Annotated in this window: 62 protein-coding genes, 1 tRNA gene and 1 pseudogene (1 of these 64 only partly in view); 35 read left to right on the top strand and 29 right to left on the bottom strand. The window is 56.1% G+C overall.

Going from position 1 to position 54,162, the window contains the following annotated elements; translation table 11 throughout:
* On the bottom strand, nt 1-804 hold the 5' portion of the coding sequence (locus ACK4S7_RS01850; RefSeq protein WP_409643937.1) for a PQQ-dependent sugar dehydrogenase. Its footprint begins 516 nt before the window's first position; the window shows 804 of its 1,320 coding nt (coding positions 1-804); it begins with the start codon at nt 802-804; its stop codon lies off the left edge, out of view.
* The gene (locus ACK4S7_RS01845; protein ID WP_409643935.1) at nt 801-1,232 is read right to left on the bottom strand and encodes a DUF2231 domain-containing protein; all 432 of its coding nucleotides are present in this window, start codon (nt 1,230-1,232) and stop codon (nt 801-803) included. Before ACK4S7_RS01845 ends, ACK4S7_RS01850 begins: the two co-directional genes overlap by 4 nt.
* A 442-nt stretch (nt 1,233-1,674) precedes the next feature.
* Between ACK4S7_RS01845 and ACK4S7_RS01840 the strand changes: the two genes are divergently transcribed.
* Together ACK4S7_RS01840 and ACK4S7_RS01835 are read left to right on the top strand one after the other, a co-directional pair.
* The gene (locus tag ACK4S7_RS01840) at nt 1,675-1,893 is read left to right on the top strand and encodes a hypothetical protein (RefSeq protein ID WP_409643933.1); all 219 of its coding nucleotides are present in this window, start codon (nt 1,675-1,677) and stop codon (nt 1,891-1,893) included.
* Between the two features lie 91 nt (nt 1,894-1,984).
* Entirely contained in the window at nt 1,985-2,308 is a 324-nt protein-coding gene (locus ACK4S7_RS01835) for an HPF/RaiA family ribosome-associated protein (protein WP_409643931.1), read from the top strand.
* A 459-nt stretch (nt 2,309-2,767) separates the two neighbouring features.
* Here the strand turns inward: ACK4S7_RS01835 and ACK4S7_RS01830 are convergent.
* Nucleotides 2,768-2,857 (bottom strand) — tRNA-Ser (locus tag ACK4S7_RS01830).
* Nucleotides 2,858-2,936: 79 nt separating this feature from the next.
* Here ACK4S7_RS01830 and ACK4S7_RS01825 point away from each other — a divergent pair.
* Nucleotides 2,937-3,890, top strand: coding sequence for a peptidylprolyl isomerase (locus ACK4S7_RS01825; RefSeq protein WP_409643929.1), 954 nt, complete (start codon nt 2,937-2,939; stop codon nt 3,888-3,890).
* A gap of 8 nt (nt 3,891-3,898) precedes the next feature.
* On the opposite strand, the gene ACK4S7_RS01820 is transcribed toward ACK4S7_RS01825, so the two are convergent.
* The 10 genes from ACK4S7_RS01820 to hemC form a co-directional block, all read right to left on the bottom strand.
* Entirely contained in the window at nt 3,899-4,609 is a 711-nt protein-coding gene (locus tag ACK4S7_RS01820) for a sigma-70 family RNA polymerase sigma factor (RefSeq protein ID WP_409643927.1), read from the bottom strand.
* Nucleotides 4,599-6,728, bottom strand: a complete 2,130-nt coding sequence (gene flhA / locus ACK4S7_RS01815) for a flagellar biosynthesis protein FlhA (protein WP_409643925.1) — start codon at nt 6,726-6,728, stop codon at nt 4,599-4,601. The genes ACK4S7_RS01820 and flhA overlap by 11 nt, the downstream gene beginning before the upstream one ends.
* Nucleotides 6,725-7,507: a lytic transglycosylase domain-containing protein gene (locus ACK4S7_RS01810; protein WP_409643923.1), complete on the bottom strand. Its 783-nt coding sequence runs from the start codon at nt 7,505-7,507 to the stop codon at nt 6,725-6,727. Before ACK4S7_RS01810 ends, flhA begins: the two co-directional genes overlap by 4 nt.
* A 73-nt stretch (nt 7,508-7,580) precedes the next feature.
* Nucleotides 7,581-7,868 carry a hypothetical protein gene (locus ACK4S7_RS01805; RefSeq protein WP_409643921.1) on the bottom strand — a complete coding sequence of 96 codons (288 nt, stop codon included), beginning with the start codon at nt 7,866-7,868 and terminating at the stop codon, nt 7,581-7,583.
* A 4-nt stretch (nt 7,869-7,872) separates the two neighbouring features.
* Nucleotides 7,873-8,148, bottom strand: a complete 276-nt coding sequence (flgM, locus tag ACK4S7_RS01800) for a flagellar biosynthesis anti-sigma factor FlgM (protein ID WP_409643918.1) — start codon at nt 8,146-8,148, stop codon at nt 7,873-7,875.
* An 82-nt stretch (nt 8,149-8,230) separates the two neighbouring features.
* The gene (locus tag ACK4S7_RS01795; protein ID WP_409643916.1) at nt 8,231-8,659 is read right to left on the bottom strand and encodes a flagella basal body P-ring formation protein FlgA; all 429 of its coding nucleotides are present in this window, start codon (nt 8,657-8,659) and stop codon (nt 8,231-8,233) included.
* 60 nt (nt 8,660-8,719) lie between these two features.
* Nucleotides 8,720-9,403, bottom strand: a complete 684-nt coding sequence (locus ACK4S7_RS01790; protein ID WP_409643914.1) for an esterase/lipase family protein — start codon at nt 9,401-9,403, stop codon at nt 8,720-8,722.
* An 18-nt stretch (nt 9,404-9,421) separates the two neighbouring features.
* On the bottom strand, nt 9,422-10,276 hold the full coding sequence (locus ACK4S7_RS01785) for a hypothetical protein (RefSeq protein WP_409643912.1): 855 nt from the start codon (nt 10,274-10,276) through the stop codon (nt 9,422-9,424).
* A gap of 31 nt (nt 10,277-10,307) precedes the next feature.
* Entirely contained in the window at nt 10,308-10,997 is a 690-nt protein-coding gene (locus ACK4S7_RS01780) for a uroporphyrinogen-III synthase (protein WP_409643910.1), read from the bottom strand.
* On the bottom strand, nt 10,994-11,923 hold the full coding sequence (gene hemC / locus ACK4S7_RS01775; RefSeq protein WP_409643908.1) for a hydroxymethylbilane synthase: 930 nt from the start codon (nt 11,921-11,923) through the stop codon (nt 10,994-10,996). The genes ACK4S7_RS01780 and hemC overlap by 4 nt, the downstream gene beginning before the upstream one ends.
* Nucleotides 11,924-11,971: 48 nt before the next feature.
* Here hemC and tsaD point away from each other — a divergent pair, with 48 nt between their 5' ends.
* From tsaD to ACK4S7_RS01760, 3 genes are read left to right on the top strand one after another with little or no spacing between them, the layout of a single operon-like run.
* Nucleotides 11,972-13,006, top strand: coding sequence for a tRNA (adenosine(37)-N6)-threonylcarbamoyltransferase complex transferase subunit TsaD (tsaD, locus tag ACK4S7_RS01770; RefSeq protein ID WP_409643906.1), 1,035 nt, complete (start codon nt 11,972-11,974; stop codon nt 13,004-13,006).
* The gene (locus ACK4S7_RS01765) at nt 13,003-13,998 is read left to right on the top strand and encodes an NAD(P)H-dependent glycerol-3-phosphate dehydrogenase (protein ID WP_409643904.1); all 996 of its coding nucleotides are present in this window, start codon (nt 13,003-13,005) and stop codon (nt 13,996-13,998) included. The genes tsaD and ACK4S7_RS01765 overlap by 4 nt, the downstream gene beginning before the upstream one ends.
* Before the next feature lie 41 nt (nt 13,999-14,039).
* Nucleotides 14,040-15,536: a lipopolysaccharide biosynthesis protein gene (locus ACK4S7_RS01760; protein WP_409643902.1), complete on the top strand. Its 1,497-nt coding sequence runs from the start codon at nt 14,040-14,042 to the stop codon at nt 15,534-15,536.
* Here the strand turns inward: ACK4S7_RS01760 and ACK4S7_RS01755 are convergent.
* The gene (locus ACK4S7_RS01755; RefSeq protein ID WP_409643900.1) at nt 15,533-16,528 is read right to left on the bottom strand and encodes an adenosine kinase; all 996 of its coding nucleotides are present in this window, start codon (nt 16,526-16,528) and stop codon (nt 15,533-15,535) included. The two genes, ACK4S7_RS01760 and ACK4S7_RS01755, sit on opposite strands and share 4 nt — an antisense overlap.
* A gap of 72 nt (nt 16,529-16,600) precedes the next feature.
* Between ACK4S7_RS01755 and ACK4S7_RS01750 the strand changes: the two genes are divergently transcribed.
* A complete protein-coding gene (locus ACK4S7_RS01750) occupies nt 16,601-17,263 on the top strand; it encodes an EI24 domain-containing protein (protein ID WP_409643898.1) in 663 nt (220 codons plus the stop codon).
* A complete protein-coding gene (locus ACK4S7_RS01745) occupies nt 17,260-17,652 on the top strand; it encodes a hypothetical protein (protein ID WP_409643896.1) in 393 nt (130 codons plus the stop codon). The genes ACK4S7_RS01750 and ACK4S7_RS01745 overlap by 4 nt, the downstream gene beginning before the upstream one ends.
* A 51-nt stretch (nt 17,653-17,703) precedes the next feature.
* Here the strand turns inward: ACK4S7_RS01745 and queG are convergent, their stop codons facing one another.
* A complete protein-coding gene (queG, locus tag ACK4S7_RS01740; protein ID WP_409643894.1) occupies nt 17,704-18,849 on the bottom strand; it encodes a tRNA epoxyqueuosine(34) reductase QueG in 1,146 nt (381 codons plus the stop codon).
* Between the two features lie 46 nt (nt 18,850-18,895).
* Between queG and ACK4S7_RS01735 the strand changes: the two genes are divergently transcribed.
* From ACK4S7_RS01735 to msrB, 4 genes are all read left to right on the top strand, one after another.
* On the top strand, nt 18,896-19,828 hold the full coding sequence (locus tag ACK4S7_RS01735; RefSeq protein ID WP_409643892.1) for an ABC transporter ATP-binding protein: 933 nt from the start codon (nt 18,896-18,898) through the stop codon (nt 19,826-19,828).
* Entirely contained in the window at nt 19,825-21,051 is a 1,227-nt protein-coding gene (locus ACK4S7_RS01730; protein ID WP_409643890.1) for an ABC transporter permease, read from the top strand. The genes ACK4S7_RS01735 and ACK4S7_RS01730 overlap by 4 nt, the downstream gene beginning before the upstream one ends.
* 90 nt (nt 21,052-21,141) lie before the next feature.
* Entirely contained in the window at nt 21,142-22,422 is a 1,281-nt protein-coding gene (locus tag ACK4S7_RS01725) for a cytochrome P450 (protein ID WP_409643888.1), read from the top strand.
* 60 nt (nt 22,423-22,482) lie between these two features.
* On the top strand, nt 22,483-22,965 hold the full coding sequence (gene msrB, locus ACK4S7_RS01720; protein WP_409643886.1) for a peptide-methionine (R)-S-oxide reductase MsrB: 483 nt from the start codon (nt 22,483-22,485) through the stop codon (nt 22,963-22,965).
* Between the two features lie 27 nt (nt 22,966-22,992).
* Here the strand turns inward: msrB and ACK4S7_RS01715 are convergent, their stop codons facing one another.
* Nucleotides 22,993-23,646, bottom strand: a complete 654-nt coding sequence (locus ACK4S7_RS01715; RefSeq protein ID WP_409643884.1) for an ankyrin repeat domain-containing protein — start codon at nt 23,644-23,646, stop codon at nt 22,993-22,995.
* 149 nt (nt 23,647-23,795) lie between these two features.
* Here ACK4S7_RS01715 and ACK4S7_RS01710 point away from each other — a divergent pair, with 149 nt between their 5' ends.
* Genes ACK4S7_RS01710 through ACK4S7_RS01695 form a run of 4 tightly spaced genes read left to right on the top strand, consistent with a single transcriptional unit; the run spans nt 23,796 to nt 25,643 of the window.
* Nucleotides 23,796-24,323 carry an SCO family protein gene (locus tag ACK4S7_RS01710; protein ID WP_409643882.1) on the top strand — a complete coding sequence of 176 codons (528 nt, stop codon included), beginning with the start codon at nt 23,796-23,798 and terminating at the stop codon, nt 24,321-24,323.
* A 1-nt stretch (nt 24,324) separates the two neighbouring features.
* On the top strand, nt 24,325-24,759 hold the full coding sequence (locus ACK4S7_RS01705) for a YcgN family cysteine cluster protein (RefSeq protein ID WP_409643879.1): 435 nt from the start codon (nt 24,325-24,327) through the stop codon (nt 24,757-24,759).
* On the top strand, nt 24,716-25,450 hold the full coding sequence (locus tag ACK4S7_RS01700) for a M48 family metallopeptidase (protein WP_409643877.1): 735 nt from the start codon (nt 24,716-24,718) through the stop codon (nt 25,448-25,450). The genes ACK4S7_RS01705 and ACK4S7_RS01700 overlap by 44 nt, the downstream gene beginning before the upstream one ends.
* Before the next feature lie 10 nt (nt 25,451-25,460).
* Complete coding sequence (locus ACK4S7_RS01695; RefSeq protein WP_409643875.1) at nt 25,461-25,643, top strand: DUF1272 domain-containing protein; 183 nt, start codon at nt 25,461-25,463, stop codon at nt 25,641-25,643.
* 6 nt (nt 25,644-25,649) lie between these two features.
* Here ACK4S7_RS01695 and ACK4S7_RS01690 read toward each other — a convergent pair whose 3' ends face one another.
* Together ACK4S7_RS01690 and purD are read right to left on the bottom strand one after the other, a co-directional pair.
* Nucleotides 25,650-26,351, bottom strand: a complete 702-nt coding sequence (locus tag ACK4S7_RS01690; RefSeq protein ID WP_409643873.1) for a hypothetical protein — start codon at nt 26,349-26,351, stop codon at nt 25,650-25,652.
* A gap of 94 nt (nt 26,352-26,445) precedes the next feature.
* Complete coding sequence (gene purD / locus ACK4S7_RS01685; protein ID WP_409643870.1) at nt 26,446-27,726, bottom strand: phosphoribosylamine--glycine ligase; 1,281 nt, start codon at nt 27,724-27,726, stop codon at nt 26,446-26,448.
* Here purD and xseA point away from each other — a divergent pair.
* Genes xseA through ACK4S7_RS01670 form a run of 3 tightly spaced genes read left to right on the top strand, consistent with a single transcriptional unit; the run spans nt 27,710 to nt 30,286 of the window.
* Nucleotides 27,710-29,134: an exodeoxyribonuclease VII large subunit gene (xseA, locus tag ACK4S7_RS01680; protein ID WP_409643868.1), complete on the top strand. Its 1,425-nt coding sequence runs from the start codon at nt 27,710-27,712 to the stop codon at nt 29,132-29,134. The genes purD and xseA overlap by 17 nt on opposite strands.
* Nucleotides 29,135-29,178: 44 nt before the next feature.
* Entirely contained in the window at nt 29,179-29,382 is a 204-nt protein-coding gene (locus tag ACK4S7_RS01675) for a DUF2093 domain-containing protein (protein ID WP_409643976.1), read from the top strand.
* A complete protein-coding gene (locus ACK4S7_RS01670) occupies nt 29,360-30,286 on the top strand; it encodes a M23 family metallopeptidase (RefSeq protein ID WP_409643866.1) in 927 nt (308 codons plus the stop codon). Before ACK4S7_RS01675 ends, ACK4S7_RS01670 begins: the two co-directional genes overlap by 23 nt.
* A gap of 5 nt (nt 30,287-30,291) precedes the next feature.
* On the opposite strand, the gene ACK4S7_RS01665 is transcribed toward ACK4S7_RS01670, so the two are convergent.
* Nucleotides 30,292-32,517, bottom strand: a complete 2,226-nt coding sequence (locus ACK4S7_RS01665) for an EAL domain-containing protein (protein ID WP_409643864.1) — start codon at nt 32,515-32,517, stop codon at nt 30,292-30,294.
* A gap of 239 nt (nt 32,518-32,756) precedes the next feature.
* On the opposite strand from ACK4S7_RS01665, the gene ACK4S7_RS01660 reads away from it, so the two are divergent.
* Nucleotides 32,757-33,206 (top strand): response regulator, encoded by a 450-nt coding sequence (locus tag ACK4S7_RS01660; RefSeq protein ID WP_409643862.1) that lies wholly within the window; start codon nt 32,757-32,759, stop codon nt 33,204-33,206.
* Nucleotide 33,207: 1 nt separating this feature from the next.
* On the opposite strand, the gene ACK4S7_RS01655 is transcribed toward ACK4S7_RS01660, so the two are convergent.
* Nucleotides 33,208-34,659, bottom strand: a complete 1,452-nt coding sequence (locus tag ACK4S7_RS01655) for a PAS domain-containing protein (RefSeq protein ID WP_409643860.1) — start codon at nt 34,657-34,659, stop codon at nt 33,208-33,210.
* Nucleotides 34,660-34,963: 304 nt separating this feature from the next.
* Between ACK4S7_RS01655 and ACK4S7_RS01650 the strand changes: the two genes are divergently transcribed.
* Complete coding sequence (locus ACK4S7_RS01650; RefSeq protein WP_409643858.1) at nt 34,964-35,419, top strand: PA2169 family four-helix-bundle protein; 456 nt, start codon at nt 34,964-34,966, stop codon at nt 35,417-35,419.
* Nucleotides 35,420-35,673: 254 nt separating this feature from the next.
* Here the strand turns inward: ACK4S7_RS01650 and ACK4S7_RS01645 are convergent, their stop codons facing one another.
* The gene (locus tag ACK4S7_RS01645) at nt 35,674-36,456 is read right to left on the bottom strand and encodes a response regulator (protein WP_409643856.1); all 783 of its coding nucleotides are present in this window, start codon (nt 36,454-36,456) and stop codon (nt 35,674-35,676) included.
* A 210-nt stretch (nt 36,457-36,666) separates the two neighbouring features.
* Here ACK4S7_RS01645 and ACK4S7_RS01640 point away from each other — a divergent pair, with 210 nt between their 5' ends.
* The 4 genes from ACK4S7_RS01640 to ACK4S7_RS01625 are packed head-to-tail and all read left to right on the top strand — an operon-like array spanning nt 36,667 to nt 39,964.
* Nucleotides 36,667-36,855, top strand: a complete 189-nt coding sequence (locus tag ACK4S7_RS01640; RefSeq protein WP_409643854.1) for a NepR family anti-sigma factor — start codon at nt 36,667-36,669, stop codon at nt 36,853-36,855.
* Nucleotides 36,852-37,466, top strand: a complete 615-nt coding sequence (locus tag ACK4S7_RS01635) for a sigma-70 family RNA polymerase sigma factor (RefSeq protein ID WP_409643852.1) — start codon at nt 36,852-36,854, stop codon at nt 37,464-37,466. The genes ACK4S7_RS01640 and ACK4S7_RS01635 overlap by 4 nt, the downstream gene beginning before the upstream one ends.
* A gap of 30 nt (nt 37,467-37,496) precedes the next feature.
* On the top strand, nt 37,497-39,212 hold the full coding sequence (locus ACK4S7_RS01630; RefSeq protein WP_409643850.1) for a histidine kinase dimerization/phosphoacceptor domain -containing protein: 1,716 nt from the start codon (nt 37,497-37,499) through the stop codon (nt 39,210-39,212).
* 23 nt (nt 39,213-39,235) lie between these two features.
* Nucleotides 39,236-39,964, top strand: a complete 729-nt coding sequence (locus ACK4S7_RS01625) for a Crp/Fnr family transcriptional regulator (RefSeq protein ID WP_409643848.1) — start codon at nt 39,236-39,238, stop codon at nt 39,962-39,964.
* Between the two features lie 62 nt (nt 39,965-40,026).
* Here the strand turns inward: ACK4S7_RS01625 and ACK4S7_RS01620 are convergent, their stop codons facing one another.
* Nucleotides 40,027-40,314 (bottom strand): hypothetical protein, encoded by a 288-nt coding sequence (locus ACK4S7_RS01620; RefSeq protein WP_409643846.1) that lies wholly within the window; start codon nt 40,312-40,314, stop codon nt 40,027-40,029.
* Between the two features lie 23 nt (nt 40,315-40,337).
* The gene (locus tag ACK4S7_RS01615) at nt 40,338-40,607 is read right to left on the bottom strand and encodes a GlsB/YeaQ/YmgE family stress response membrane protein (RefSeq protein WP_409643844.1); all 270 of its coding nucleotides are present in this window, start codon (nt 40,605-40,607) and stop codon (nt 40,338-40,340) included.
* Nucleotides 40,608-40,793: 186 nt separating this feature from the next.
* Between ACK4S7_RS01615 and ACK4S7_RS01610 the strand changes: the two genes are divergently transcribed.
* Together ACK4S7_RS01610 and ACK4S7_RS01605 are read left to right on the top strand one after the other, a co-directional pair.
* Nucleotides 40,794-41,228: a hypothetical protein gene (locus ACK4S7_RS01610; protein WP_409643842.1), complete on the top strand. Its 435-nt coding sequence runs from the start codon at nt 40,794-40,796 to the stop codon at nt 41,226-41,228.
* Entirely contained in the window at nt 41,225-42,088 is an 864-nt protein-coding gene (locus ACK4S7_RS01605) for an SDR family oxidoreductase (RefSeq protein WP_409643840.1), read from the top strand. Before ACK4S7_RS01610 ends, ACK4S7_RS01605 begins: the two co-directional genes overlap by 4 nt.
* A gap of 38 nt (nt 42,089-42,126) precedes the next feature.
* Here the strand turns inward: ACK4S7_RS01605 and ACK4S7_RS01600 are convergent, their stop codons facing one another.
* From ACK4S7_RS01600 to ACK4S7_RS01585, 4 genes are all read right to left on the bottom strand, one after another.
* The gene (locus ACK4S7_RS01600) at nt 42,127-42,309 is read right to left on the bottom strand and encodes a hypothetical protein (RefSeq protein WP_409643838.1); all 183 of its coding nucleotides are present in this window, start codon (nt 42,307-42,309) and stop codon (nt 42,127-42,129) included.
* Nucleotides 42,309-42,431: a hypothetical protein gene (locus ACK4S7_RS01595; RefSeq protein WP_409643835.1), complete on the bottom strand. Its 123-nt coding sequence runs from the start codon at nt 42,429-42,431 to the stop codon at nt 42,309-42,311. The genes ACK4S7_RS01600 and ACK4S7_RS01595 overlap by 1 nt, the downstream gene beginning before the upstream one ends.
* A gap of 70 nt (nt 42,432-42,501) precedes the next feature.
* Nucleotides 42,502-43,488, bottom strand: coding sequence for a DNA topoisomerase IB (locus tag ACK4S7_RS01590; protein ID WP_409643833.1), 987 nt, complete (start codon nt 43,486-43,488; stop codon nt 42,502-42,504).
* Between the two features lie 18 nt (nt 43,489-43,506).
* Nucleotides 43,507-43,971, bottom strand: a complete 465-nt coding sequence (locus ACK4S7_RS01585; protein ID WP_409643831.1) for a CHRD domain-containing protein — start codon at nt 43,969-43,971, stop codon at nt 43,507-43,509.
* Between the two features lie 172 nt (nt 43,972-44,143).
* Between ACK4S7_RS01585 and bchI the strand changes: the two genes are divergently transcribed.
* The 4 genes from bchI (at nt 44,144) to ACK4S7_RS01565 (ending at nt 47,939) form a co-directional block, all read left to right on the top strand.
* On the top strand, nt 44,144-45,145 hold the full coding sequence (gene bchI / locus ACK4S7_RS01580) for a magnesium chelatase ATPase subunit I (RefSeq protein WP_409643829.1): 1,002 nt from the start codon (nt 44,144-44,146) through the stop codon (nt 45,143-45,145).
* Entirely contained in the window at nt 45,142-46,824 is a 1,683-nt protein-coding gene (locus tag ACK4S7_RS01575; RefSeq protein ID WP_409643827.1) for a magnesium chelatase subunit D, read from the top strand. The genes bchI and ACK4S7_RS01575 overlap by 4 nt, the downstream gene beginning before the upstream one ends.
* Nucleotides 46,821-47,717, top strand: coding sequence for an alpha/beta fold hydrolase BchO (gene bchO, locus ACK4S7_RS01570; protein WP_409643824.1), 897 nt, complete (start codon nt 46,821-46,823; stop codon nt 47,715-47,717). The genes ACK4S7_RS01575 and bchO overlap by 4 nt, the downstream gene beginning before the upstream one ends.
* A gap of 63 nt (nt 47,718-47,780) precedes the next feature.
* The gene (locus ACK4S7_RS01565) at nt 47,781-47,939 is read left to right on the top strand and encodes a hypothetical protein (RefSeq protein WP_409643822.1); all 159 of its coding nucleotides are present in this window, start codon (nt 47,781-47,783) and stop codon (nt 47,937-47,939) included.
* A 234-nt stretch (nt 47,940-48,173) separates the two neighbouring features.
* On the opposite strand, the gene ACK4S7_RS01560 is transcribed toward ACK4S7_RS01565, so the two are convergent.
* Both ACK4S7_RS01560 and crtD read right to left on the bottom strand, forming a co-directional pair.
* Entirely contained in the window at nt 48,174-48,950 is a 777-nt protein-coding gene (locus ACK4S7_RS01560) for a hydroxyneurosporene dehydrogenase (protein WP_409643820.1), read from the bottom strand.
* A gap of 59 nt (nt 48,951-49,009) precedes the next feature.
* Nucleotides 49,010-50,548: a 1-hydroxycarotenoid 3,4-desaturase CrtD gene (gene crtD, locus ACK4S7_RS01555; RefSeq protein ID WP_409643818.1), complete on the bottom strand. Its 1,539-nt coding sequence runs from the start codon at nt 50,546-50,548 to the stop codon at nt 49,010-49,012.
* A gap of 91 nt (nt 50,549-50,639) precedes the next feature.
* On the opposite strand from crtD, the gene ACK4S7_RS01550 reads away from it, so the two are divergent.
* The 4 genes and pseudogenes from ACK4S7_RS01550 to ACK4S7_RS01535 form a co-directional block, all read left to right on the top strand.
* A complete protein-coding gene (locus ACK4S7_RS01550) occupies nt 50,640-51,749 on the top strand; it encodes a methyltransferase (protein WP_409643816.1) in 1,110 nt (369 codons plus the stop codon).
* A 107-nt stretch (nt 51,750-51,856) separates the two neighbouring features.
* Entirely contained in the window at nt 51,857-52,792 is a 936-nt protein-coding gene (gene bchC / locus ACK4S7_RS01545) for a chlorophyll synthesis pathway protein BchC (protein ID WP_409643814.1), read from the top strand.
* On the top strand, nt 52,789-53,772 hold the full coding sequence (locus ACK4S7_RS01540) for a chlorophyllide a reductase iron protein subunit X (protein WP_409643811.1): 984 nt from the start codon (nt 52,789-52,791) through the stop codon (nt 53,770-53,772). The genes bchC and ACK4S7_RS01540 overlap by 4 nt, the downstream gene beginning before the upstream one ends.
* Before the next feature lie 3 nt (nt 53,773-53,775).
* Nucleotides 53,776-54,162: pseudogene (locus ACK4S7_RS01535) on the top strand (chlorophyllide reductase subunit Y); the annotation flags it as partial.

The raw sequence follows: 54,162 nt of genomic DNA, 5'->3' as shown, positions 1-54,162 counted from the left end.
CGCCCAAAGCTGGCCCGATCCGGGCTGGATGGCCAGCGCCGTAGGGTTGCGTAAACCTGTTGCGAAACGTTTTGATGCGCCAGTCTCCGCGTCGATTTGCCAGACCATTGCCCTTTCTTCTTCGACAGCCATTCCACGCTCGCCGATATTGCTGTTTGAACCGATGCCAACATACAGAAGGCGACCGTCGGGACTGGCTGCGAGCGCTTTTGTCCAATGGTGGTTGATGGCGGCCGGTAATGCCGCTACGACGACCGGCGGTCCGCTAGCGCGGGTTTGTCCATCTTCATAACGGAAGCGTACCAGCGCATCTTGATTGGCAACGTAAATAAATCCGCCGACCTGAGCTAGCCCGTACGGCGCGTTTAAATTATCTGCAAATATTGCCCGGGCCTCGTACTTTCCATCTCCATCTGCGTCACGAAGCAACGTCAATCGATCTCCGCCTTTGACGGAGCTCGTCCCTTTCTTTTTCAGGAAACCTGCGAGCATATCCTTGGGACGCATGACTGATGCGTCATCACCGCCCTTGCCCTCTGCAACCAATATATCGCCATTGGGCAACACGATTGTTTGTCGCGGGATTTTCAGATCCGTCGCGATAGCTGTAATGGTGAAGCCAGAAGGAACAACGGGTCGTCTGTCTCCCCACCCCGCTGGGTCAGCGATGGTCATGCTCGGCAACAAGCCACGCTGTTGTTGGGGGAGGTCTGGATCTGCTCCATAACGCGTGACGTTAGTATCAGCTTCACACGAGCCCAATAAAAGCGAGGACACAGCAATTGCAACTACGTATTTGGTCATTTGCGTTCTCCCGCAAAAGGTCGGGTGAAGCCTGCCCAAATAGAAAAAATCGCCAAGACCAAGACTATAAACGACAGGACAAGACCCGCTGGCATCGCAGCCCACGCGTCTTTGGCGTGCACCAGAGCGTTAATGAAGCCAACAATGAATGTCGCCACAACCAAGCCGACGAAAATCCATTTCCCGCGATTATGGGGCCTGTCGGCCCGCAGTGCGTCGATCACCGTCCAAAGAAGCGCGGCACCAAGGAAAAGTAACGCACCAACAATGAGCCAAGACGCAAAATTGATCCATTGAATTTCATGACTGACGGAATATGCCCAGTCGCTGAGCAATGCTCCAATAAAAAGGGGCAAGGTCGATACAAGCAGCACGATGTGAAGAGGATGATTTACAATACGAACCGAATTTTGATGCGTGGTGGCCAAGGCTGATCCCCTCGTTTGCAGAAACTAAGGCACTACTGCGTCAAATCCGGTCGGTCAGCTTATCCGGCGGGTCGACATTATTGCCGTCATTCATGTTAAGTGATTGGATGTTAACCCTACTACGCTCTTTTGGTTCCCCAAGATCGTCGTTGAGGCTGATTTGACAATGCAGGACGTGACCGAGTGCTGGGGCGCAAGTAATCGCGAAAGTAAGCCAATTCCGCCGCTTATACGTAATCGCCGACTTCATGCGGGTGTACCCCGGGAACCGTCGCTGTTTAAGGTTGTTCTATCAGGGTCGGGGTGAGAACCTGCATACTTCCCTGACCTCAGGGGTTCATAATCCGTCCTCTCGCCCGCCAGTGGATTCTGGATCCAGGACACTTGGGATGGAGTGGGGTTTCGCTGTCAGTTTGGTACTGACAACTGAAAGAAAGGCAGAATGATGACTGAAGAAGTAAAGCATACAGAACAAACGAAATTGTCCGAAGAGGCGCTGGCTCTTAAAAAACAAAATGACCAACAGCCTCATCATCCCGCTCCGGAAAACCACCCAAATGAGGGCATGAATTCGACCCCTCGGCCGGATCAACCGCCTTCGGGCGCGTTCGATGCAGAAGGGCAGCGCCCGGTGCTCGAACGATCCAGAAAAGTCCGCTGAGGTCGTGACGAGCACGCAATTCGTTACAAATAAACGAACTTGACGCCTCTTATTCGCGCAAAAGAAAACTCGGCTTAGTTAGGATATGTCTATGCAGTTTCAGTTTAATAGCGACAACCAGATTACGGGTGACCAAGACACCGCTCAACTCGCAGAAAGTATAGTCCGATCACGGCTCGGTCGGCTCGAAACTCGCCTTACCCGTATCGAGCTACATGTGAGCGACGTTAACGGGCCGCGCGGAGGCCAGAACGATAAACGGTGTCTTATAGAAGCGCGCCCTAATGGAATGGATCCCATATCAGCGACAGACCAAGGTGAAACTGTAGAAGCTGCCATTACGGGCGCTGCGGATAAACTGCTCACAGTGTTTGATCGCTTGGTAGGGCGACAGACAAGCCGCAAAGGCCATTAAACTACTACCCATAAATCGCCAAATCCGATGCCATACAACCCCGATTAATGGGCCTGATGAAATTCATTCAGAAGGTTTCTGAAGCCAGTAAATAGGTGACCACATTCTGCGCCGTTCTTGAATGTCGCCTTTGGTTCTGACGACGCTGGTTCCAGATAGCGTCCCTGCGCCCGGAAAATGAAAGGCAGAGGGATTAAGGCTGCACGCAGGCGCACGCTTCCGTTTCGGCTGACCACACCGAATCTTACCATAGAATGAGAATCCTGCGGGGTGCGATTTGCTGAGCTATGACGTGACCGCCAAAGGGACCCTGCCGCAACAGCTTGACGACCCTATGTCAAAAAGTTGCGAATTACCCCGGCGTTGGCTTCAAATTACAGTCTCTGGGTCTATGGCATATTGAGAGACACCGAACGCAGGACGTTCTGATTGATTTCTCTGTTATGAAGCAAGACTAGCTGGCGGAGACGGTGGGATTCGAACCCACGATAGAGTCACCCCTATACACACTTTCCAGGCGTGCGCCTTCGACCACTCGGCCACGTCTCCGCATTCCCCTTCGGGAAGCACGCCCCTAGCCGCTCCTTTGCGCTTTCGCAAGGCACAGTGATTTGCCATAACGCGACTTATGAAAAGATATCTGCCTTTGTTCGTTGGTGTCGCGATAACTGCGGCTTTCCCTGTTTCTGCGCAGGAGGCCAAGACCTATCCCGCGCCCTCCGAGATTGTGGCAGCAGCCAAGGCGGACGAGTGGGTCGCAATTGCGCCTGCGGATTTGCTGGTGATGGAACTGGCACCCGATTCGAAAGGCCAGCCACGCCGCGTTGTCATCCAGCTAATCCCTGCGCCATTCAGCCAAAGCTGGGTCAGCAACATCCGCAAGCTGGCGGCAGCGCATTGGTGGGACGGAACAAGCATTAACCGCGTGCAGGACAATTATGTCGTTCAATGGGGCGATGCGACCGAGAAGAAGGCTATGCCCAAGGACTTGGCAATTGTGCCGGAAAGTGAGTACGTCGCCAAATCTACCAAAGTCACGATTGTCGACGGCCAAGCGTCGGGTTTTGTGCGTTCGCCGAGCATGAATACCTTCAAAGAAGACGCATATGCAGCAGAAACGGGCTTCGCGTCAGGTTTCCCGGTCGGTGGCCGCTGGCAATCACGTGAGATATGGCCAACCCACTGCTACGCCATGGTAGGCGTGGGCCGCAATCTGTCTCCTGACACAGGCAGCGGCGCGGAACTCTACACCGTCATCGGTCATGCGCCGCGGCACTTGGATCGCAACATTGCGCTCGTTGGCCGCGTCATTGAAGGCATTGAGCAACTGTCGAGCTTGCCACGCGGAACCGGCGCGCTTGGCTTTTACGAAAAAGAAGAGGAACGCGTGCCGATATTGTCTGTGCGTCTAGCCAACGAAGCAAAGGACGTGCCCAGCTTCGAATATCTCGCCACCGACAGCGACAGCTTTGCTGCTTACGCCGAGGCGCGCGCCAACCGGCGTGATCCGTTTTTCAATGTGCCAGCGGGCGGTGCGGACATTTGCAACATTCCGGTGCCGATCCGGCGCAAGGCAAATTGAAACTCAACTTAGTCCGCCATCATAGACTTCATCTTGTCGAGCGCTGCCTTTTTAATCTGGCAGACACGCGCCGCGCCGACGCCTAAGGTCTCGCCAATTTCGTCAAGATTCAGCTCTTCGACGAAATAGAGCTGAAGAATCAGCGCTTCGCGCTCGGACAATTTCGACAGATTATCAATCAACGCCGCCCGTAACTGCTCCTTTTCGAGCATCGTATCAGCGCCATCGGAAATATCGGCAAACCACATGTCATGGTCTGAATAGCTGTCCTCAATGGATTCCTGCCCCATGGGCTGAGTCGAAGCCTCCAATGCGAAATATGCTGACGGCTCAAGCCCCGTCGCGTCCACCATTTCGGCATCGCTTGGCCGACGCATATATTCCTGCTCAAGCCGTGCACGAATGCCTGCAAGATACCTGCGGTTGGCCATCCCGGCCCTGCCCATACGTGCATCACGGCGCAGAGCATCGACCATATTGCCGCGAATTCGCGTTGCCGCATAAGGCGCAAATGCAATACCGCGATCCTCGAAATTTTGCGCGGCTTCAACCAGTGCGATGAGGCCGATTTGAATCAAGTCCTCAACCTCAATGGCGGAAGACATCCGACTGTGCACATGCCATGCAATTCGGCGGACCAGCGCGCTGTGCGCTTCGATGAGCCGCGCCGGATTATCGGTTTGTGGCGTTGGATAAGCGTTTCTGGCTTCAATCAGCATAAGGTTCTCCATTTTCTTGCGCCGCATCGCTTGCGGCGGGTTCGGGCAGACGCCCGGCGCCGCCCACGACGGCAATCACATCGACCTTTTTGTTTTCGGGAATTTCGAGGAACGACAGGACAGCCACGTCGCTGAACTGCGACCGCAAAAGACGTCCAACGGCGGCGCGGCAAAGCGGCGAGGTTATGACCGCAAAGCTGCGCGCGGCGACCAGCATTGGCTGAACTGCGTCATCGATGACCGAAATGATACGCCGGGCAAGTTCCGGCTCAAATGGCCAGCCTGCTTGCGGTGCCGACTGGACCGACTGCACCAAAAGCGATTCCAGCGCGCTGTCGAAGGTGATCGCTGGCAACGGCATTTTGACCGGAACAATGGTCTGGACAATCAGCCCGCCGAGCCGCTGGCGCACTGCTTCGACAAGATCGTTCATTTCCAGATTGCGTGGCGCAAGGTCCACCATGGCTTCAGCGATGCGTCGGAAATCACGTAATGGCACGCGTTCAGCAAGCAAGGCGCGACACAATGTCGTGACGGCTGCGAGAGTGTAAGGCGCAGGCGTCAACCCGGCGGCAAGCTGCGGATAGCTGTCCTTGAGATTGTTGATCAACGCCTGCGCGTCGTCCATGCCAAACAATTCAGCCGCCGATGCACTGACCAATTGGTTCAAATGGGTGGCAATGACCGTTGCGGGATCGACCACGGTATAGCCGGCAGCGACGGCATTGGCACGTTCCCGCTCTGCTATCCACAGCGCATCAAGGCCAAAGCTTGGATCTTTGACGGCCCGTCCGCTGATACCTTCGAGGCAGTCGCCTGAATCGAGTGCGAGCAATTCATTGGCCCATGCCTGATCTTCGCCCACAAGCACGCCGGATATACGGATCTGATATGCGTTTCCAGGTAGGGACAGATCATCGGCGACCTTTACCATCGGCATTACAAAGCCGAATTCGCGCGATAGCTGACGGCGGATGGCGGTCACCCGGCCCATCAACGCTGCGCCTTTGCGCTCGTCGACCAGGCTGACAAGACCATAGCCAAGCTCAAGTGTAATCGGTGCGACGTCAGCGACTTCATGCCATTCAATTAGGTGACTCGGCGCGGCATCGGTGATTGGGTCTACCACGCGTACGGGCGCCTTTTCCGCCTGCCGCAGGGTCCAGTAAATTGCACCGGCCACAGCGGCAGCCGGAAGGACAACAAGTTGCGGCATGGCTGGCACCATCCCCAGCAGCGTAAGAATACCCGCAACGGGTCCCCATGCCCGCGAGAAACCAAATTCGCTCGAAATCTGGCCAGCAAGATCAAGCGGCGAAGATACCCGCGTGACGATAGCAGCCGCGGCAATGGACAGCAGCAAAGCCGGCACCTGCGCCACTAGCGCGTCACCGATAGCGAGCATGATGTAGGTTTGTGCTGCGTCGCTGAAGCTCAGGCCATGGCTCACTGTCCCCAATATCAGGCCGCCAAAGATGTTGACGAACAATATGAGCAGGCCAGCGACGGCGTCGCCTTTTACAAATTTGGATGCACCATCCATGGATCCGTAAAAGTCGGCTTCGGTTGCTACATCTTGACGCCGGGCCTTTGCTTCGTCCGGGGTAAGGAGACCCGCATTCAGATCGGCGTCGATCGCCATCTGTTTGCCTGGCAAGGCATCAAGCGTAAAACGTGCGGATACTTCGGAAACACGGCCTGCGCCTTTGGTAATAACGACCAGATTGATGATCATTAACACCGCGAACACGAACAGACCGACAATGTAATCGCCGCCGATCAGGAACGCGCCAAATGCTTCAATAACATGCCCGGCTGCCGCCGGTCCATTATGGCCGTCGACAAGCACCACGCGGGTGGATGCGACATTCAGCGCCAGACGGAATATTGTTGCAAGCAACAATACTGTGGGAAAGGAGGAAAAATCCAGTGGCTTGGCCACGTTCATCGCCACCATCAGCACAGCGAGGCTGATCATGATGTTCACGATAAAACCGACATCCAGCAACACTGCTGGAACCGGCACGATCATCAGCATGACCAAAAGCAAGATAGCCACGGGCAAAGCGTTGCCCTTTAGCACCGAGAGCGGCACAGCGAACATGGTGTTTCCGGTCATACCGTCAGTCCAGACAGGCGCTGATAGGCCCTGCGGGCAAAATCAAGGTCGAGTCCCTTGGGCATTTTTTCCATATCGGCCATTGCCAGGGGTGCCCGGCGAAGCGATGTCGTCGCAAAGCGTTGCTGCGTGCTAAAATTCGTCGGAAAGGTGCTTGAAGGTGCCGTGTCCATCTTCGCCAAAAATCCGCTGCGAATATCGCTCAGGCTGCGTGCTGCGCCGTCGGGACGGTAGAATATGGACCGGTTCGCGGCGGCGGCTGCTGGAAATAATGGCGCTGCTGCCTGGTTTGGGTCCGCCTGCATGGCATTCAGAAAGTCACCCGCACCCTTGGCACCAAGGAAGTGGGCAAGATACAGGTCAACCGCTTCCGGATTGGCATTGATCCGCGATTGCAGATAGTCGTTATTATCCGAGGCCAGTTCGGCGGCCATTACAGCCGCTGTCTCCGGGTGCGTCCGCAGGTTAAGAATCTGGCTGCGCATGTTTGGATCGGCGACTGCATAGGCACCATTGCGGTTTTGCGTGATCGCTCCCGAAGCCCAATCGAGCCCATGCGCGGGCCCGTGGCGTTTGAGGGTCGCGAGCCAGGTCTGATTTGTAAATTGATACAGACCAGTGGCGCTGGACGTCTGCGCACGGGCGTCTGGCCGCATTCCGCTTTCCAGCTGTGCTTGGTCCATCAGATAATCGAAAGCAACGCCTGTGCGGGCAGAGGCGTCGGCGATAGCCGCAGTCACGCGCTGCCGCCCGGCGGTCGCGGAAATAGGGCCAGTCATAGGGGCGTCTTCGTGTTCATGCCCTATACAAAGCAACGCTCATGCCAATTGCGCAAAACGTTGCATTTCCGCGCTATCGCGGCCGAATTGCATATGTGTGTGGAGATGTTCGGCCGCGAATTTCGGCCAGCCGGTCAATTTTCTGGCGGTTCCAGGCCGTCAGATATTTGACCCGGATTCGCGCGGCTTCAGCCTGTTTCATGCCATAAGCGAGTTGCTCGGCGTCAACCGGGCGGTCGTCTTCGGGCAAGGCAGCCAATACATCAGCCAGCGCCCGCGAAGCGGCAACTACGGCGTCCGCATCAAACGCATCAAGCGCAGCGATGAGGTCGGTTTGACGCGCAATGATGATGTCAATCATCAGCTCAGCCTGGATTGTGCAATCCGAAACGAATGACACCATCCGCAATGGCGCCCAGATCAATACGGTAATTACCGCTGGCCATCGCTTCTTTCAGAGAGGCTATTTTTGCAGCATCAAAGGGAGGGCCTTTTTGCGCCAGAGCACTGGCAAGGCTGATATGATGCGCAGCAGGTTGAGGAGCAGGCGCCTTATCATTGCGCAACGCGGTGCCATCCGAAACCAATTTCGGGGGAACACCTACCAGTTGAAGCGGTTTTGACGTGACCGAATGAACCATGATTTTGCCTTTTCGCGAAGCTGTCGGAAAGCTGACAGCTTCAACGGAAGTACAAACGGCAACAGATTCAATTTATTTAGCATTAAAATGTCGCAAGGCCGCGGGCTTTCGCGACAGCAGTCATCGGCGTGGGCGATGTCAGCGATTTGACACGGAAGGATTGCCCCGCAGCGGCATCGTCCAGTGCGATCATTTGCGTGGATACGGCAAAGCCAGGCCCACTTGTAATGCACTCCACCATGTCACCTTTGCGGATGATGATGTGTGCAACTTTGTCGGTCGCGCCGGCCGCGCGGACTGGCACACGCAAGCGCCAGCCAATGGCCGGGCAGCGCACAATGACGGCATCCCCAACGACAGGCGCAATAATCGGATTTTCCGGACAGCGTGCAAGCTTCAGCCGTTTGTCGAGAGGCTCTGCATTCGCGTGAAGTTGAATATTCTGGTCGAGAATTTCCAGATTCTCAAATTGGGCCGACGTGGCGGCGAATAACATCAAGAGGCTTAACATGTTCACTCCTTCGGATATGATATCCCAGAAGCAGCAATCATCGTGCCAATTGCCCGAAGACTAGATAATCTCGGCAAGGTGCCTGATCAGAACTGGATCGGCAATCAGCCCCATATGGGTGCAATGCTCCTCCACCTGCACATCGCTTTCCCCTGGTAAGCCACATGCAGCGCAGGGAGCGACGACCCCGTCGCGCGAGGACCATATGGCAATTGTTGGCACCGGAGGTTTGCGGGACAAATTCACGCTTATTGGAGGTGTATCCACCTTATGTCCGGCAATCAATTCATATACCCGCCAGCCATTGTTGCTTCGTGGGCCACCAGAAAAGGGCGTGCCCAGCGTAATCACCTTTGATACCCGATGCGGAGCATGTTTTGCATATTCGCGTGCAACAAGCCCGCCGAGGCTCCATCCGATCAAGGTCACGGGCGCGTCCGTCTGCATTTGCGAAATGCGGTCGTCCATCCGTTCCAATATATCGGACACGATACCTAGATTCCGGCCCATTCCCCAACCCCGGCAAACGAACCCGGCATTGGTCAGTGACTTGCGTAGCCTTGCGGTTGTTCGGTCCGATGCCATGAACCCCGGGATAACCATGACTGGCCGCCCCCCACCATCAAGGTCCAGGGCAACCGCTGGCGCAAATGCTGCGCGCGTTCGCGTTAACGGAAACAAGAGGGCCTCGCGCGCCAGCAGGGAAAAAGGCGGCGGTCGCTCATCCAGTGCAGGACCCGTCACAGGGTTAAGTTACGCGCCTCAAGACGCTGTCTCCGCACCTTCGGGCGCGGGCGACTGAACCGGTGCTGGAACCGTCACTGGCACGACAACTGGCCGGATCAAAGCCATCTGGTCCAACCGGTCCAGTGCCTTACGTGCATCGCTGAAGCGTCTTGCACGGACCATCCAGGATTGTGCAGCAGAGGCGCCAGGCATGGCGGCAACTTCTTCCATCGCGGCTGCCACATTCCCGGCCTCCACCAGGGCTTGCGCGCGGACCAAACGTTGCGCTGGGGCCATCGCAGCCCCGCCGTCCCGGCGCAGCACAAAAAGCTGCGATAATTCACGGTTCACGGTTGCCCAAAAGCTGCTGTCGCGATCGCCGCTCAACAACACGGGTGCCAGACCGCTTAATTCGGTCTGTAAGTTATCAATCGTCACGGGTGCCTGCGCGGCGGAAATGACCGTCGCCACCGCCTGCGGCTGTGTCGCGCCGAAACGGAGCCGCAATTGTTCGGCCAGATATCCCAAAGGCGCACCATTTTCGAGGGTGCGGCGCACTGCATAGGTCAGTAAAAGCCCTTCACCGCGCACTGCGTCGCCTGATATGGCAGAATCCGCGACATAAACCGGCACGACTTGATCGCTCACTTGGGGCGTTGTTCCAGCAGATGGCGGCAGCACAGGCGCAACATTCCCGGTGGCAGATCGCGTGTCACCTCTATCCGGTTGCGACGCGTCGACCGCAGTGGTACCCGTCAGCACTCCATATTGGCTTGCCAGCCACCATGTCGCAACTCCCCCGCCAGCGAACGCAAGCAGAAGCAGAAGCATGATATGCTTCAGTCTCATCCTGCCACGCGGACCCGGTTGTGCCGTTTGAAAGTCGGTCATGTCAGTCCCTAGATAGTCGGTTTGCGTTCAGTTATGCAATGTGCCGTGTAAGATGGCACTGGATGGCATCCAACAATGCGGCATCATTGGGCGCCTCTGCAACAATTATCGAAGCCCAGCCGTCCCCAGCTGAAGCCGCAATTGCATTCGAAAAAGTGGCAAGTGTGATGTCGGCAGGCAATAGTCTCAAAGAATTGCAAAGGCTCGCAAAATGCGCGGCAGCACGCGACGAGTGTAGGATGACGGCATCACTCTGGATCACATTAGCGGCAAAGTCATCCGGCGTTTTCAACGCAACGCTTCGGTAGACAGTTTCAATGTCTATGTTGACACCATTGATGTGCGGGACAGGGCTGTGATCTTCGCCCGCCAGCCACAACAGCCGTTTATGTCCATCGGCCACGGCGACCGCAGCCAGCGCTTCGACGCCCTCGGACCCGATTTTCGCAACGGGAACGGACAATTTATCAAGCGCACTCGCGGTAGCCCGTCCAACGGCATAAATTGGTAGGCGATAGTCGCTGGTCAAGAATTCGGCTGCGGCGCGCGCAGCGTTGCCGCTGGTCAGCAAGACGGCATCATAGCCATCAGCAGAAGCGCGCTGCATGGGCAGATGATCAATCGCGAATAACGGCATAAGAACCGGGTCATATCCTGCCGCACGAAGTCGGTGGGCGGTTGCATCCGCCCCCGGTTGCGGCCGGATGATCAGTAACTTCAAGATGCAAACATGCCCCGCAGATCGGCGCTTGCTTTGCCTAGCAGTTCTTCTGCAAGCTGCGCCGGGCCATCAGTGCCCATGGCATATAGCCGCTCACCCGATTGCAGTTCGCTACCATCTGCCGTAAAAATCTCCGCACGCAACCTGATCTGTGCATCTTCGATGCGTGCCAATGCCGCAACCGGCGAATGGCAATTGCCACCCACCGCAGCGAGAAAATCACGCTCGGCATTGACAGCGACAAACGTGTCGGGGTCGTTTATCGCCTCGACTATTGGGATAAGGTCCTCGCGGCTGGACAAACGGTCGATGCCGACTGCGCCTTGTGACGCCGCTGGCAAAAATGCATCAAGCGACAGTTCAGCGCCGACTTCGGCCATACCCAGACGGTCAAGCCCAGCCGCCGCCAGCAAAGTCGCATCCGCGTCGCCTGCCTCAATATGCGCAAGCCGTGTCGCAACATTGCCGCGCAACGGCACGATTTGTAAATCGGGACGCACCCGCTGCAACTGCGCCGCGCGGCGTGGACTTGATGTGCCGACACGCGCGCCCTGCTTTAGGTCATCGAGGGCCAGTGCGCCGATCAACCGGTCGTGCACATCGGCGCGGGGAAGCATCGCCGAAATGACGAATATATCCGCGCGCCATGTTTCGACATCTTTCATTGAATGGACCGCTATATCGATCTGGTCGTCCATCAGCGCGCGTTCCAACTCCTTGGTCCAAAGCGCCTTTCCGCCAATATCGGCAAGCGGCCGGTCCTGAATCTTGTCCCCTGTTGCCAGCATTGGGACAAGTATGACCGCCTCATCTGGCAATTGATGCGCCCCTTTAATCGCGGCCATGGTCATCTCTGCCTGGGCCAAAGCCAGCGGAGAACGGCGGGTTCCGATGCGTAGAGGACGGTCGGCTGTAAATTTACTCATTGTCATGCGACTTGTTCATAGCGACACGTCCACCTATGGGAAAGCACAATGGCAATCATCCTCGGTCTTGAATCAAGCTGCGACGAAACCGCAGCTGCAATCGTGTGTTCTGACCGCAGGATGCTAAGCCATGCGTTGGCGGGCCAAGAGGACCATCACCGCGCCTTTGGCGGCGTCGTTCCCGAAATCGCGGCCCGCGCGCATGTCGAACTAATGACTCCGCTGGTTGAAACGGCGTTGGCGGATGCTGGCCTCACGCTCGACGACGTGGACGCGATTGCAGCGACCGCGGGCCCCGGCCTGATTGGCGGGGTCATGGTCGGATTGGTCACAGCAAAGGCACTGGCGATGGCGGCAGGCAAGCCGTTGATCGCGGTAAACCATCTTGAAGGCCATGCCTTATCGCCCCGGCTGATCGATCCTGATCTTGAATTTCCCTATCTGCTTTTGCTGGTGTCAGGCGGCCATTGTCAGTTGCTTCGGGTTAACGGTGTCGGCGATTATAACAGGCTGGCAACCACCATCGATGATGCCGTGGGCGAAGCATTCGACAAGACCGCAAAGATTTTGGGCCTTGGCTTTCCGGGCGGACCAGCAGTCGAACGGGCAGCCGTCATTGGTAACGCCAAAAATGTGCCTTTGCCGCGACCATTGAAAGGCGCGGATGAGCCGCATTTTTCCTTTGCCGGTCTCAAAAGCGCTGTCCTGCGCGCCCATGAATCGGGTCAGTTCAAGGTTGAGGATATCGCTGCATCGTTCCAGCAAGCCGTGATTGACTGCCTCTATGACAGAATCAGCTATACGCTGAACCGCATCACCCCGCCGGCGGCCTTGGTAGTCGCAGGCGGCGTTGCCGCCAATGTCCCCATCCGCGAAATGCTCGAGACGCTCGCTGCGCAGCGTGGCATGCGCTTTGTTGCCCCTCCCTTGTGGTTATGCACCGACAATGGCGTCATGATCGCCTGGGCGGGTGTGGAACGGTTTGCGATGGGTCTCACCGACGGGTTGGACTTTGTAGCGCGGCCCCGCTGGCCGCTTGATCCAGACGCAGCGCCCGCCCGTGGCGCGGGAGTGAAGGCATGAGTCTTAGTAAATATCCAGTAGGTATCATCGGCGGCGGCGCATGGGGCACTGCGCTTGCGGCGGTCATGGCGCAAATCCATGACCGTGTCCTGCTTTGGGCCCGTGAAGACGATGTGGTTCGGAGCGTGAACGCGCAGCAGGAAAACACCCTTTTCCTGCCGGGCACAGCATTATCGCCCCGAATCGAGGCAACGGCCGATCTCTTGCGCATGGGCGATTGCGACGCACTGCTGGTTGTCACCCCGGCGCAGCATGTACGCGCGACATTGACGGCCCTGCCCACAACGCAAGCGCCGCTTATCTTGTGCGCAAAGGGCATTGAGGCTGAGACCCAAATGCTGGTGTCGGACGTCGCAGCCCAAGTGCGTCCGCACAATCCAATCGCAGTGCTCTCCGGCCCCACATTTGCGCATGAGGTAGCGGCGGGAAAACCCACAGCCGTGACGCTTGCCACGACAAATCAGGCGCTTGGTTCGGTCCTGATGCGCGCAATTGCGACACCGTCATTTCGTCCATATTGGTCCAGCGACGTTGTCGGCGCAGAAATTGGCGGTGCAGTTAAAAACGTGCTCGCGATTGCGTGTGGTGTGGTCGATGGTGCCGGCCTTGGCTTAAATGCACGAGCTGCGTTAATCGCTCGGGGCTTCGCTGAGATGCAGCGTTATGGCCTTGCACGCGGTGCAAAGGCAGAAACGCTGGCTGGGCTATCCGGGCTGGGTGACCTTGTTCTGACATGCAGTTCGGAAAACTCGCGTAACTTTTCTCTGGGCCGCGGACTTGGGCAAGGCCAAACGTCGGAAAGCCTGCTTGCAGACCGCAAAACAGTGGCCGAAGGCGCGTTTACCGCGCCGGTACTTTTACGCTCGGCTACCGGGCTGGATGTAGAAATGCCCATTGTTGCAGCCGTTTGCGCCCTGCTGGCAGGAAAGGCCACAGTCGGTGCTGTCGTGACCGATTTATTGGCCCGCCCATTGAGGCCCGAAAGCTGGTAACGGCGGGTTAAATCCGCTAGCCAGCCAATAGGGGGCATCACTTGACAACAGTCAGAACCGATGAAGAGGACATTCAGGCGCTTGCCAAGGGCGGTCGCACAAATGTCTTTGGATTTGTGCTGCGGCTGGCGGCACGTATCCCGTTCCTGTTTATCGCTGGACGGCTTTATGGGCCGGAGGCGCTTGGCCGCTTTGCTTATGCATTGTTGATCGTTGAATTCGCCGCGCAGCTTGCATCGCTTGGTCTGCGCAGGGGACTGGCGGAGCTGCTGTCAAAGGATGACCGGCCCCACGCGCATATCATTGCAGATGCGCTACTGGCAGCCATCGCGGCGTCTGCGCTCGGCGCCGTTTTCCTGATTCTCTTGCCACAATTGATGTTTCCCAACAGCGGGATAACGGGTCTGGACCGCTTCCTGCCGCTTGCCATCTTTGCGATTGTCGCAACTGACATCGCATTATCTGCGCTTGCCTATAAGTTTGACATTGTCTCAACCGTCCGGGCGCGCGCCATTGTGGAGCCCTGGACGATCAGTATCGCGGCTGGCCTATTCTATTTCTATTCCGCCCGTGATGGGCTGATCTTGGCCTATGTCGCCTCGCTGGTGGCAGCGCTGCTTTTTGCGCTTTGGCCCTTGTGGCGCAGCTATGGCCTGCCACGTGGATGGCGCCCCAGCCTGACGCGCTCACTCGGCATCGCACAGCGCAACCTGCCGCTGGCCGCAGCAGACGCAGCCGAATGGGGCAGCAGGCGACTCGATCTGGCAATATTAGGACTATTCGCCTCGCCAGCGGTCGTTGGAATATATTATGTCGCGCAACAGGTTGCGAGCCTGCCGCAGAAGCTTAAAACAAGCTTTGACCCGATTTTGGGCCCAGTAATCACGCGCAATCTACAGACGAAAAATTATGCTGAAATTGCCAAGCAGGTCGGGCAAGTCGGTTTCTGGATAATCGCTGCACAGGCAGGGATCGCGTTGGCGCTTGGCATTCCCGGCGAAGCCGTGATGGGGCTGGTCGGACCACAATTTGTCGGCGGCACCGGGGCGCTAGCCTTCTTGCTGGCAGCCGAGGTCGCCGCCGCCACTGCCGTGGTGAGCGAATCTGCGCTGGTATACATGGCACGTCACCGAAACCTGTTGATTTCGCTCGGGATGCTGGTGGTCCAGGCTCTGGTAAGCGTTGGTTTGATCATTTTGGTGGGCGACCTGCCCGTAAGACCAGAATATGTCGGTCTATATCAGGCGGCGGCGGTCGCCTGCGGCCTGATGATTTCGCTCGGCATAGGATCGCTGATTAAATCGCGGTTCCTGTCGAACTTGCTTGGGCAGCGCATTCGGGTGATGCGCGGGGCTTTGATTGCGGCCATTGCCGCTGCGGCACTGCTTGGCGTCTTGATCGTCAGCGTGCCTGCACGATTTGAATGGGTGGAACTCACGATCGGCATTCCGGCAATCCTGGGCCTTTATGGCTGGATCATCTGGCGATGGGGCTTTGGACCTGAGGACCGGGTCTTGTTCCGCAAGAAACGCGATTAACCCAACCGTTTGGCAACCAGATCGGCAATGTCAGCTTCTGGCCGCGCGCCATAATGCGAGATAATCTCCGCTGCGCACACCGCACCCATCGTCAGGCATTCCGCCATTGGACGGCCCTGTGCAAGACCGGCAAACACACCCGAGGCAAACAAGTCGCCAGCACCTGTTGTGTCAACCAGTTGGGCAACGGGCTCAGCGCGGACTTCAGTGCGCACACCATTTTCGATTGCAATCGCGCCATGTTCGCTACGTGTGCAGACGAGCAAGGGAACCTTCGCCGCAATAGCAGCAACAGAGGCTTCGAAATCCTCGCTGTTATTCAACGCGCAGATTTCGACTTCATTGGAAAACAAAATATCAATGCGGCCAGCGTCCATTTCGGCGAGGAAATCTGGGCCGTGGCGGGAAATTACAAATGCGTCGGATAATGTCAAAGCCACCTTGCGGCCCGCCGCGCGGGCAACATCAATCGCGGTGCGCATGGCAGCGCGGGGTTCTTCGGGATCCCACAAATAGCCTTCGAGATACAAAATCGCCGCGCTTTCGATCAGCGACTTGTCGATCACCGATGCGGGCAGATATTGCGAAGCACCCAAGAAAGTGTTCATCGTGCGCTGCGCATCAGGTGTGACCAAAATATAGCAGCGCGCGGTCGAAGGCGCGCCGTCGCGGGCAGGAATATTGAAATGGATTCCGCCGGCACGAATGTCATGCGCAAAGACTTCACCCAACTGGTCGTTGGCGACTTGCCCGATAAATGCCGTTTTATGACCCAGCCGCGCAAGGCCAGCCAAAGTATTCGCGGCTGAACCGCCGCTTATTTCGCGGGCAGGCCCCATATGCGCATAAAGCGTTTGTGCGCGCTCTTCGTCGATAAGCTGCATGCTGCCTTTGGTGAGGCCTTCGCTGATGATAAAACTATCGTCGGTGTTGGCGATGATATCAACGATGGCATTGCCGATTGCGAGGACGTCGAAACGGGTATCAGTCATGAAGGTTCCTATTTAAGCCAAGCGCGCCCTAGTGGGGTTGGACATTTCCGGCAAGCGCTTTAGAACGGCGGCATGATCCAAGCGCTTTTGCTTTCGTTCCAAAGCCTGACTGACCGACGCGTCGCTGCTGTATTGGTCAAGGTGGTCCTGCTGACGATAGTAACTTTTCTCATTTTGGGTGTGGGCTTATGGTTCGCATTGCAGTGGCTGTTTGCCTGGCTGAACCTAAGCGATGACGGCTTGTGGTCCGGCCTGCTGTCACTAGCGATCCTTATCCTTTCCGGCGTCCTTCTCTTCCGCGTGGTTGCGGTCGCAATCACTTGGATTTTTGCCGATGACATCATAGATGCTGTGGAGAACAGACATTATCCTCAGCACGCCGCCTTCGGCAAACGACCAAACCTAAGCGCGGGGTTGCAGATGGCAATAAGGTCAGTTGCGCGCGTTGTGGGCTATAACCTGCTGGCACTGCCACTCTATTTGTTACTGTTGTTTACCGGCATTGGCACCGCAATTGCATTTCTGTTAATCAACGCGCTGCTGCTGGGCCGTGATCTTGAAGACATGCTCATCGCACGGCACGGCGCCAAAGGCGCAATCAACAAACTGCCACGATTGCTGCTGGGCCTGCTCGGTACGGCCGGAATGCTGGTACCGTTCGTCAATCTGCTGGTGCCGGTTCTGGCAACGGCCGCGGCCGTTCATTTGGCACATTCCGGGAATACATCATTATGAAGCAAGCTATTCCCTTAACCGCAGCCGCCTTGCTGCTTGCGGGCTGCGTTTCGGCGCCTGAAGCGCGTGCGCCAGCACGTCAGCCGGCACCTGTGGAACGCACCACCGCATCTCTCCCTGCCCGACCCCTGATTTCCGTCCGCGGACTTGAAGGCGTTATAGGCAAGGATATCGCCACGTTAAAACGCATGTTTGGCGAACCCCGGCTTGATGTTGTCGAAGTGTATGGCCGCAAGCTGCAATTCGTTGGCCAGCCCTGCATTCTCGACGCATTTCTATACCCTGACGGAAAGGGCGGCCGTGAAGTGGTAACTTATGTGGATGCGCGGCGAAGCGATGGTGCAGCAGTCGACCGGGCATCTTGCGTGGAGGCGTTACAACGCCGCTGAAACACTGACCGGATGATACCGACACATTCGGCTCGGGCAAAGTACGGCCAATCAACACGCAATCACTTGCGCGTCCACAAGCGCCCATTCAGCACGAACCGACGGGTCCTGCTCTTCGGTGAGCAGCCGCTGCCGTGCTCGCAGGAGCGCATCAGGCGCGAGGCGCGACAGGGCCCATATCGCTGCGCCTCTAACTACAGGCGCAGGGTCGGCCAGTAGCGCTTCGATTTGCGTGATCAATCCTCTATCCCGACCATTGCCCGCCGCAATCAAAACATTGCGGACAAACCGGTCACGGCCGATCCGTTTAATCGGCGATCCTGAAAACAGCTTGCGGAACGCTGCATCGTCCAGGGTCAAAAGGTCAGCAATCTGCGGGGCAACGAGTTCTGCCCGCGGCAGGAACGCCTTGTGCGCGGCCGCGGCTGCCGCAAATTTATTCCATGGGCAAACCGCCAGACAATCATCGCAGCCATAAATATGGTTGCCCATCAACGGGCGCAATTCGGGGTCAATGGGCCCTTTATGCTCAATCGTCAGATAGGAAATGCAACGGCGGGCATCGACACGGTAGGGCGCCGGGAAGGCGTTGGTCGGGCAAATATCCTGACAGGCGCGGCAAGATCCGCAACTGTCACCTGCCGCTATTGCGGGTTCCAGTTCGGCGGTTGTGTAGATTGCACCGAGGAATAGCCAACTGCCATGTGCCCTGCTCACGACATTGCTGTGCTTGCCTTGCCATCCAAGCCCGGCTGATTGCGCCAATGCCTTTTCCATCACGGGCGCTGTATCAACGAAGACCTTCACCCCAGCCCCCGCCTCATGCGCCAGCCATCCGGCCAGACGCTTCAGCGCGCCTTTTACGACATCATGATAGTCGCGCCCCTGCGCATAGACGGAAATGCGCGCGCGGTCTTCTTGGTCTGCAAGGATCATGGGGTCGTGCGCCGGAGCGTAACTCATGCCGAGCATGATAACGGATTTCACCTCCGGCCATAGGATGTCCGGACTGGCCCGTTCATTGGCGCGGCTTTCCATCCAAAGCATATCCCCATGGAGCCCGTCTTCCAGCCATTGACGAAGACGCGCGCCGGCAAGCGGTGCAAGGCGGCCGGGCGCAATGCCAAAAGCAACAAAACCTTCGCTTGCTGCCCTGTCGCGCAAAGCGTTAACTAATTTTGTCTTGTCTCTCTTCACGCGCCAACCCTATTCAGCACCGACTATCACTCCGGGGCACATCAGAATGTATGCAATAGAGGCAAAAGGGCTCGTAAAGCAATTCGACGGCTTTCATGCTGTTGATGGTGTTGACCTGAAAATTCCGGAGGGCAGCATTTTTGGAATATTAGGCCCGAATGGTGCGGGCAAGACCACCATGCTGCGGACCCTGCTTGGCATTATCGACCCCGACGCCGGGACGCGCACCTTGCTTGGCTCCGATCGCCCCATATCGCAGTCGCGTAATGTCGGCTATTTGCCCGAAGAGCGCGGACTGTATCAATCGATGCGCGCGGTCGATACCATCGCCTTCATGGGTGCGCTGCGTGGCTTGCCGCTAAAAGAGGCGGCAGCAAAGGGGCGAATCCTGCTGGAGGAGGCTGGACTTGGCTATGCCGCTGACCGGCAAATCCGGCAATTGTCCAAAGGCATGGCGCAGACGGTGCAGTTGATGGGGACCATCGTCCACGATCCCAAGCTCATTGTGCTCGACGAGCCGTTTTCGGGGCTTGATGCACTGAATCAGGCAAAGCTCGAAAAAATGATCCGCGCGCAAGCGGCTAAAGGCGTGACGGTCATTTTCTCGACTCATGTGATCGCGCATGCCGAACGATTATGCGAACGCATCGCCATTATCGCCAAAGGCAAGATCAGCTTTGACGGGCTGGTTTCTGAAGCCAGAGACCGCTTGCGGCCGCAGGTGCATCTCGAAACCGAAACGCTTGATGGCCCATGGCGATGCGCCCTGCCCTCCGATACAAAAGCCGAGGGTCATTATTGGCACTTCACATTGCCGGAAACAGGTGTGGAGCCGTTGTTGACCGCATTAGTCGAAGGCAAGGCGGGCATCCGGTCGCTCTCGATTGAACGCCCCGGCCTGCATGATGCTTTTGTCGCCATTGCGGGAGAAGCCGTCGCCGCCGAAATGGATGATGCAGTCGTTGGAGACGCAAAATGAGAGAGATTTTCCGCGCAGCCTTCGTCATTGCCCGCCGCGATTTCACCGCGATCATTTATTCCAAGGCATTTATCTTTTTCCTGCTTGGACCATTTTTCCCCGTTCTTGTGGGATTTGCTGCCGGCAATTTGGGAGGGCAAATTGCCAAGGAAGTGTCGCAGCCCGTTGTCGGTGTCGCTTTGGCCAAGGCAGATTCTGACAAGATTTTGGCAGCCCGGCAATCATTGTCAAAAACATTGGGCGAGACCTATTTTGCGGAAATGAAAATAGTCGGAGATGCCGCAGCAGAGCAAAAGAGCCCCCAGGATTATCTTCAGAAAAAATCGGATAATCTAAGCGTCGTGGTGACAGGTACGCTTTCCAAGCCGGTTGTGACCGGAACAGCAAATACAATAGAACGCGAACGCGCCGACATTGAACTTCTGGCAGGCTACGCGCAAAGCGGCGGCAATCTCGAACTGCCGAAAGCAACGCCCGACATTGTTGTCGAAACCGCCAATAATGACAAGCAATTGCGCACCATCACGGCCCAAGGCGGGCAGATACTGGTATTTTTCCTGACGATGTTGCTGGCTGGCATGGTCCTGTCCAATCTGGTCGAGGAAAAATCGAACAAGATTATTGAAATACTGGCCGCCTCAATCCCGATGGAGTCAGTGTTTCTAGGAAAGCTGTTTGCCATGCTTGCCATGGCGCTGCTCGGTATTGCGGTCTGGACCACCATTGGTCTGATCGGCTTTGCAGCCATCGGACCAAATATGCCAAGCTACCCCACTCCGGCGGTTGGCTGGCCAATGTTCATCGGCTTGTGTTTCACTTATTTCATCATGGCCTATCTGATGCTTGGTGCGTTGTTCCTGGGCATTGGTGCAATGGCAGCAACGGTGCGCGAGGTGCAGACCATTTCGATGCCCGTAACCATGGCGCAACTGATCAATTTCTTCTTTGCTTCTTACGCTTTGACCAAGACTGGCGAGCCGATGGAAAAATTTGCCGCGATCTTTCCCTTCAGCTCGCCGTTTGCCATGATCGGGCGAGCGGCGCTTGAGCCAACATTATGGCATCATGCTATCGCGATCATTGGCCAAATGCTGTTTGCGGTGCTTCTGCTGCGTCTTGGCGTATATTTGTTCAAGAAGAACGTCATGAAGTCCGGAAGCGCTGGCCGTGTATCGGAAGAAGGAACGCGCAAGCTGTTCGGACTTGTCAAAATCCGGGGATAATCTGCCGGTCAAATAATCAGTTGCGGTTCGAAACTGGATTGACATTTTTGTAAGTAGTGGCACTTTCCTGCGCGAGAGGAGTCGAGAGAAATGGCAACTGCCCCTGTATATGAGAGCGATTCATTGCCCTGGGAAGTCAACCAGGCACCCCACCGCTGGGATGTAACCAAGCCCGATATTTATCTTGAGGATCGCTGGCATCCGATATTCAAGGAGATGCGGGAGAAGGCCCCTATTAACAAGATCGAAGGCTCTGATTTCGGTAGCTATTGGAACGTTACCACGCTGAAAGCTATTCAGCACGTCGAGGCATTGCCTGATATTTACTCCTCCTCTTTTGAACATGGCGGCATCACGCTGATCGACGACAACGCGCTCGCCGAACCCATTCCGGAAGACGAGAAAGTCGTCATGCCGATGTTCATCGCGATGGACCGGCCAAAGCATACCGAAGAACGCCGTGTTATTGCGCCCGCCTTCACGCCCGGCGAAATGGAACGCATGTCCGGCGACATTCGCCGCCGCACCGCTGAACTGCTCGACTCGCTGCCCGTTGGCAAACCCTTCGACTGGGTCGATCTGGTCTCGATTGAACTGACCACGCAGATGCTGGCATTGTTATTCGATTTTCCCTGGGAAGACCGTCGCAAGTTGACCGAATGGTCCGATTGGGCCGGTGACGTCGAACTGTTCCGGACCGAAGAAACACGCAAGGCCCGCCTTGCCAAAATGTTCGAAATGGGTGCCTATTTCCAGCATTTGTGGGATGAACGCAAAAACAAGGGCGAAGCGCCTGACCTTATCAGCAGGATGATCCATTCGCCGATGAAGGACATGAGCCAGTTCGAATATATGGGCAATCTCATCTTGCTCATCGTCGGCGGCAACGACACCACACGCAACTCGATGTCGGGTTATGCATATGGGCTTCACAGCTTCCAGGACGAGCGTGAGAAGCTGGAAAAGAACCCGGCTTTCATCACGAACGCAGTCAGCGAAATCATCCGCTGGCAGACGCCTTTGGCGCATATGCGCCGTACTGCGACACAGGACCATGACCTGTTTGGTGCGCCTATCAAGGCAGGTGACAAGATTGGCATGTGGTATCTGTCGGCCAATCGTGACGAAACCGTTTTCGACAACCCTGACAAGTTGATCGTCGACCGCGAAAATGCGCGACGACATTTGGCCTTCGGCTATGGGATCCACAGGTGCGTGGGCGCGCGGCTTGCGGAATTGCAAATCCGCATATTGCTAGAAGAAATGGCTGTGCGGCGTTTGCGACCCAATGTGGTGGCTGAACCGGAACGCGTCGCAGGTTGCTTCGTACATGGCTATCGCAAGATGGACGTTGAGTTGTCGCGCTATTGATATGAAACCTTTTCGACCTCTGCGGCGTATCTACAGGCAGAGCTTATAAGGGACCGTGTCATGCAGCTGAACAAACGCAAATTTCTGTCCTTCGCCAGCATGGGGGCGGCGGCGTTTATATTTGGCTGTGGCAAGGATGCGACAGCCAAGGCCAGCTTTGCCGTAACATATAGCGACGCGGAGTGGAAAAAGCGCCTGTCGCCCGCCGCCTATCGCGTATTGCGCAAGGAGGATACCGAGCGGCCCTATACCAGCCCGCTAAATGGCGAAAAGCGCAAGGGTACGTATGTCTGCGCTGGCTGTAGTCAGCGGCTGTTTGCGTCATCGACGAAGTTTGAAAGCGGCACTGGATGGCCGAGTTTCTACACGTCTATGGCTGGCGGCGTAGGCACGAAGACCGACTATAAAATTGGTCTTCCACGTACCGAAGTGCATTGCGCACGTTGCGGTGGCCACCTTGGGCATGTCTTTAACGATGGACCGAAGCCCACTGGCAAGCGCTATTGCATGAACGGAGCCGCGATGAAGTTTGTGCCCGGCTGAAGCGACCGGACACCTTTCGGCTAAGGCCTATTTCGGTCCCTCGATGCCTGAAAAATCGAGCTCGGCAGGTTTTTTTGCCGCATCGGCCTTGCCGTGGTTTTCGATGATTGCCGCAATGGCCGAAGCCCGGCCATCCTGTTTGGCATAATCGCGCGCCGAATAGCCGGCTCTACTGTCGGTTTTATCCGGATTGGCCCCTGCCTTTAATAAGGCCCGCACAGCATCAGCATTACGCAGTTGCACGGCAAGAATAAGCGCTGTTTCGCCTGCTCGGTTTGTTTGGTCTACCTCCGCGTTTTTACGCGTAAGCCAGTCGATGCCGTCGACATACCCCAATTGCGTCGCCAGCATTAAAGGCGTCGTTCCCTTTTTATCTGCCAAATTCGGGTTTGCGCCCTTTTGCAGCAAATAGCCAAGCCACGTAGAATCGCGCCGCTGGACAACAATATGCAAAGCGGTTTCGCCGCTCGTGATATCGCGGGTATTGATAATGACGGAACCCGGTTCTGACAGAAACTTTTCGGCTTCCTCACCCTTGCGGTCTTTGACGGCTTTCAGGAAGTTATAGCTGTCCGAAAACTGGGCCATGGCCGCCGGTGCAACAACGCCAACCGCCGCTGGCAACATAAGTCCAACAGCTACGGCAGTAAAAAATGCCTTTTTCAACAGAATGTGCCCCATTATTATATCCAATAATCTTGATTACCTGGCTTTAGCAGACCATGTCTGGCCTCGCTATGAACAAAACTCCGCTTTTTGCGCTATCCGCCCTTCTTTTTTTAACGGCATGTGATTCTGCCCCTTCCCAACTGCCGCTCAGCGAAGCCCCATTGGCGGGTGCAACAATCGGCGGCGATTTTCTTTTGACCGATCAGGACGGCAACAAACGCAGCTTCAAGGAATTCGACGGTTCCTACCGGATCGTCTATTTCGGATATACTAACTGCCCAGATATATGCACGCCCGACATGCAGAATCTCATGGCTGGCCTGAAAGCGTACGAGAAGAAGCATCCGGAATTGGCTGCCAAGATCCAGCCGATATTCATCACCGTGGATCCTTTGCGTGACACCAGTGCGGTGTTGAAACAATTTGTCGGCGCATTTCATCCGCGCGCGATTGGCCTGACCGGTACCGAAGCTGAAATTGCCGAGACAGCCAAGAAATTTGCAATTTATTCCAGCCGTGTCGAAGGCAGCAGCCCGGAAAGCTATCTCATGAGCCACAGCCAGACGCCCTATCTCATGGGTCCAGCGGGTGAGCCATTGGCACTCATGCCTGCCGACGTTCCCAATACCGATGCCAATGAAGGTGCGCCCGATCTGGTGGAGGCGGAACTCGCCAAATGGGTCCGTTGATGTGACCGACGCGCCCTTTTGGCAGGCCCCGATTCAAAGTCTGGATCGCGCGCAATGGGAGGCGTTATGCGATGGATGCGGCAAATGCTGCCTGAACAAGGTAGAGGATGAGGATACAGGCCGCATTTACCCGACAAATGTTGCCTGCAAGCTGCTTGACCTGCAAACCTGCCAATGTGCTGATTATCGCGGGCGCAAGGCAATCGTACCCGAATGCCTTCGGCTAACGCCTGACAAGATTGACGATTATGTGTGGCTGCCGTCAACCTGCGCTTATGTGCTGCGTGCTGCAGATAAGCCACTGCCGGAATGGCATTATCTCATGAGTGGTAGCCGCGAGACGATTCATGACGCTGGCATGTCCGTCAAAGGTCGGGCAATATCGGAAGTGCATGCTGGACCGCTTGAAAACCATATTGTCGAACAGCCTCTCTGATCCAGAAGTGGTGATTGAGGGAGAGCGCGTACCCGTGCGCATCCATCGCAATGCCCGCACCAAGCGAATTTCAATGCGTGCCGATGCCGTCAAACGCGAGATCCGCATCACGATGCCGCATTATACACCCACCAATGTTGCGCTCGATTTTGTTGCGAAAAAGCGGGAATGGATCGCCACACGGCTCAACAGCGTGCCAGACGCGGCCGCAGTCGCCCCTGGCGGTGAAATTGCCGTTGCCGGTGAAAGCCATATTATCGAATGGCGCGAGGAATGGCCGCGCAGCGTCCGGTGCGGTGAGGGCATTTTGCGCGTTGGTGGTCCCGAATCTTCCGTCGAAGCACGCATATTGCGATGGCTGAAGGCCGAGGCCCGCCGTATTTATACAGAAGAAATTGCTTATTATTGCGACAAGGCCAATGAACCCGTGCCCCGTCTATCGCTCGGTGACCAGCGCAGCCGCTGGGGTAGTTGTTCAAGCCGCGGCACAATTTCATTGAGCTGGCGCCTGATCATGGCGCCTGCTTATGTACGCCGCTCCGTTATCGCGCATGAGGTCGCGCACATTCGCCATATGAACCACAGTGCCGAATTCTACGCATGGCTTGATATGCTGTATGACGGCAACCGCAAGGCTGCTGACCAGTGGCTCAAAATGCACGGTACGGGTTTGCAACGGGTCGGACGATAAGGAAAAGCTGATGCTCGAAATGCGCCAGAAATGCGAAAGATGCGAAACCCCGCTGCCGATGGATAGCAGCGATGCGATGATTTGCAGCTATGAATGCACCTTCTGTGTGGCTTGCGTCACGGGCCCGCTAAACGGACACTGCCCCAATTGCGGCGGAAACCTCCAGCCCCGCCCGACACGCCGTCAGAAATAAGCCGATTTAGCGCTTTACGTTGCTACCAAGCGCGCCGTATTTCTTCTCGAAAGCGGTAACGTCGCCGGCTGCAAGCAGCTGGGCCTGATCAATCCAGTTATCACGGGCAATGCGGCCAGCGAACGCGCCAAGCTTGCCATCCATTTCAGCGACATCATCGGCTGTCCAGTTGGCCACCTGCGCAAAACTGGTGATGCCGAATCCTTTCAGCAGGTTGTTTACCTTAGGACCAAGGCCCTTGATCAGTTCGAGATTGTCAGGGACCGCTGCCTGGGCCGCAGGCTTCGCTGCCTTTACCTTGGGCGCAACTTCGGTTTTTGCTTTTGCCGACGCAGGCTTGGCCACTGCTGTTGGTTCAGCAACTTTAGTGACGTTGGCTTTAGGCGATGCCGGCTTGGGTGACGTGGCCCTTGTTGTAGGCACCTTTACCGTGGCCGCTTTTTTTGTGGCGGCAGTTTTTAGCGGCGGTTGAACCACGGCCTTGGCCGTTTTCGACGCTGGCGCAGGGTCGTCCATCAATTTTGGCGGGACAATATCTGGGGCGACTGGCGCAATGGGCGGCGCAGGAACGGCAGGCGATGCGGGTGGCGATACGGTGTCTTTGGGCGCGCTGTCTGATTTCTTCACGCCGTCAAGCGCAAGCAACCACCAAAGCAATATCGCAATTATAAGCACCGCACTGATGATGATTGGTAAATAGTCCGACATGACATTCCTCCCAGAATAGACCTCAGGTTTCTTGCGGGATTACGCAATTTTGCCGAAGCGTGAAAGTGCTAATCTGTAGCAGTCAAAAAGTCAGTCAGGCTGTGCCCGTTGCCGCCTCCCGCACAACTTCGCGCCAGCCAATGTCTCTCCTGCAAAAGCCACTGGGAAATTCGATGCAATCAACCGCGGCATAAGCCGCAGCCTGTGCGTCCGTGACTGTTGCCGCGGTTGCGGTGACGTTAAGCACGCGCCCTCCGTCGGCTATCAATTGTCCATTTAACTCAGCAGTCCCGGCGTGGAAAATCTTGGTCCCCGATAGTTCCCTAATATTGATGGCGCCTCCCTTTTCGGGCATCGCGGGGTAGCCCTTGGCGGCCATGACAATCGTCAACGCTGCCTGCGACGAAAACACGGGCGCTTCAGCTTGCGCGAGCGTCCCCGTCGCCACCGCCAACATCAACGCGGCGAGATCACCTTCGAAACGGGTCATCAACACCTGGCATTCCGGGTCACCGAACCGTGCGTTATATTCAATCAGTTTTGGCCCTTCGTCGGTCAGCATGAGACCTGCAAACAGCACGCCGGAGTACGGCATGTCGTTGGCCGCCATATAGGCAACTGTCGGCTTGATAATGCGCTCCATTACTTGTGCCTGCAATGCATCGGTAAGAACGAAAGCGGGCGAATAAGCACCCATGCCGCCGGTATTGGGGCCCGTATCGCCATCGCCCACGCGCTTGTGATCCTGCGCTGAGCCAAAGGCGACAACATCACGCCCGTCGGTCAGGGCAAAGAAACTTGCTTCCTCGCCAGTCATGAACTCTTCGATCACGACCGACGCACCGGCATCACCAAAACCGCCGCCGAACATATCTTCGATGGCAGCCTCTGCCTCGGCTAGCGTGTCGGCGATGATAACCCCTTTGCCTGCCGCCAGGCCATCTGCCTTTATAACATAAGGCGCGGCAAATGCATCAAGGCCAGCCAGCGCCGACGCCTTGCTGTCATGGCGCGCATAGCCTGCGGTCGGGATGCCAGCAGAAGCGCACATGTCTTTGGTAAAGCCCTTTGACCCTTCAAGCTGCGCCGCTTTCTGGTTTGGGCCAAATACGGGGATGCCTGCATCGCGCAGGCTGTCGCCAAGGCCGCTGACCAAAGGCGCTTCGGGGCCTACCACGACCAAGCCGATGTCGTGACCAGCGCAAAAGGCGATTACGGCAGCGTGATCGGCGATGTTAAGGTCGACCAGTTCCGCTTCCTCTGCGATCCCAGGATTGCCCGGCGTCGCAAAGAGTGTATCGCAATTTGGCGATTGCGCGAGCTTCCAAGCCAGCGCATGTTCGCGACCGCCTGAACCGATGAGCAAGATATTCATGTCCGCAATTGATCCCTTTGAAACCGCTGACCCGCAAGTTGCCCGCCTGTTAGCCGACGAGCGCCCCGGCGACAATGCCCAGGCGATGAGCGTGTCCGAACTGTCGCTCGCACTCAAGCGCACGGTTGAGGACAGATTTGGCCATGTCCGCGTCCGCGGCGAGATTTCGGGTTTCAAGCGCGCCGCATCGGGGCATATCTATTTCTGTCTGAAGGACGACAATGCGCGGCTTGACGCGGTAATGTGGAAAGGCGGCGCTGCGCGCCTTCCGTTTGCGCCAGAAGACGGGCTTGAGGTAGTCGCCACAGGCAAGCTCACCACATATGCGGGCCGGTCCAATTACCAGATCGTCGTCGACAGTCTTGAGGTTGCGGGCGAAGGCGCGATGATGCTTTTGTTTGAAAAGCTGAAGGCCAGGCTTGCCGCAGAAGGTTTGTTTGCGCCTGAACGTAAGAAAAAGCTGCCGTCGCTGCCCCGCACAATCGGCGTTGTCACATCGCCCACGGGTGCAGTCATCCGAGACATTTTGCATAGGCTGGCGGACCGTTTTCCAACGCATGTCATCGTTTGGCCGGTATTGGTGCAGGGCGAAGGATCGGCGGCGCAGATTGCACGCGCCATAAACGGGTTTTCCGCGATGCCCCAGGATGGTGCGGCAACCCGTCCCGACCTTGTGATCGTCGCCCGTGGGGGCGGATCGATTGAGGACCTCTGGGCCTTTAACGACGAAGCCGTGGTCCGTGCGGTCGCCAATTGTTCGATACCGATCATCTCGGCGGTCGGGCATGAAACCGATACGACCCTGTGCGACTTTGCCGCCGATTTGCGCGCGCCGACACCTACCGCAGCCGCCGAAATCGCAGTGCCCGTCCGCAATGACCTGTTGCAGCGTGTCGGACAATTTGGCTTGCGCATGTCCAACTGCGTCCGCAAGCGCGTCGATTTGGCGGCAGAGCGGCTTGAAGCACAGCGAAGGCTTATGCCGCGACTGTCTGATCTGGCCGCACCACATCAGCAACGCACCGATGATCTGGCCGAGCGGCTGCGCCAATCGCTCCGCACGCGAGTCGGCAAGGCAGAAATTGCCTACTCAGGGCCAGCACTGATGTTGCACCCACGCCTTCTGATCCGTCGTGTTGAACACGGGCAGCAGCGGCTGGATGCATTCACCCGGCTTGCCGGCAGCCTGCATCCCGAGGCCCCGTTGAAACGCGGCTTTGCACGCGTGACCGATGCACAGGGCAAGACCATCATGACACGTGACGCCGCCGTCAAAGCTGGCGAAGTCACGCTGCGATTCGTCGACGGGGAAGTAGGCGCCCTCGTCAACGGCAGCGCCGTTTCCCGACCAGTGACGCCGAAACCAAATAAGCCGCCAGTTAATCAGGGTAACCTGTTTGACGGATGATGCAGCGCATTGCCCATCGGGTAATGATGCGCCATAATGGCCTCATGTTGATGTCGTCCAAAAACAAAGTCGCGCGCCTGCATTATATGGCCAACAGTTTTCGTATGCTTACCGCAGGCGACCATGTCGTTTGCGTGGTGACGGGCCAAGCTATTCCGTTGGAGGAGCTGCGATATTGGAGCGTTGTTAAACAAGAGCCTTATGCGAGCGCAGAGGCGTCCGCCCGTGCCGCATTGTCCAAGGGCTGATCTGTTGGGCCGAATGCGCCGGGCAGTGCCGACAGCGATCACCGCCATCATTGTTTTTGCCTTTGCAGCGACGCATGTTGTTGCCGGGCCGCAAGCCTCGCCCCAAACGCAACCAGCGCTCACCGCACCAGAAACAAGATCGAATCAGGACGACTTCTGGCTATCCGGTTTGGCTGTTCAAGGCGGTTTGGTCACCGCCCGTGGGCCAAAGGGCGCTCATTCGATATTTCTGGACAATGAACAAGTGAAGCTTAGCCCCGAGGGGTTCTTTTTGTTAGGCTTCGACCGTGATGCCCCGATGCAGTCCAGTCTGGTTGCTATACTCGCTGATGGCCGCCGCGTCGAACGGCATATATCCGTCGCCCCCGGCAACTGGCGCATCGAATATGTTCGCGCGAATTTAAATGGCGCGGCAAAAACATCGGCCGAGTTTCAAGCCCGCCGTGGCGCTGAACTCGCGCGTATTGCTGCGGCGCGCTTGGTTCGCAACGAAAGCAATGGCTGGCGGCAGAAATTTGTTCGCCCAGTCCCCGGACGCATTTCCGGGCTATTCGGGTCACAGCGCATCTATAACGGAACCCCCGGCAGTTATCACAGCGGAATGGACATCGCTGCACCCAATGGCACGGAATTTGTTGCGCCAGCCGATGGTGTTGTCGTCCTCGCCGCGTCTGACGCCTTCACGCTGGAGGGCCATTTGCTGATGATTGACCATGGAATGGGCCTTAACAGTGCCTTTCTGCACAGTTCCGAACTTCTGGTCAAAGAGGGTGATTTTGTAAAACAGGGCCAGGTCATCGGACGCGTCGGGGCAACAGGACGGGCCAGCGGACCGCATTTACACTGGGGTATGAAATGGAACGACGCCCGGATTGATCCCAAATTGCTGATGCCGGCGTCTTAAACTGCTTAGCCTGACTTCCAATCGTACACGGTGCTGAAAGCCGGCACGCCTGCTGGAAGTTTGTTACCGACGCTGGCATACTGCCCCTGCGACATGGGCGTTACCGACTGGCTTGCTGCTGCCAACATGTAAGGCGACACGCGCCGGCTGGTGCATAACCCGCCATTTCCGTCACTGACGAGCCTTTCTTCAAATGCAACGCCTTGCTGGCACCCCGCCGAACGCATTACGGTCGATACCGCCAGTTGCCCATCGCCGAAATCCAGCACAAATTTGGTTCCGATCGGTACGTCATATATGCCTTCGATCAGCGCCCCTGACACCGATATGTTTCGCAAGACGACCGCATAGCGATGATTGTCATGGATCGCCGCGATCTTGCGATACATGGAAAAACGGTCGCTTCTTTGGACAGGGGGCCCGGCAGGCTGAATGATCCATTCACCCGCCGCACACCGCTCAAGCAGAACTTCGTTACTCACTGGCTGGCTATAGACATAACCTTGCACGTGGGTGACGCGCAGACTGCGGACCAACTCCAATTGATCAAGCGTCTCGATACCTTCAGCAGTTGTCTCCAGATCTAGGGCATCGGCCAAGGCAACAATGGCAGCTATAATCGCGCCGTTGCGCGAGGCCGGGTCTGTCGCCCCGCGAACGAAACTCTGGTCGATTTTTATTTTGTCGAACGGGGCTGTTTTCAAATAGCCAAGCGACGAATAGCCAGTGCCAAAATCATCGAGCGCCAGCCTGACCCCGATTTTCTTAAGCGCGGCAAATATGCTGTCAGTATCCGCGGATTCCTGAAGAAACACACCTTCTGTAATTTCAAGTTCCAGTTGTATCGGCGGCAACCCGCTAGTGAAAAGCGCATTTTCGACAATCTTGGGAAAGTTGCTCGTTGCGAACTGGCTTGGCGAAATGTTCACCGCGACCTTCAATTTTCCCGGCCATTTCGTTGCCTCTTCGCAAGCCCGGGTCAATGCCCATTCCCCGAGCGCGCCAATCAGGTTTGCATCTTCGGCAATGGGGATAAACAAAGACGGCGGTATGGATCCGCGATCAGGATGGCTCCAACGCAATAAGGCCTCAAAGCCCGAAACGATGTTTGTGTTAGAATCCACGACTGGCTGATAGGCCAGCCACATCTGGTTCTTGGCTAGCGCGTCACGTAAATCTTCCTCAAGAATGCGGCGGTCTTCGGCTGCCTGAAGCAAATCACTCGAAAAGAAACGGAACCGTCCGCGCCCGCCAGCCTTTGCAGCATAGAGCGCCAGATCTGCATTGCGGATCAGGTCTTCGCTCGTTTGCCCGTCAAACGGACTGACAGCGATGCCGACGGACGCGCCAATAATGCATCGGCAGCCGTCCACAGAATAAGGCTGCGACAACGCGCGAATTATTCTCTCGGCAAGGTCACCCAGCGTCCCGCGGTCTTCCACGTCCGGCAGAAATATTTGAAATTCGTCACCACCTAAGCGGCTAATCTTTTCGTTTGGCCCAATGGTTTTGACCAAACGATCTGCCACCTGTTTCAACAATGCATCACCGGCAGGATGGCCAAGTGTATCATTGACCTGCTTGAATCGATCGAGGTCGACCAAGATTAAAGCACAGGACCGTTTCTGTAGCTGGAATGCTGGCAACATTGTCTCGAGCAGCTTTGACATCCGGAACCGGTTTAACAGGCCTGTAAGGGAATCATAAGTGGCAAGCTTTGAGTTGCTTTCGGCAGACCGGCGCATTTTTGTAATGTCAGTGCCGCTGCCTCGAAAACCCGCAAAGTTACCGGCGCTGTCGCGAAATGGTTCGCCTGATACGGACCACCAGATTTCTGCGCCCGTCGACGCAGCCTGAACTGGCAGGTCATCGAATTTCGAATGCTTGGTCAGAATGAATGGGAGCGTCCGCTGGCTTTCATCATGTTCGACGTCTTGGAACAGGTTCAGAAAAGGCTGGCCAATTATCTCTTCCGGATTCTTGTTCAAAAGCGCAATGACGGGTGCACTCAGGTAGGTCACGCAGCCTTTGGAGTCCGTGGACCAAAACCATCCACGGCCGCTGGCCTCAAAATTACGCAATAGGAGGAAGGCTTCATCGGGAGAGCCGAAAGCGTCGCTGTCTCCACGCGCATCGCCCTTTTGTGACGTCCATCTATCGAAAAAACGGCGGGTGCCTTGGACTGGTAAACTGATGCTACCGGGCAAACCCGATGCTGATTTCGCAGACATTACTCGCTACTTCTTTCCGGTCCGCAGCCCCTGTACCAATAGGGTCTTGCTGAAAGGTAAACAAAACAGCAGCTAAGCACATAAAAAATATATGTTTTTACGGAAGCAATTCTACATAAGTCCTTGCTTCGTCCTACCAACCCTACGTTGCGAGATCATGGCAGGACGGGACGAACCGTTGGAACCATCGCCGTTCCCGGGCTTTTAACCATATCTGTAGTAACAGTTGAGTGAATCTGATGGGTAAGACAATTCTTATCGTGGAAGACGAATTTTTAGTGGCACTGAATTTGAGCCGCACTTTGTCGACTTTGGGCTTTGAACCCATTGGCATTGCGCCGGACGCCGAAACGGCCATGCGTTTAGCAAGTGAGAAGCCCGACTTCGCACTGGTTGATGTCAATCTGCGTGACGGGGAAACAGGGCCAACTATTGGCAAAATGCTGGCCCAGAACTATGGGGTCGCCGTGTTGTTCCTTACTGCCAATCCAGCGAGCCTCGGTGAAGGGGTCGCAGGAACAATCGGTTGCCTTTCCAAGCCGGTTGACGAAATTGCAGTGGAAACGGCCCTGGAATTTATGCTGGACCATGTGAATGGAGCCACTTCGACACCGCCGCCATCAATCCGCGTTTTTGGTAATGACAATGATCAAGCGTTTTCCAACCGAAGCGGTATAAAACAGAATTAAATTACAGATGACCTGACGGGACGGTCATCACAACCTTTAGCCCTGTTGTGTTCCACAGACGATTAATTTGTCCGCCGAGTTGGCTGGTTATGCCTATTTCAGACAATTGAGTACCAAATCCGCAAGAGTCCGGAGCGGAATCTACCGGAGGGCCACCCATTTCGGTCCATGAAATTACAACTTCATCATCCCGGACCGTTGTCTCGATATGTACCCGGCCATCCGTCGTGGCCAGTGCTCCATATTTCATGGCATTGGTCGCAAGTTCGTGAACGACGAGCGCAATTGGCGTGGCACTGCGTTCGCCGACCGCAATATCGGCGCCGCTAATATCATAGCGCTGCCGTCCCTCGATCTGATAAGGCTTCAATATTTCGTCCAGCAAGCCGTGAAGTGTCCCAAAATCGCGGCCTGGGTCCGACAATTCGCTATGCGGCCGGGCGAAATTATGCGCGCGCCCGAGCGCGGAAATGCGGCCTGCAAGCTGCTTTGCAAATTTTGCCGTGGTAACATCTTTCGGCGAAGATAGGCCAATCAGGCCCGCTACCACGGCGAAGATATTTTTAATCCGGTGGCTTAGTTCCTTACTCATCAACTCGGTACGCTCGGCGATCAACTTACTTTCGTGAATGTCCGTGCACGTCCCGATCCAGCGCAAAATTTGACCACTGTCATCACGCACTGGTAATGCCCTGCCCAATGTCCAGCGATATTCGCCGCTGTGGTGCCGGATTCTATATTCGATTTCATAGTCGTCGCCGGTAGCGATGCTGTGATTCCATCTTGCAAAAGCAACTTCGCGATCGTCGGCATGAAACATGTCGACCCACCCATCGCCATTTGTCGATCCAGGAATTGTACCCGTAAATTCATACCATCTGGCATTATAATAATCGTGAAAACCGTCTGGGCGCGTCGACCATACCATCTGCGGCAACGCGTCAGTCAGGACGCGAAACTTGGCTTCGCTGACAGCCAACGCATCTTTTGCACTGTTCTCACTTTCAAATTCGGCATTGGTTCCCACCCAGCGCACGATATCGCCATTTTGTCCGAGTACTGGAACGATCCGCGTGAGAAACTGGCGAAAAAGCCCGTCCGCGCCGCGAAGCGGAAAGGTCATTTCAAACGCTTCGCCTTGCTGAATGGCGCGATTCCAGTTTTCGATTACCTTTGGTAGCTCCAAGGGATCATGCACTGATTGCCAACCCCAGCCCTCCAATGCGTTGGGCGTAGATCCACAATAATCATACCACCGCCGGTTATACCAATAAATGTAGCCGTCGGCCCGGGCAATCCAGCATAAAGCAGGAATTGCGTCGGCCATCAGTCGATAGTCTACCTCACCGACCATTGCCGGAGCATCGCCCGTGACAATCTCGCTGAACTTGACCGGCTCCTGCCAATAGTCGTGGTCCGCTGCCGCCGAAGATTTTTGATCCTGATGAATCATGTTTAATTTCTGTCCTCGTCGAAAGTACATCAACAAATAATTGTTACAGCGTCGCGTTCCAATATTATGACATATTCCTGCAAACGTCGGATATACCGCAGGTATATTCACCTGAGATGAACAGATATATCTGGGGGTATCTCAATAGAATCGTAAACTTGTTAAATTTATTCGGTGGCTTAGCTGCTTCGGTTCATCTGGATTGTTTTTATGCGCGCTACTGTCACCATCTGTGGCGGGTATCGGGAAACAATTGCCATACACACGCGTTGACTCGTCGCTACTTCACAAAGGAGACGACAATATGGACATACGCAACCACGATATTGAGACCATAAACAGTCTTATCAAGACTACCATTGACAGTGTCGACGGATACCGGTCGGCCGCAGAAGACGCAGATAGCGGTCAGTTCCAATCGATCTTTTTTGAACGCGCCAATGAACGGCAACGCGTTGCTGAAGAACTGCGTCAACATGTGCGTTCTTTAGGCGGTGATCCGCAAGATGATGGTTCGGTGTTGGCAGGCGCGCATCGTGCATTTATGAACTTGCGCGACGCAGTGACTGGCCGGGATGATCAAGCAATAATTGCTGAAGTCGAACGCGGTGAAGATCACATCAAAGAGAAATTCGAAGCCGCGATGCAAGACGGCAATCTTGGCACCGAAACTCGTTCGCTGATCAGCCAATGTTATGATTCGGTGAAATCCGGTCATGACCAGATGCGAGATCTGAAAAACGGAATGAGGGCTGTTTGACACTGTTCTAAGCAGTTCTGCTTAGATAAATTTTTTCGGATATGGGCTCCATCGGTATTGCCGTTGGGGCCCTTTTAATTGTCCTGACGCTGCACAAAAGAAAACACCCCGGCGGTGAGGCCGGGGTGTTAGGGCGCTGGTCTAGGGGGGGGGAGGGCGACCAGCTAGTCAAAAAACAGTATTACCTATTTCCCGACCTAAAAATATCGTTTGGGAAAAGCAAACGCGCCCGCCCGAACATTGTTCCCAAAAAATTATGCAGCTTTGATATCAACGTCGACATCGCGATGCATAAGCAGGGCCTGACCGATGGTTGCGATAACAGTTTCGGGTTCAAAAGGCTTGGTTATCAAATAAGTAGGCTCCGGCCGCTCACCTGTGAGTAACCGTTCCGGGAAAGCTGTAATGAAGATTACGGGAACCGTCTGCTCCGCCAGAATATCCTTCACCGCATCAATGCCGCTTGAACCGTCTGCAAGACTGATATCGGCGAGTACAAGTTCCGGTCGCTCTTCGCGCGCTTTGGCTACGGCTTCTGCCCGGGTGCGCACAATTGCGATGGCTTCATGGCCAAGGCCTTCGACAATCTGTTTGATATGAAGCGCTATGATGGATTCATCTTCAATAATTAGCACGCGCGCAGATAGCGCGTCTTCTATTGCGCTGCGTGCGGCCTGGACATGTTGCCTAACGTCGTCCTGTTCAATGCCCAATATCACCGCCACTTCCTCGACGCTGAATCCTTCAACTGTAGCCAGCAGCAGGCTCTGGCGACGCTTCACTGGGAATTCGGCAATGACGCCACTACGTCCGCGCGATTCCAGAGGCGCGATCATTTCACTATTCCAGATCCGATGAAAGGTCCTGAACAACTCGGTCTTCACCGGTGCGGTCTCGTCCCATTCATCCGGGGCTTCCAATAATGCTTCCAGTGTTTCGCGCACTGCTGCGTCACCAAGTGATTGTGAGCCGGTCAATGCACGCGCGTAACGCCTAAGATACGGCAATTGAGATGCCAGTTGCTGCCTAAATGACATAGTTACTCCCTTTGCTAGCCCACCTAATACGCCTGAAACGCAATTTTGTTCCCTCAGGATGGAACAATATCATCTTGAGCGGTTTAGACGAGTATGAAAAAAAATCCTCTTCTGCCCAAAATGTGGTATTGAACAATGGGCATAACGACAGATTATGGTCACCCGGGTTCGGGCACCTTTCCGAGCGCCTGGCAAGATGGAGAGGGTCAATTGGGTAATAATAAGACTAAACGGCGCACAGCGGGACGTGGCGGAGCCATGGATCCCGAATTTGACTCGCTGACCGCAGCGTTGCGCCAGATGCATGATAGCATTACGAACGAACCGGTTCCTGAAGATTTTCTTGATCTTCTTGACCAGATTGATGCCAAATTTTCGGCGTCTAAGAAGTTTTCGTGAGCGCCCTTTCGGTGGAGCCGCTTGCCAAACACGACAAACAGGACGCGTCCGATGATTTTCGGAAGCAAATGGTTGCGCTTATTCCATCCTTACGTGCGTTTGCCCGTGGCTTGTGTGGAAACAGGGAACTGGCTGACGATCTGGCGCAGGAAGCGATGATGCGTGCGTGGGCGGCCCACGAAAGTTTCACGCCAGGTACAAACTTCCGTGCATGGATGTTCATGATCTTGCGCAACCAGTTTTATACCACGATGCGCAAAAACTCGCGCATGACCAGCTGGGACCCCGAAGCGGCAGAACGTCTGCTGGTGGAAGCCCCCCCGCAACAGCATCACATCCACATGACGGATGTGGAAAAAGCCCTGCAGAAACTTCCTGCTGAACAACGTGAGATTCTCATGCTCGTTGGTGCCGGTGGTGCCAGTTATGAAGAAGCGGCTGAGATAACGGGATGTGCCATTGGCACGGTCAAAAGTCGGCTTGCCCGCGGACGCGTCGCTCTGGCTGCATTGATCAATGGGCCAGACGAGGCCGTTTTGAAAAAAACCGCTCTTGCCAAGCCAACCCAAGAAGGATCGGGTAAACGTCCCGACCCCATTCCAGGCGTTTGATTGTAAAAACACCAGCTCCTGGGGGCGTAAGTGGCTATATTTCGACCATTGACGATGCGGCAGGGACTTATCCTGATCGTTTTAGCAGCTTTACTGCCAGTGGTTGTTGCAAGTTTTTTTCAGGGCCTCTCAACTCTGAAAAATACCCAGTCATTAGCCTTTGAACGCTTAAGTAGTACCGCAAGCGCAGTCGCCGAGCGTCAGCGCGATCCTTTTGTCATCGCGCAGCATCTTTTGCTTGCCCATTCAGCCAATAGCGACGTTACGAATGTGACCAGCCGCTGCGCTTCAGCACTTCGCGCATCCTTAAGCAGCTATCCGCCCGTGACAAACATCGCGCGGACGACGGCTGATGGCATCGTGCGCTGTTCTGCTATGCCTCATACGGGGATGGTGAGCCTCGCCAATGAAAGCTGGTGGCAGCGCGGCGTGAAAGCCGCTGGCATGACGATCACGAAGGTACCGGTTTTCGCGCCTATTGCCCGGCGAGATGTGTTGTTCCTTATCTTGCCGATCCGTGGTGCCAATGGGCAGGCCGACGGCACTTTAAGCGCCGCGATCGACGTAGGCCACCTGCGAGCTGCTCTCCAAAAAGCAGAAATTGGCAATGATGGCGCACTGGCAATCGTTACGCGCGACGGGAGTATTGTTACGCAGGGCAACCGCAGCTTGGCGTTCAAGCCGGACGTTAGTGCCGGGGAAGACCAACCTGTCGAGGCGCGCGACGCGCGGGGCGTGGAGTGGATTTACACCTTGCACAAATTGTATGGCTCGGACCTTTTCGTTGTTTATGCCGAACCGCGCGACCAATTGATGGCCTTGGCCGTGTGGCAGATTCGTGCCAGCATATTATTACCTGTGATTGCAATCCTTTTGGCAACAGTTGCTATCTGGGTGGGTACCAACAGACTGGCGCTCATATGGCTACGCGATTTGCGTACCGTCTCGGCCCGTTTCGCCAAGGGTGATTTCGCAGGCGACCGCCGCAGATTCGATCGTGCACCAGAGGAAATCGCCGCATTTAGCGCGGATTTGCATAGCATGGCGGACGTAATCGATCGCCGCAATACCGATTTGACGCAGGCCCTGGAGGCCAAGAGCTTGCTCACGCGCGAAGTGCACCATCGGGTGAAGAACAATCTTCAGATTATCAACAGCCTGCTAACGCTTCAGTCGGGCCGTGTCTATGAAGGGGCTGCGAAAGAGGTTCTGGCGCAAACCCGCTCCCGGATCAGCGCGTTGGCACTCATCCACCGGCTTTTATATGAGCAGGATAATGGGTACGAGCGCGGCGAAGTGGTCATTGACAATTTGATGACTGAATTGTGTACGCAATTGCGCGGTGCAAGCCGGTCTGCATCCAATGTCGAGCTAATCTGCCATGCAAGCAGCTTTCCCGTGCCGATTGATTACGCTGTTCCGTTAACATTATTTGTGGTCGAGGCGGTTACGAATGCATTCCGCCATGCCTTCCCGAAAGAAACACGCGGAGAAATCCTTTTGCAGTTTCATCTTGATGACGACGATGCTGTTCTCGATATCTCTGACAATGGTCAGGGCTATATTGTCAGCGACGAAATTGGCCAAATGGGCACCGAACTAATGCGCGGCTTTGCAACACAAGTCGATGGCATCCTGTCGATAACGAGTAGTGAAGGGATTGGAACACGAGTCGTTCTAAGATTCCCGCTCCCAAATGCAGCCGGAACAGAGAAGCAGCGGACAGACAACCCGCCGGCAATATAGCGACACAGCAAGGGGAGGGATGAATGTCAGGTAAGTTTCTTGTCAGAAAGCTCAATGCCTTTATCCCGCTGCGGGCTGATGGCGAAAGAGCCATTGACGCACTGGCATCAAAGCGGGTCAAATCCCTGCCACGCGGGCATGACATCATTAGCGAGGGCGAAGACCCCAGAACAGTAAACCTCATTGTCGATGGCTGGGCGTGCCGGTACAAAATATTGGAAGATGGCAGACGGCAGATTTTGGCGTTCTTCGTGCCCGGAGACCTTGCTGATTTGAATATCTACATCCTGGACGCCATGGACCATTCGATCGGGTCAATCACACCACTGCAATACGCTATGTTCACTCCAAAAGAATTTGAAAAGCTCGGTGACGAACATCCGAAGGTCTTGCGCGCATTATGGTGGGATTCGTTATTGACGTCTTCGATTCAGCGGGAATGGCTAGTCTCGGTGGGCCAACGTAACGCTGTTGAAAGCCTCGCCCATTTGGCGTGCGAACTGTTTCTGCGGCTCAAAATGGTTGGCCTGGCTGAAAATGGTCTGTGTCGTTTCCCGCTCACTCAATGTGATATCGGAGATGCGCTTGGGATGACTCAGCCCCATGTCAGCCGGACGATCAAAGATCTCAACGCCAGCGGCGTGGCAACCATCCAGCGCGGCACGCTTCGGGTAAATGACCTGGCGGGTCTGCGAAAACTAGCTTTATTCAACCCAAATTATCTTCATCATCTGTACGAAGCAGCATTATAAGCAAATAAAAAAAGGCCCGCCAGTTACCTGACAAGCCCTTCTTTCAGATGAATGCAGAACTATTATCTGTTCTGCGCGTCTGCTGCATCTTCCATGGCATCAGCCTTGGCTTCACCCTGCTTGCGAACAGCGTCAGCTTTGTTTTCCATGGCGTTTTCAGCCGCAGAATCCACGCCGTCAACTCGCGTATCAAGGTTATCCGCCTTTTCTTCCATGGCGTCAGCTTGTGCTTCAGTGCTTTCGCGAACCGCGTCAGCCTGATTTTCCTGTGCATTTTCCGCACCAGAGTCACAGGCACCAAGCGTTGCGATCGACAAAGACGCAGCAAGAATCATAATGGACTTTTTCATAAATTTATCCCTCAATTAAGTAATTAGCGGACCCGGCCGCGACGGAACATGTTGACGATTGCCAACAGAACGACTGCACCCAAGAACGACGCGATCAGCGAACGGATATCAAAATTTCCGCTGGTGATTGGTGCGCCACCAATCAGGGGGGTGATGATAAAGCCTGCCAGAAAGGCACCCACGATGCCAACGATGACGTTCAAGAAAATGCCTTGTTGGCCATCCGTGCGCATTACGATGCTGGCCAGCCAACCCAAAATGCCACCGACGACCAGAATGATAATGATATTCATGTTATTTCTCCCTTTCAGAGTGCGAGGGAAAACATCGCTTGTGCGATTTGGTTCCCATTTTGTCGGAACTCCGCCCACGTGAGCGATTAAGGCGCTATCCAGAGGAACCCTACCAACACGTCGCTGGTTAAAAGATGATGGCACATTCCAACTGAAAGCGAGGACATTATGGCTCAGTCAGATAATATGAAAAAAGCGCCGGGCAGCGGCCAGAACCGTAGCCACGGTGACTCTACGTCCAATCATGCAAAGTCAGGCAGACATACCACCGCCAAGTCCGCGCAGGCCCGCAAAGGGACGGGTAAGCGCAAAACACCGACAGAGGTACCGTCGTGGTTGGGCGCCGTAATGTCGGTGGTGGGCGTTGGCGTGGCAGTTGGCGCGGGACTCTATGCTACGCGCCATCAATGGATGCCAAAGGCGGGGGCATGGAAAGACGATTTCTCCGCTGCCTTCGCTGATGATGAAACTGACTATGAAAATTTTGATCAGACCCGACATGCCGGCGCTGAATCCATGCGTGACGATCAACCCGACGACTGGAACGACGTCGATGACATGTCGGACGCGTCATTTCCTGCAAGCGACCCTCCCTCATTCACCCCAGGGACTGCGTCATGATTGAAGGAAGCGAAGACGTCGTCCCGAGGGTACAGGAAGACGCGCTTCCTGGCCATGAAACGGCGCTCCATCCCAAGCCTGAATGGCACCCCCGGTTTTTGGGATCGGGCCGATTGGCGGGAAAAGTGGCAATGATTACAGGTGCGGACAGCGGGATAGGACGCGCCGTTGCGGCATTGTACGCCCGTGAAGGCTGCGATGTCGCGATTCTTTACCTGAATGAACATGACGATGCGCAAATAACGGCTCGCGCGGTAGAAGCCGAGGGCCAGAATGCCATGTTAATTCCGGGTGACATCGGTGACGCAGAATTTTGTCGCCGTGCGGTGGAAGATGTCGTCGCGCGCTTTGGGCGACTTGATATTCTTGTCAACAATGCCGGTGAGCAACATCCAGACGACGACATTCGCGACATTACGGAGCAGCAACTGAAGCGAACTTTCCAGACCAATGTGTTTGGCATGTTTTACCTGACTCAAGCAGCGATAGATCACATTCCAGCTGGCGGCGCGATAGTGAATTGCACCAGTGTGACCATGTATGAAGGGTCCAAGGGCCTGCTTGATTATTCTGCGACGAAGGGTGCCATCACTGCATTCACCCGAAGCCTGTCGGAAAATCTGGTTGAAAAAGGCATCAGGGTAAATGCAGTTGCGCCGGGACCAATCTGGACGCCACTCAACCCTATGGGAGGCGCACCGCCAGAAAAGGTCGCACATTTTGGCGAGAGCACGCCGATGAAACGTGCCGGCCAGCCCAATGAGGTGGCCCCCAGCTTCCTGTTTCTGGCTTGTGACGATTCCAGTTATATGTCGGGGCAAGTTCTGCACCCCAACGGAGGCACAGTGGTAAACGGATAATATTTAAGGGCTGTCTGCAATATGCAACAGCCCTTAAATCAATTCAATAATTCAGATTCAGGCGGCGGACTTTCGACCGGCGTCTCATCGGGCATACTGCCGGGATAATCGGTATCACCTTGATCTGGCACAATCTCATCCGGAGTATTACCGGGCACCTCGTTTGGCGGGCTGTAAGGCTTTGGATCAGGATCGACCATTTCTTGCATGTTCATCATCATCAAATCACTCCCAGATAGACAGCGATCATCGCGACCACCGCCAGGACCAACGAAACCGCTAGCACATAACGCACGCCCATGCCTGTCTTCCCGGCGCGGGCATCTTCCTTTTCAACTCTCATGCAGTTTCTCCTTGTGTGCATAGCTTAAAGTTAACGCCTGAAGCGCCGCTTGGTTCAAATATGTCCCGCCTCACGCTGGATCTGCCGTTATCAGAGCCATTAACCGCTGCTCTGCCGCGGTCAGGCCTTTGCGCCGCTTGATCGACAATGCGGCCAAAGCCTGTGCCGGATCATCCGTTGCTGCCAGGTCAAGCACGGCGGGATGCACATAGCTTTTGCGTGCTATGGCTGGCGTATTCCACAACACACAGGATGCCGCTTCACACGCAACGCGGATGCTCGGCTTGTTTGCCTTGCGCAACGCTTCGAGCGCGGCAACGCTGCCATGCCAGGTGCGAAACATTTTTGCGCTGATGTGCTCCACGCCCGTCAGGTCTTTCAGCCAGTTATTGACATCGCCGCTATCCAAGGGGTGAACTTCTCCATCAATGCCGATATACTGGAATAAACGCTTTCCGGGCAAATCATGGATTTTCTCCAGAATGCGCTGGAGCCTTTTGTCCGAGACGCTGCACCGGACCTTTTTTCCGCCTTTGGCCGTATACTGTAGCCTAAGCTTGTCCTTGTCGTAACGGATATTGCGCAGGAGCAGCGTCGTCGCGCCCTGACTTGTGCGAGACCGTCCGCCAATACGCATGGCGGTATGGTCTAACAGGCGCACGACGGCAGCAGTTGCGACCTCCTTTGCGAAGACATCGTTCTTTTTGGCATTGGAAAGGATGGACTCAACCACCCGACGAACCTGCGGCACTTTGCGGCCAAATTCAGATAATTTATCGAATTTCGCGCCGCTTTGCGCTTCACTCCAAAGTGGATGGTATCGATACTGTTTGCGGTTCGCCTCATCCAGACCCGTCGCTTGGATATGCCCGTTTGCATCCGCGCATATCCAGACATTGCGATAAGCGGGCGGCACCGCCAGCGCCTTGATCCGGGCAAGCTCGGACTTGGTGCTGATGGTTTTGCCATTTAAATCGAGATAACTAAACCCTTTGCCCCGCCGGATACGAGCAATGCCGGGTTCGGAATCCGAAACATAAACTAACCCGGCATGCATCTGGTTATAAATATGTGTTTAGTAGAACTGGCCACGAATGGCGCCGTTCGGAAATTCCGACGTGTTGACTTGAATATAATAAGAACCCGAAGAACGCTCGACGGAATCCTCCAGCCATTCGGCGCGGCCAACGCAGTTTTTCCATCCGCCTTCATTGGCTTTACGCATTTGGATGACCACACGCCCATTCTGTCCCTTGGCCCCACGATAAATCGCTGCCGAGGTGATATTTGAAATCCCGCGTACATCGTTCAGGTCGTAACAAATTTGGTTGGCTTCATCGGATACCGACAGTTCGGCCTTGGCGTAGCCGTCTGTATCGCCGCGTGATCCCACAATTTCTGCTCCGGTCAGGCTAGCCCGTTTTGTTTCGGACACGGCCTCTGCAACGGTTTCTTCGACCGTCGCGCAGCCCGCTAGGCCAATTGCGAGCAGTGGTGCCAAAATACCAATGGCTTTCCAATTTTTCTGCATATTGCGCATCCCGAATCTCCTTTTCGTTCAACCGGTTTTGCCCGGCGCTAAGCTCAAAACCGGAGATGGACGTGAAAGTTCCGGCGGCGTCGCCAGCCAAATTGCAGGCTATAAACGCGCAAATGGCGAGGATGACATAATCACGACTTGCCGTGCCGCTTTTGTATGATAGCAATGGGCTATGGGCGGATTTCCTTTTAGCGCGATCGTCGGACAAGACGAAATGAAGCGCGCGTTACTGATCGCTGCGGTTGATGCGCGTATTGGCGGTGTCATGATTTTCGGTGACCGTGGCACCGGCAAATCTACCGCGGCACGCGCGCTGGCCGCGACATTGCCGTTGATCAAGGTGGTCGAGGGATGCAGGTTCAACTGCGACCCCGATCAGCCGCACGATTGCCCCGATCATTGCACCAGCAACAGGGCGCGCAAAATTTCGGTGCCCTTTGTGGACCTGCCCTTGGGGTCGACCGAGGACCGCGTGCTTGGTTCGCTTGATCTTGAACGCGCGCTCGCGCATGGCGAGAAACAGTTTGAGCCCGGATTGCTGGCCAAGGCGCATCGCGGTTTCCTGTATATCGACGAAATCAACCTGCTTGAGGATCATGTTGTGGACCTGTTGCTTGATGTGGCGGCATCAGGCGAAAATCTGGTCGAGCGCGACGGCTTGAGCATCCGGCACAAGGCGCGCTTTGTCCTTGTCGGCAGTGGCAACCCCGAAGAGGGCGAATTACGCCCCCAGTTGCTCGACCGCTTTGGGCTTTCGGTTGAAGTACGCACCCCGCAGGAAATTTCACAGCGTGTCGAAATCATGAAACGCTGCGACGCGAATGAGCAGGACGGCACAGGTTTTGCGGCAAGCTGGGCAGGCGAAGACGCGAAGGTGCTTCGCCGCATCGCCCGTGCAAAGGCGGCTTTGCCCTCGGTAGAGACACCGGAAAGCATATTGTCGGACATGGCTGAGCTCTGCAAGGCCGTCGGCGCAGACGGGCTTCGCGGTGAACTGACACTAATGCGCGCCAGCCGCGCGACCGCAGCGCTTGATGGCAAAAAAACCGTTACGCGGGCGCACCTAAAATCCATTGCGCCCTTGGCACTGCGTCACAGGCTGCGCCGCAACATTCTGGACGAGACCGGCTCGACCGTCCGGATCGAGCGCGCACTGGAAGAGCTTTTCGGGTGAGCGCAACCGCGTCATTGGATGCGGCCATCAGTGACGCAGAATTGGCGCTTGATCTGTTCGTGCGGGCACCAGCAGCTTTCGGCGGGATCATATTGCGCGGCGATAGCCCGATCCGCGACAAGATGGTAAGCGATGCGCGGGCTGCTATTGCGCGCCGTGGGCCTGTCATCAAAATCCCCTCCAATGTCGATGCCGACCGGCTGCTTGGCGGTCTTGATCTGACCGCAACCCTGTCAGCTGGCAAAGGCATCATGCGCTCCGGGTTGTTGAATGAAGCAGCCGGCGGCGTGGTCATCCTACCGATGGCAGAGCGCAGCGCAGCGAATGTCGCGGCGCACATTGCGCAGGCCATGGACGAGGGCGATCTTGCGGTCATTCTACTAGACGACGGCGCCGAGCCTGACGAAATGCCGCCTGCTATCCTGATGGAGCGTGCCGCCTTTCACTGCGACCTGTCCGCGTTACGCCCATGCGCGGCGCATGACTGGCCCGACGCAAAGGCGATGTCGACCGTCGCCTCGCTTTCCAACGAACAACTCCACGCAATTGCGGTGACGGCCTTGGCACTTGGGGTCAATTCAGTCCGGCCGCTGATCTTCGCGAACCTCGCCGCGCGTGCACATGCCGCGCTCCATGGCCGCGCAGATGTCATTGACGCCGACATAGCCGCTGCCGGTCGGCTCATTCTGTCGCCTCGCGCGACACAAGTGCCGCAAATGGAGCCACCGCCACCAGAGCCGGAACAGGACGATACGGCGCCTGACAACGAGCCCGATAACAGCGAAGAAAACCGCAACATCGAAGATATCGACCTCGACGATATCGTGCTTGATGCTGCCGCCGCCGCTATTCCCAAACATATCCTTGACCAGATTGACTTGGCGACCCGGCGCGGCGGAAAGGGCACTGCAGGCAAGTCAGGGCAAAAGCAGAAATCGGCGCAGCGCGGCCGCCCGATGAGCGCACGCCCCGGCACACCCGGCAATGGCAAAAGGCTTGCGTTGATCGATAGTCTGCGCACTGCTGCACCCTGGCAGAAATTGCGCCGGCAAGCTGCCAGAGCGGGTGACAACCGCAAGATCCATATCCGCACGTCAGACCTGCGCGTGCGTCATTTTGAACAGCGCAGCGAAACGCTGACCATTTTTGCGGTCGATGCATCGGGTTCATCGGCGCTGTCGCGTCTTGCCGAGGCCAAAGGCGCGGTCGAAATGATGTTGGCGCAAGCCTATGTCAAACGCTCCCAAGTTGCCTTGATCGCTTTCCGGCAAAACGCAGCCGAAATATTATTGCCACCCACGCGGTCGCTCACGCGGGCGCGGCGCGCGTTGGCCGCGTTACCCGGAGGCGGTGGCACCCCGCTTGCAGCAGGGTTGCTGGCGGCGGGGCAGTTGGCTGAAACAGCGACGCGCGCTGGCCAGACGCCGTTGATTGCAGTGCTGACCGACGGCAAGGGTAATGTGGCGATGGATGGGACCGCCAACCGGACAGTAGCAATGGAAGAAGCACATCAGGCGGCGCGCAATTTATCGATGCTCGGGATCAGCAGCATCGTCATCGACATCTCGCCTCGCCCGCGCGAGGAAGCGGCGGAACTGGCGGCGGCGCTGAACGGGCGCTATCTGCCCTTGCCGCAAGCACAAAGCGCGGCGATGGTCGCTGCGATCGAAAGCCTGTGAGCGGTCGCTATCCCGACTGGGCCACCGATGGCAAGGATTGGCCCAATCGCGAACACAGCAGCTTTGTGCGTGCTGGCGGCTATACATGGCATATGCAACAAACCGGGCCGGACACCCCCGATGCACCCGTCTGCCTGCTCATCCACGGCACGGGCGCCGCCACGCACAGCTGGCGGGCGTTGATGCCTTTGCTGGCAAGGCAATATCGCGTCATCGCAATGGACTTGCCCGGCCACGGCTTCACAAAGTCCGGCGCGAGCGGCAATGTGACCATGTCAGGAATGGCCAAGTCTATAGCCGCTTTGCTGGAGGAGCGCGGCTGCACGCCTGATTTCATTGTCGGCCATAGCGCCGGTGTGGCCATCGCGGCGCAACTGTTGCTCGACAAAGGCTGGAACGTGCCGTTGGTTGGTTTTGCGCCTGCGCTCATGCCCTTCCCCGGCCTTGCCGCGCGGATATTTCCTTCGCTGGCCAAGATGCTGTTCACCAACCCGTTCGTGTCGATCATCTTTTCGCGCATGGCGCAGACTCCCGGGCAGACCGCCAAATTTCTTGCCCGTTCAACCGGATCAAAGATCGACGTGGAGGGCGCGAAATTCTACACGCGGCTGTTCAGCAAATCGGGCCATTGCGACGGCGCAATCCGCATGATGGCCAACTGGCGGTTGGAAGCACTTGGGGCGCGCCTTGGTGCGATTGCATCTCCTGTCTTGCTGGTGCATCCCGCGAAGGACGCGGCTATCCCGAAGTCTGCGGTCACGGATGCCGCACGGTTGATGCCACATTGCGAAATACTGGAAATGCCGGGCCTTGGCCATCTGGCGCACGAGGAAGACGCTGCGCAAGCGGCGCAGATCGTGACGAAGTTTTGGAAGGGTAAGGGGCATGCTTGAGTTTCAAACATCGCATGCGTTATTGACCGTAGGTATTGATCCTTGACGCGAGGGAGAAACGACATGGAACCGACCGCTTTCGACAATATGGGCTGGATCGAAATCGTCTTCGGCGGGATTGTCGCCTTGGGCTTTGGCTTCTGGCAATTATGGTCGATCAATCGCGAGATCGCCAAGGACAAGGAAAAAGCCGCGAAGGATGATGGCTCCGAAACAAAGTGACGGGCAAGCTTTCTGTTATCCCTGCGCCGGCGGGAATGCTGGTAAGTATGAGGTGAGGGCATTAGCCACTTGCAATGTAGGATTTGCGCTGTCAGTTTCGACAGGCACATCATTAAACGCCCCATGGCTGTCGGAGCATTAAACCAGCCCCAGATATGTCCGCAGCGTTTTAGGTGAGACTTTAGTGTGACTTTCCGCCGCTAACGCGCAACCGTCCTTGCAAAGGCTGTGCCCCTAAGTCTCTCGCGGCATCTTGTAGGGCAGCATGAATTGCACGACCGGATTGATCAGCCGGTCAAGCGAAATGCTTTCCTGAATGGCCACAACCGGCTCCCCCCACAATCGCGCGGACAAGGCCGTGCGCGCGTAAAAGGGCGAATCTTCCCAAGTCTTGATAACCGACGCATGCCCCCTGTCAGCGCGTGTCTGGCGCTCCATACCCCAGTAAGTATAGGGCATTGGCGCAACCATCGGCAGTTCAACCTCAGCCGGTGCGCCGCTTGAGTCAAAGCGCAAGGCGCTGGCAAAATGGCTGCCGTCACGCCGCTTGCCTTCGTAGATGACCGCAACCTGCTTGGCGACATGCGCGCGTGACCAGTGCCAGCTCTGAAAGCCGTTCTCGATCGGCTCACTGCCGTGATTGCTGTCGAGATAGGCGCTGCCGTTCCACGCTATGTCCGGCTGTTGCATCTTGACCTCGACCGCTGCCCGCGGGGCAATGGCCTGCCAATGGTGATGGCCTTGGGGGTCAAGTTTGAAGCTGCGGTCATTAAGCATTTCAGGCGTCAGGATGATCTGCCCCTTCACCCGCCGCCGCCACGGAATGCCCAGCCGGATGTCGCGTTCTTCGATATCGATGATCAGCCGGTCCTTGTCCCAACGCATCGCGCTTGGCCCGATTTGTAGGGAGTCGCGTTCCTGGACAGTGTCGCCAACGCCCCGCTCGGTCATCACCCAGCGCGCGCCTTTGCCGTACAGGGCGATGTTCAGGCAGCTATGGTCAACGGGCATGTCGCGGCCGGATTTCTTGTAATAAGGCGAAAATACGCTGCCGATAAACCCGATGATGGTTAGCCCGAAGCGCCCATCATGGCTGAGCGCGTCGACATACCACCAGCGATAGCCTTGCGGTGGAACCAGCGTGTCGAAATATGGTCGGACAGCAAGGCTTGACTCGCAAGCTTCCCCGACAAGGCGGCCATGGGCACCCCGGCCCCCGGATGAGTCGCCCCGCCCGCGCAATAAAGCCCACGGATCGACGTCCGGCTGCCGGGCCGGAGGAAGGACGCCGCCCACCCGTGCGAGGCCCGTCCATAAAGGGCTCCACCCGTCGCCGGGAAGAGTGTCGCGAAATCCGCTGGCGTCACCAACCGGTGCGGCAGCGGCTCCTCCAGCTCCAGTCCGCACGCGCGCAAGCGTGCCAGCATGTCCGTCGTGCATCTGTCTCTCTCCTTCGATGCGTACTGTTCTGTGTCGCCATTGGCCGGCGCGTTGACGATGATCTGCAGCCTTTCGGCCTGACCCGCAGGAACCGGCGACCGCCCCCGATCCAGCGCGCAGACATAAGCGGTTGGGCTGGCAGGTGGTCGGCCCGATTTGATGTCGCAAAACTCGGCTTCATAATCGCTCGAGAAAAAGACATTATGGTGATCAAGTTCAAAGCCGCCGGTCTTGGCATTGGCCAGCCAGACCAAAGCCGAAAGCGACCGGGCCTTGGCTGGCATCTTGCGTGTCGCGGCTGTGGCGGGGCGTCCCAGCAGGCCTGACGCCAAGGCGGCAGGATCGCCATTGAAGATGACCTTGTCGGCAGCGAGATATTCGCCGCTGGCAAGTTCGACCCCGGCGACGGCTTTGTTCCGGACGTCAATGCGCGATACAGATGCGCCGTAACGAAATGTGACGCCCTGTTCCCGGGCCAGCTTTTCAAGGCCCGCAGCCAACGCACTCATGCCGCCGTCGATTGCCCAGACCCCCTGCGCCTCCACATGGGCAATCAGCATCAATGTCGCGGGTGTCTGGAACGGGGAGGAGCCGCAATAGGTGGTGTAGCGACCAAAAAGCTGAAGCAGGCGCAGGTCATCAAAATGCTCCTTGAGCACCTTCCACAAGCTCTCATAAGGGCGAATGGCAATCAGTGCGCCGACACGCCAGAGGCCAATGCGCCACATCAGGCCGGGGGGATAGGTTTTGGAATTTTGCAGAAACGGGCGGTCAAGAATGTCGAAAATACGCCGCGCTTCTTTGGAGAAGCTTTCAAAGCCTACGGCAGCCTTCGCCCCTGCGAATTCCCCGATTGCCTCTTTGCTGCGTGCATGATCGGCGAACAGATCCAACCGCGTTTCGCCATCCCAGGCATGGCGCGCAATACGGTCGGCCTTGTGTAGAGTCACATAATTTTCTGTCTTGGCACCTGCGGCGGCGAAGATATCGTCCACGACATTGCGCATAGTAAAAACGGTCGGGCCAGCATCGACCTTTGCTCCGTCCAAATCCAGTTGCCGCACTTTGCCGCCTGCGCCCGCCTCTTTTTCGAGTACCGTTACCTCCAACCCGCGCGACGCGAGAAGCACGGCGCTGACAAGGCCGCCAATGCCTGCACCAATGATCAAAGCGGACGGAGTTTGGCGGATGATATATACCCCTGACGAAGATTGAATTGACCAAAGGCTATCAGAAGTCCAATCAAATGGACAATATATTATGTCACAATGTTCTTACATCCCGTCATGGAAGGCACGTTGGGTGCTTCGCCGGAACGCAATTCTGGGCAGTCCGGGGTTCCAGCGTTGGGCTTCACGTATGCCAGTGGTTCGCAGCATCGCTCGGCGAAAAGCCGCTGCGCAGTTCGATATGATTGCTGGGTTCGTCTATTCGCAAATTCTGTCCGCCTTCGTCGAGTCGGAGCTTATCGGCTTTCTAAATGGACGACTGCGAAGCCTGCCCGAGGTTGCAGCGTTTACGAAACTTGGATCTGACGCCGCGTCGAGATTGCTCCATGCTGGCGAATCGCTGCAAATTTCGCAGTCGCCTGATTTGGGGTTCTGGACGCTGGGCGAAGCAGGCGCTGCCTTGTCCTGTAACACCGGCGCCATGGCAATGATTCGCCATCACCGATTGCTCTACAAAGACTTGACCGATCCGCTTGTGCTTTTCGCGCAGGACCGCCGCGAGGAGACAGCTTTGTCCGCATATTGGACCTATGCCTCCAAAGGGGACAGTCTGGAGAAGGCGGCGGATTACTCCGAATTAATGGCCGCTACTCAACCGATGGTGTCGCAACAAATTATCGACGCGTATGACTTCTCCGCGCATCGCCGTATGCTTGACGTGGGCGGCGGATCAGGTGCGTTTGCATCCGCCATTCTTCAATCTGCACCCACGTTGGAAGTCGGGATATTCGATCTGCCCGAGGTCATTGCTGCAACCAAGCAGCGACTTGGATCGGAGCAGTGGGAGCTGCACCCCGGAAGTTTCAAGACCAGTGCACTGCCCGAAGGCTACGACCTCATAACCCTATGTCGGATAGCGCACGACCATGATGATGATGTCGTCGCGGCGCTATTGGCCAATATCCATTCTGCCCTTCCCGAAGGTGGAAGACTCCTGATCGTCGAACCAATGGCCGACAGCCCGCAGGCGAAACCGATGGGCCACGCCTATTTCGGGCTTTATTTATGGGCGATGGGGTCGGGACGACCGCGTACGCGCAACGAACTCACTGAGATGTTAAAAATTGTGGGCTTTGGGGAAATCAAGTCCGTTCGCACCGACCTGCCGATAATCACCAGTGCACTTGTCGCGATTAAATGACACCCTACTGTCCAATTTATTTGACAATTAAAACTGTTCCGATAGTTTGACACCTGAGAGAGTCTCCATTCTGCAAATCAGACGAGGGGCCAGGAGGACAAGACAGGTTGGAAACATCAGCCATCATTTTCGATGCACCGGGCAAGTTGTCAATGCGCACCACTGCATTGACGGCAATGGGCGACGGCGACGTATTGGTCGAAATCCATTATAGCGGCATCAGCACTGGCACAGAGAAGCTTTTGTGGTCCGGCAATATGCCAAGCTTTCCGGGCATGGGATATCCCTTGGTTCCTGGATATGAATCGATTGGACGCATCATTGACGCAGGTCCTGAGTATCAGCAGAGAATCGGCGAATGGGTCTTTGTCCCAGGCGCCAATTGTTACCGCGATGCGCGCGGGCTGTTCGGGGGCGCCGCGCGCAACGTCATTTTGGCGTCAGCTCGCGCTATGCCCATTGATGAAAAACTTGCCGAGCAAGGCATATTATACGCACTTGCCGCCACCGCACTCCACGCCATCAGTAGGGGCGAACTGCCGCAGCTGATTATTGGCCACGGCATTTTGGGTCGCCTGCTGGCGCGTCTTACGATTGCCGCGGGCGCTCCGCCGCCAGTGGTGTGGGAGACTAATTCCACCCGGCAAAGCGGCGCAGTCGGATATCACGTCATCCATCCGCAGGATGACGACCGGCACGATTATGGCCGCGTTTACGATGTCAGTGGCGACGCGTCATCCATCAACGATTTCATCGGCCGGCTCGCTAAAGGCGGTGAGCTGGTTCTTGCCGGATTTTACAGCAAGCCAATTGGCTTCGACTTCGCCCCAGCGTTCCAACGTGAAGCGCGCATCCGCGTTGCCGCCGAATGGCAACCTGACGACCTACACTCGGTACACGCCCTTATTGAAACCGGCGCGCTCGACCTTTCGGGCCTGATTTCCCGCATCGAACCAGCTTCGCACGCGCACACGGCCTATCCCGAAGCTTTTGAAAACCCTGATTGCCTGAAAATGGTACTCGACTGGAGAAACTGCGCATGACTATGCTCGACATAGAGGCTTTACGCGGTGAAGCCGCGATCGAACCGGATCCTGTTCATACGGGCGAGGTAAAGAAAGAAACGCAGATCATCGCGATCTACGGCAAGGGTGGCTCGGGCAAGAGCTTCGCACTGTCGAACCTAAGCTACATGATGGCGCAGCAAGGCAAGCGGGTTTTGCTGATTGGTTGCGACCCCAAGTCAGATACAACTTCGTTGTTATTCGGCGGCAAAAGCTGTCCCACGATTATTGAAACCTCATCACGCAAGAAACTGGCTGGTGAAGAAGTCTCCATCGAAGACGTTTGCTTCCAACGTGACGGCGTCTTCGCGATGGAACTTGGCGGCCCCGAAGTGGGTCGTGGATGCGGCGGACGCGGGATCATTCATGGCTTTGAACTTTTGGAAAAGCTTGGCTTCCACGATTGGGGCTTTGACTATGTACTGCTCGATTTTCTGGGCGACGTGGTCTGTGGTGGCTTCGGTCTGCCAATTGCGCGCGACATGTGCCAAAAGGTTATCGTTGTCGGATCCAATGACCTGCAATCGCTCTATGTCGCCAACAATGTGTGCAAGGCCGTAGAATATTTCCGCAAAATGGGCGGAAATGTAGGTGTCGCCGGCATGATTATCAACAAGGACGATGGCACTGGCGAGGCACAGGCTTTTGCCGAGGCTGTCGATATCCCGGTGCTAATAGCAATCCCCGCGAACGAAGATATTCGTCGCAAGTCTGCCAATTATCAAATCATCGGCACGTCCGACAGCGAATGGGGCACTCTTTTTGCGCAGCTTGGTGAAAATGTCGCCAACGCACCACCCCGCCAGCCAAGGCCGCTTGAGCAAGACAGTCTCCTTGGCCTGTTTTCGCCAGATGAAGTCGGCGGCAACATTCAACTTGTGCCCGCAACACAGGCAGACATGCGGGGCGGTGCTTACGAGGTAAAACCATCGCTTGAGGTCATTTATGACGAGGTGTGATGCATGACTGATCTCGTCGCCCCTGCAGGAACTGACCGTGCGCGTGACCGTATGGACGTGTCCGCTGCGCCCGATGAGGGTAGCGGCTGCCATGGCGGCAAAGAGGTCATGCTCGAGGCCGCGAAGAAGGCTGGTAAAAGCGAAATTCTAGACCAATATGCAAACGATTACCCAGTTGGTCCACATGACCAGCCACAATCCATGTGCCCCGCCTTTGGATCACTGCGCGTTGGCCTGCGCATGCGTCGCACCGCGACGATCCTGTCAGGATCAGCCTGCTGCGTTTACGGACTGACGTTCACATCACATTTCTACGGCGCCCGTCGAAGCGTCGGCTACGTGCCCTTCAGTTCGGAAACCCTTGTCACCGGAAAGCTGTTTGAAGACATC

The organism is Sphingorhabdus sp. (assembly GCF_046292425.1).
Lineage (GTDB): Bacteria > Pseudomonadota > Alphaproteobacteria > Sphingomonadales > Sphingomonadaceae > Sphingorhabdus_B.
Note: the sequence above shows the minus strand (reverse complement) of the source record. Positions and strands in the feature narration are given on the sequence as shown.

Bases quoted from the DNA above. Each gene is read 5' to 3' on its own strand.
- ACK4S7_RS01840 (WP_409643933.1), top strand. From the start codon at position 1,675: ATGATGACTGAAGAAGTAAAGCATACAGAACAAACGAAATTGTCCGAA.
- ACK4S7_RS01835 (WP_409643931.1), top strand. From the start codon at position 1,985: ATGCAGTTTCAGTTTAATAGCGACAACCAGATTACGGGTGACCAAGAC.
- ACK4S7_RS01825 (WP_409643929.1), top strand. From the start codon at position 2,937: ATGAAAAGATATCTGCCTTTGTTCGTTGGTGTCGCGATAACTGCGGCT.
- ACK4S7_RS01820 (WP_409643927.1), bottom strand. From the start codon at position 4,609: ATGCTGATTGAAGCCAGAAACGCTTATCCAACGCCACAAACCGATAAT.
- flhA (WP_409643925.1), bottom strand. From the start codon at position 6,728: ATGACCGGAAACACCATGTTCGCTGTGCCGCTCTCGGTGCTAAAGGGC.
- ACK4S7_RS01810 (WP_409643923.1), bottom strand. From the start codon at position 7,507: ATGACTGGCCCTATTTCCGCGACCGCCGGGCGGCAGCGCGTGACTGCG.
- ACK4S7_RS01805 (WP_409643921.1), bottom strand. From the start codon at position 7,868: ATGATTGACATCATCATTGCGCGTCAAACCGACCTCATCGCTGCGCTT.
- flgM (WP_409643918.1), bottom strand. From the start codon at position 8,148: ATGGTTCATTCGGTCACGTCAAAACCGCTTCAACTGGTAGGTGTTCCC.
- ACK4S7_RS01795 (WP_409643916.1), bottom strand. From the start codon at position 8,659: ATGTTAAGCCTCTTGATGTTATTCGCCGCCACGTCGGCCCAATTTGAG.
- ACK4S7_RS01785 (WP_409643912.1), bottom strand. From the start codon at position 10,276: ATGACCGACTTTCAAACGGCACAACCGGGTCCGCGTGGCAGGATGAGA.
- hemC (WP_409643908.1), bottom strand. From the start codon at position 11,923: ATGAGTAAATTTACAGCCGACCGTCCTCTACGCATCGGAACCCGCCGT.
- tsaD (WP_409643906.1), top strand. From the start codon at position 11,972: ATGGCAATCATCCTCGGTCTTGAATCAAGCTGCGACGAAACCGCAGCT.
- ACK4S7_RS01765 (WP_409643904.1), top strand. From the start codon at position 13,003: ATGAGTCTTAGTAAATATCCAGTAGGTATCATCGGCGGCGGCGCATGG.
- ACK4S7_RS01755 (WP_409643900.1), bottom strand. From the start codon at position 16,528: ATGACTGATACCCGTTTCGACGTCCTCGCAATCGGCAATGCCATCGTT.
- ACK4S7_RS01750 (WP_409643898.1), top strand. From the start codon at position 16,601: ATGATCCAAGCGCTTTTGCTTTCGTTCCAAAGCCTGACTGACCGACGC.
- ACK4S7_RS01745 (WP_409643896.1), top strand. From the start codon at position 17,260: ATGAAGCAAGCTATTCCCTTAACCGCAGCCGCCTTGCTGCTTGCGGGC.
- ACK4S7_RS01735 (WP_409643892.1), top strand. From the start codon at position 18,896: ATGTATGCAATAGAGGCAAAAGGGCTCGTAAAGCAATTCGACGGCTTT.
- ACK4S7_RS01730 (WP_409643890.1), top strand. From the start codon at position 19,825: ATGAGAGAGATTTTCCGCGCAGCCTTCGTCATTGCCCGCCGCGATTTC.
- ACK4S7_RS01725 (WP_409643888.1), top strand. From the start codon at position 21,142: ATGGCAACTGCCCCTGTATATGAGAGCGATTCATTGCCCTGGGAAGTC.
- msrB (WP_409643886.1), top strand. From the start codon at position 22,483: ATGCAGCTGAACAAACGCAAATTTCTGTCCTTCGCCAGCATGGGGGCG.
- ACK4S7_RS01715 (WP_409643884.1), bottom strand. From the start codon at position 23,646: ATGGGGCACATTCTGTTGAAAAAGGCATTTTTTACTGCCGTAGCTGTT.
- ACK4S7_RS01700 (WP_409643877.1), top strand. From the start codon at position 24,716: ATGCTGGACCGCTTGAAAACCATATTGTCGAACAGCCTCTCTGATCCA.
- ACK4S7_RS01695 (WP_409643875.1), top strand. From the start codon at position 25,461: ATGCTCGAAATGCGCCAGAAATGCGAAAGATGCGAAACCCCGCTGCCG.
- ACK4S7_RS01690 (WP_409643873.1), bottom strand. From the start codon at position 26,351: ATGTCGGACTATTTACCAATCATCATCAGTGCGGTGCTTATAATTGCG.
- xseA (WP_409643868.1), top strand. From the start codon at position 27,710: ATGAGCAAGATATTCATGTCCGCAATTGATCCCTTTGAAACCGCTGAC.
- purD (WP_409643870.1), bottom strand. From the start codon at position 27,726: ATGAATATCTTGCTCATCGGTTCAGGCGGTCGCGAACATGCGCTGGCT.
- ACK4S7_RS01675 (WP_409643976.1), top strand. From the start codon at position 29,179: ATGTTGATGTCGTCCAAAAACAAAGTCGCGCGCCTGCATTATATGGCC.
- ACK4S7_RS01665 (WP_409643864.1), bottom strand. From the start codon at position 32,517: ATGTCTGCGAAATCAGCATCGGGTTTGCCCGGTAGCATCAGTTTACCA.
- ACK4S7_RS01660 (WP_409643862.1), top strand. From the start codon at position 32,757: ATGGGTAAGACAATTCTTATCGTGGAAGACGAATTTTTAGTGGCACTG.
- ACK4S7_RS01655 (WP_409643860.1), bottom strand. From the start codon at position 34,659: ATGATTCATCAGGATCAAAAATCTTCGGCGGCAGCGGACCACGACTAT.
- ACK4S7_RS01650 (WP_409643858.1), top strand. From the start codon at position 34,964: ATGGACATACGCAACCACGATATTGAGACCATAAACAGTCTTATCAAG.
- ACK4S7_RS01645 (WP_409643856.1), bottom strand. From the start codon at position 36,456: ATGTCATTTAGGCAGCAACTGGCATCTCAATTGCCGTATCTTAGGCGT.
- ACK4S7_RS01625 (WP_409643848.1), top strand. From the start codon at position 39,236: ATGTCAGGTAAGTTTCTTGTCAGAAAGCTCAATGCCTTTATCCCGCTG.
- ACK4S7_RS01620 (WP_409643846.1), bottom strand. From the start codon at position 40,314: ATGAAAAAGTCCATTATGATTCTTGCTGCGTCTTTGTCGATCGCAACG.
- ACK4S7_RS01615 (WP_409643844.1), bottom strand. From the start codon at position 40,607: ATGAATATCATTATCATTCTGGTCGTCGGTGGCATTTTGGGTTGGCTG.
- ACK4S7_RS01610 (WP_409643842.1), top strand. From the start codon at position 40,794: ATGAAAAAAGCGCCGGGCAGCGGCCAGAACCGTAGCCACGGTGACTCT.
- ACK4S7_RS01605 (WP_409643840.1), top strand. From the start codon at position 41,225: ATGATTGAAGGAAGCGAAGACGTCGTCCCGAGGGTACAGGAAGACGCG.
- ACK4S7_RS01600 (WP_409643838.1), bottom strand. From the start codon at position 42,309: ATGATGATGAACATGCAAGAAATGGTCGATCCTGATCCAAAGCCTTAC.
- ACK4S7_RS01595 (WP_409643835.1), bottom strand. From the start codon at position 42,431: ATGAGAGTTGAAAAGGAAGATGCCCGCGCCGGGAAGACAGGCATGGGC.
- ACK4S7_RS01590 (WP_409643833.1), bottom strand. From the start codon at position 43,488: ATGCATGCCGGGTTAGTTTATGTTTCGGATTCCGAACCCGGCATTGCT.
- ACK4S7_RS01585 (WP_409643831.1), bottom strand. From the start codon at position 43,971: ATGCGCAATATGCAGAAAAATTGGAAAGCCATTGGTATTTTGGCACCA.
- bchI (WP_409643829.1), top strand. From the start codon at position 44,144: ATGGGCGGATTTCCTTTTAGCGCGATCGTCGGACAAGACGAAATGAAG.
- ACK4S7_RS01565 (WP_409643822.1), top strand. From the start codon at position 47,781: ATGGAACCGACCGCTTTCGACAATATGGGCTGGATCGAAATCGTCTTC.
- ACK4S7_RS01560 (WP_409643820.1), bottom strand. From the start codon at position 48,950: ATGCCCGTTGACCATAGCTGCCTGAACATCGCCCTGTACGGCAAAGGC.
- ACK4S7_RS01550 (WP_409643816.1), top strand. From the start codon at position 50,640: ATGTCACAATGTTCTTACATCCCGTCATGGAAGGCACGTTGGGTGCTT.
- ACK4S7_RS01540 (WP_409643811.1), top strand. From the start codon at position 52,789: ATGACTATGCTCGACATAGAGGCTTTACGCGGTGAAGCCGCGATCGAA.